The sequence below is a fragment of the Actinoplanes oryzae genome, from assembly GCF_030757795.1.
Classification (GTDB): Bacteria; Actinomycetota; Actinomycetes; order Mycobacteriales; family Micromonosporaceae; genus Actinoplanes.
In genome coordinates this window covers 1-48,417 of sequence record NZ_JAUQWH010000057.1, presented here as the reverse complement: position 1 = coordinate 48,417, position 48,417 = coordinate 1, and the positions used below count along the sequence as shown (strand labels likewise).

Genomic DNA, 48,417 nt, shown 5'->3' with positions numbered 1-48,417 from the left:
ACCCCGCCACTCTAATGAGCGAGTACTCACTCAGCCACTGACATTTGTCATGGACAGTGGGTGCGTCGCACCCTGGCGGGCGACGGCCGAGGCGGGCACGCTCGATCCATGCACCCGTTCGACCAGCCCACCACGCTCGTCCCGATGACCCCCGGCACCCTCGCCGGCTTCGCCGTCCTGTCCGGCGCCCGCCGCGGCCCCCTCGAGTCGATGGTCTGGTGGCCCCGCGACGCCCTCCTCACGCACGGCGAGCCGGTCCCCGCGCCGGCGGACAGCCCCCACCTCGGCGCCTGGCACGACAAACGCACCGACGTCACGCAATACCTCAACCCGGACGGCCGCTACTCCGAGACCCGCAACGGCCGCCCCGATTCCTATGTCGGCCACTTCTGGATCGCCGGCGACCACATCGTCTACCACGACGACCTCGACTTCTGGGCGTACGGTTCCTTCGCCGACGGCATCCTCATCCACGCCGACTTCCGCTTCCGCCGGCCGTCCTGATGCGCTCAGCCGAAGAGCGTCAGGTCGATCGAGTCCGCCAGCGCCCGGTAACCGGCGTCGTTGCCGTGCAGGTGGTCGCCGGCGTGGAAGTCCTCGCGGATCCGGCTCGGTCGCGCCGGGTCGCGCCACGCGGCGTCGAAGTCGAGCACGGCGTCGAAGGCTCTGCCCGTACGGATCCACGCGTTGACCCGCTGCCGCGCGTGCTCGCCCTCCGGGGTGTAGAGCTCCGAGCCCTCGTAGGGAGCAATCGTCGTGCCGTGGACCCGCACACCGCGATCGCGCGCCCGGGCGATCAGCCCGCGGTAGCCGGCGATGACGTCGTCCACCGTCACCGGGGCGCCGGGGAACATCGCCAGGAAGCCGGCCAGGGGACTGTCGTCGCCGCGCGGCGCGAACGACGTGATGATGTCGTTGCCGCCGACGGCGAGCACCACGTGACCCAGGCCGGGCGTCGCCAGCACGTCCCTGTCGAACCGGGCTGTCGCCGAGGGGCCGATGCCGTCGTGCAGCAGCCGGTTGCCGCTGATGCCCTGGTTGACGACGTACCCGGCGGGGGAGCCGTGCTGGGCCAGGCGCTCGGCCAGCAGCTCCGGCCAGCTGTGCCGGGCGCCCGGGGCCGAGCCGGCGCCGTCGGTGCGGGAGTCGCCCAGCGCGACGATCGTCGTGGCGGGGCCGGCGGGAAGCACCTCGACGGCGGAGATCAGCGCCCGCACCGGCAGCGGCTCGGCGGTGGCGGGCAGGGTGGCCGCGGCGGTCGCGTCGCCCGGGACCGTCCACCCCGCGTCCAGTGCGGGGTCGTGACACGTGCAGGTCTCGACCTTCCCCGGCAGATAGAGGTCGACGGAGAGCTCGGCCAGGGCGTTGAGGGGCACGTCGACCGGGTCGCTCAGCAGGGGAGCACCCGCCGGGACGGTGGCCGTCGCGGCGCCCGAGAAGGTCAGGCCGCGATCGCTGCCGGGCCGCACGCCACCGCCGGGCGACGCGAGCCCCAGCCGGGCGGCGCCGATGGCGAGCGGCGTGGTCCCGTACTCGTTGGTGAAGCGGACCCGGACCCGCCGCCCGCCGCCGCCGATGCGCACCACCTGGCGCAGCGTCACGTCCGCGAGGGGTGGGTGGCCGTCGAGCGAGCCGAGTCCGTCGTGGGGGGCCTGCGGCGAGGCGCCCCGGGTGCGGACCCAGCCGCCGGTCGAGGTCGTGCCGGTCATCGCGTGCCTCCGCTGGTCGGGGTGTAGTGGTGCGCCCAGGATGCGGCGGTCCGCTGACACGACGCCGACACGAGACCTACATCGATAGGTATTCCCTCGGCGTATACGCTCGGCGTATAGTCGGCCGCATGACGGTGCCTCTGACGTTGCTCGGGTTGCTGGAACGGCAGCCGCAGCACGGTTACGACCTCAAGCGCGACTACGACACCTGGTTCGGGCGGGACAAGCCGCTCTCGTACGGCCAGATCTACAACACGCTCGCCCGGCTCACCCGTGACGGCAAGGTCGTCGTCAGCGACATCGCGCCGGGGGCCGGGCCCGATCGCAAGCAGTACGTGATCACCGACGAGGGCGCGACGGAGTTCGACGCGTGGCTGCGCAGTCCCGTCGAGCCCGAGCCGCACCTGCAGACCACGCTCTTCGCGAAGGTGACTCTCGCGCTGATGCTGGAGCGGGACGCGAGCGGTTACCTGGACCGGCAGCGGGCCGCCCATCTGCGACGCATGCGCGAGCTGACCGAGGCCAAGCGCTCGGGCAGCCTCGTCGACGCCCTGCTCGCCGATCACGGGCTCTTCCACCTCGAGGCCGATCTGCGCTGGATCGAGCTGACCACCGCCCGGCTGGACCAGCTCGCCAAGGAGGTCGGGCGATGAGCCTGCTGCGCGCCCGCGGCCTCGAGCTGTCGTTCGGCGCGACGCCCGCCCTGCGCGACGCGTCGCTCGACGTCGGCCCGGGTGAGCTGCTCGCGATCATGGGGCCGAGCGGCTCCGGCAAGTCCACGTTGCTGCACTGCCTCGCGGGCATTCTCGTGCCCGACGGCGGCGAGGTGCACTTCGACGGCGTCCGGATCGACTCCCTGAACGAGGCGGCGCGCAGTGCGTTGCGGCGGGACGCCTTCGGGTTCGTGTTCCAGTTCGGACAGCTGGTGCCGGAGCTGACCGCCGAGGAGAACGTCGCCCTGCCGCTCCTGCTCAACAAGGTCGGCCGCAAGCAGGCGATCGGGGAGGCGCGGGGCTGGTTCCCGCGGCTCGGGCTCGACGGTCTCGAGCAGCGGCGCTCCGGCGAGCTGTCCGGCGGCCAGGCGCAACGCGTGGCGCTCGCGCGCGGAATGGTGGCACGGCCGCGGGTGCTGTTCGCCGACGAGCCGACCGGGGCGCTCGACTCGCTGACCGGCGAGCACGTCATGGACCTGCTCGTCGAGTCGGCCCGGGCGCACGGCACGAGCGTCGTCGTCGTGACGCACGAGCCGCGCGTGGCCGCGTACGCGGATCGGGAAGTCGTCGTCCGGGACGGGCGCGTGCTGGCCGTGGCGGCGCTGTCGTGATCCGCTTCGGGTTGCGGCTGACCGTCACCGGCGGGCGGGAGGCGGCCGTACGGCTGGGCATCATCGCCGTGGCCGTCGCGCTCGGCGTCGCGATGCTGCTCGCCGCGGTCGCCGCGATGACCGGTGTCCGGCAGCAGGCCGACCGCTACGGCTGGGCCAACGCGGTGCAGGACGACACCGGGACCTTGCGGTGGCGGCTGCGCATCGACACGTACGCGGGCGCCTCCCTGGCCCGCGTCGACGTCGCCCCCGAGCCGGGCAACACGCTGGTCCCGCCCGGGATCGACCGGCTGCCGGAGCCGGGGGAGTTCTACGCCTCGCCGGCGCTGCGGAAGCTGCTCGCCGCCGAGCCGCCGGAGCAGCTCGCCGCCCGCTTCCCCGCCACATTCGCGGGCACGATCGGTCCCGCCGCCCTGCCGTCGCCGGACTCCCTCGTCGCGATCGTCGGCCATCGGGAGCTGCCCGGCGCCACGACGATCAGCACCATCCCGGACACCGCGCCCGTCTCGTGCCCGGACGGGTGCTGGAGCGGCGTCCCTGCCGTCGCCATGCGCCTCATCCTGGGCGTGGTCGCGGTCGCTCTGATCTTCCCGCTGCTCATCCTGATCGGGTCGGCCACGCGCCTCGCCGCCTCCCGCCGCGAGCAACGGTACGCCGCCATGCGGCTGGCCGGCGCCACGCCGAGACAGGTGGCGACCGTGTCCGCAGTGGAGTCCGGCGTGTCCGCACTGGCCGGCACCCTGCTGGGCATCGCGCTGTTCTACGCCCTGCGCGGCACGCTGGCGTCGATCCCGGTGACCGGCGAGGCGATGTACCCGGCGGACCTCGCGCCCGGGTTCCTCGGCTGTGCCGTGGTGGCGGTGGGCGTACCGGTGGCCTCCGTCCTCGCCGCCCGCTTCGCCCTGCGCCGCGTCCAGATCTCGCCGCTCGGGGTGAGCCGCCGGGCCCGCAGGCGTCCGCCGCGCGCGTGGCGCCTGGTGCCGCTGCTGCTCGGCCTGGCGGAGCTGACGTACTTCGTCGGCCGCCGCCCGCACGGCGCCGACGCCCAGGTCACGGCGTACCTGTCCGGGATCCTCGTGGTGATGGTCGGGCTCGTGGTCGCCGGCCCGTGGCTGACGATGACGGCGTCCCGGCTGCTCGCCCGCCGGGCCCGCCGCCCCGCCGCATTGATCGCCGCCCGCCGTCTCGCCGACGATCCGGGCGCCGGCTTCCGGGCGGTGAGCGGCATGGTGCTCGCGCTGTTCGTGTCCAGCGTCGCCGCCGGCGCCATCGCGACCAACGCGGCGGACCAGGGCAGCACCGAGCCGGCGAACGCCGCGGATCTCTTCTACCTGTTCCGCGACGAGGCGACCCGGCCGACCGGCGTGGTGACACCGCCGGAGCTGGCCGGGCAGGCCATCGTCGTCCGGACCCCGCCGCGGCGGCCGGACGACGGGCCGGACGCCGTGGCGAGCTGCGCGGATCTCGCCCGCATCGCCAGCCCGTTGCCGTGCCTGCCCGGGGCGCGCACCGCCTGGGTCTACGTCGACCCGACCGACGTCCCCGACTTCTTCACGGCGGCGGCCTGGCCCACCGCGGACGTCGACCCCGCGCGGCTCAGCTCCCTGCCCGCCGAGGCGATCGTCGTCCGTACGGACGGCACCCTCGCCGGCGTCGAACGCGCCCGCACGGTCCTCGGCGCCGCCTACCCGAGCAAGTGGGGTGCGATCACCGGCGCCGACTGGCAACGGTCGCAGACCGCGCTCTGGTCCGCGTGGCAGCGCCTCGCCGACGTGGTCACCGTGACCAGCCTGGTGATCGCCGGCTTGAGCCTGGCCGTCGCCGCCACCGGTGGCCTGGTCGAGCGCCGCCGCCCGTTCAGCATGCTCCGCCTGACCGGCGCGCCCCTCGGCATGCTGCGGCGCGTGGTCGCCCTGGAGAGCGCGACGCCGCTGCTGGTCGCGGCGGCGCTCGCGGTGGCCATGGGCCTGTTCAGCGCCCACCTCTTCGCCCGGGCGCAGCTGGGGGAGTCATTGCGCTTCCCGGGCGTGACCTATGTCGTGGTGGTGGTGCTCGGGGTGCTCGCCTCGCTGGCGGTCATCTTCAGCACGCTGCCCCTCCTGCGCCGGGTGACCGGACCCGAGGCCGCGCGCAACGGCTAGGTCCGGCGTCGCCCGGTCCCGCCCGCGTCGCGCGGGCCTGGTCTCGCCCGCGTCGCGCGGGCCCGGTTTCGCCCGCGTCGCGCGGGCCCGGTTTCGCCCGCGTCGCGCGGGCCCGGTTTCGCCGGCGTCGCGCGGGCCCGGGTTCGGCGGCGTCGCGTGGGTCCGGTCTCGCCGACGTCGCGCGCGTCCGCGGATGCTCGGCGCGGGCCTCGGGCGGTCGGTGTCAGGGCTTGCGGGCGACCACACCGTGGCAGGAGACGTCCTCGACGGCCGGGCGGGGCTGGCTCTCCGACTCCGCCCGCCACTCGGCGACCGACACCAGGCCCGGCTCGACGAACTCGAGGCCGTGCAGCAGCTCGCGGAGCCGCTCGCCGGTGCGCGGGACGAAGCGGCCGTCGCGGTTGTTGGCGGTGAGCTGCTCGATCGCCTCGGGCGACTGGAACTCCCAGGTGGCGTGGGTGGCGACCACGTAGCTCCCGGACGGCAGGGCGCCGACGAGCGTGTCGATGATGCCCTGCGGGTCCTCGTCGTCGCGGATGAAGTGCAGGACCGCGACGAGCAGCAGGGCGACCGGCTGGCTGAAGTCCAGGGTGGCCGCGAGGTCGGGGTGCTCGAGGATCTTCTCCGGCTCGCGCAGGTCGGCGTCGAGATAGGTGATCGACCCCTCGGGCCCGCTGGTGATGAGGGCGCGGGCGTGGGTGAGGACGATCGGGTCGTTGTCGACGTAGACCGTGTGGGTGGCCGGCTGGATCGCCTGCGCCACCTCGTGCGTGTTGCCGGGCGCCGGGATGCCGGTGCCGATGTCGAGGAACTGCCGGATGCCCTGCCGGGCCAGGAACTCGACCGACCGGCCCAGGAACATCCTGTTCTCTACCGCCATCAGCCGGATGCTCGGCATCGCGGCCTCGATGGCGTCGCCCGAGGCCCGGTCGGCGGCGAAATTGTCCTTGCCGCCGAGCCAGTAGTTGTAGCGCCGGGCGGGGTGCGCGACGGTCGTGTCGAACCGGTCCGCGGAACCGCTGCTGGTCACCATGCCTCCACCCCGGACCGTCGATCGTGCACAGCTGATCTTAGTCACCGTGCGCATTCATGGCCAGTGCGCGCCCGGGCCCGGCCGCGCCGGCACGAACGCCCGCATCCCGGCGCCACCGGGGCCGGCGCCCCTGCCTCGCCGGCACCGGGATCAGCGTCCGCATCCCGGCGCCACCGGGGCCAGCGCCCCTGCCTCGCCGGCACCGGGTCCAGCGCCTTAACTCGGTGGCACCGGGCCCAGCGCCTTACCTCGGCGGCACCGGGATCGGCGTCGTTCGTCGTGAGGCGCGGGATCAGATGAACGACCGGATCAGCACGATCGCCAGGAAGACGATGAGGAACGCCACGTCGATGCTGACGCCGCCGGCCCGCAACGGCGGGACGACCCGGCGCACGGGGGCGAGAATCGGCTCGGTGACCGAGTAGACCGCCCGCGTCGCCCGCGACCGGAACGACCCCGGCATGCTCGGCCCGGCCAGCGCGACCGACCAGTCCAGCACCGCGCGCACGATGAGCAACACCTGCACCAGCAGCAGCACCGTGTCCACCAGGAACAGCAGGGGACCCATCACAACCTCCGTGGAGTAATCAAGTGATCCCACTATGCGTCACCAGGTTGTGAACTCCCTGAGCACCCGCTGTGCCGCCCCGCGAAGCGGAAGCGCGGACGGTCACGCGTCCGCGGGATAGGCGGTGACCTCGGTCGCTTTGAGGCTGGCCCACACCGAGCGCCCCGGCTCCAGCCCCAGCTGCACGGCCGCCGCCGGCGTCACGTCGGCCGCGACCGCCACCGGCCCGTCCAGCTCGATCCGCAGCGTGTCGCCCTGCCGCGCCACCCCGGTGACGGTGGCCTCCCAGGTGTTGCGCGGGCTGCCCGACGGCCGCGACGGGTAGAGCGCGACCGCGGCCGGCGGAAACGCCACAAAAACCTCACCGTCGTACGAGCCAGCAGTTGTCACCATAAATCCGGGCGCAACCGTAACCGTGTCGCCCGACGCCCGCCCGCGGAAGAGGTTGAGCCCCACCAGCCGCGCGACGTACTCGGTCCGCGGCCGTGACGTGATGCTCGCCGCGTCCCCGGTCTGCACCACCCGCCCCTGCTCCAGGATGACGAGCCGGTCGGCGAGCATCATGGCGTCCAGCGGATCGTGCGTGACCAGGATCGTCGGCCCGGCGTGCCGGCTCAGCTGCCCGCGCAGGTGCGCCCGCGTCTCCAGCCGGGTCCGCGCGTCGAGCGCGGCCAGCGGCTCGTCGAGCAGCAGCAGCTCCGGCGCGGTGGCCAGCGCCCGGGCCAGGGCGACGCGCTGCGCCTGCCCGCCCGAGAGCTGCCGGGGCTTCTTCCGCGCGTGCTCGGCCAGCCCCACGTCGGAGAGATGCGACATGGCCAGCGTACGCGCGGCGGCCCGGGAGACGCCGGCGCAGCGCGGCCCGAACGCCACGTTCTCCAGGGCCGACAGGTGCGGGAAGAGCAGGTAGTCCTGGAAGACGACGCCGATCCGCCGCTGCTCGGGCGAGACCGCGTCCAGCTGCCGCCCGTTCAGCACGATCGTCCCCGCGGAGGGGACCAGGCCGGCGAGGGCGCGCAGCGCGGTGCTCTTCCCCGCACCGTTCGGTCCGAGCAACGCCACCACCTCGCCCGGGGCGGCGGAGAGGGCGGCGTCCAGCGTGAAGCCGTCCCGCCGCACGACCAGGTGCGCGTCGAGGCTCACGAGGCGCCCACCCAGCGGTCCCGCAGGCACGCGAGGATGACGACCGAGACGACGAGCAGCAGCAGCGACAGCACGATCGCCGCGTCGAGATCCTGCTCGAGGGCCAGATAGACGGCGAGCGGCATGGTCTGCGTACGCCCGGGGAAGTTCCCCGCGAACGTGATCGTCGCCCCGAACTCGCCCAGCGCCCGCGCCCAGCACAGCACCGCGCCCGCCGCGACACCCGGGCCGATCAGCGGAAGGGTGACCCGGCGGAAGGCGGTCCACCGGCTCGCGCCGAGCGTGGCGGCGGCCTCCTCGAACCGGGCGTCGGCGCCGCGCAGCGCCCCCTCCACGCTGATGACGAGGAAGGGCATCGCGACGAAGGCCTCCGCGAGCACGACGCCGGCCGTCGTGAACGGCAGCGTGAAGCCGAACGTCGCGTCCAGCCACTCGCCGACGATCCCGCGCCGGCCGAACACGAGCAGCAGTGCGACGCCGCCCACGACCGGCGGCAGCACCAGCGGCACGGTGACCAGGGCCCGCACCAGCCGGCGCCCCGGGAAGTCGGTGCGCGCCAGCAGCCACGCCAGCGGAACGCCGAGCACCAGGCACACCGCCGTCGCCAGCGTCGCGGTGACCAGCGACAACCGCAGCGCGGCGAGCACGCCGGGCGCCGCGAGCCGGGCCGGCATCGTGCTCCAGGGCGCCCGGATCACGAGCCCGGCCAGCGGCAGGACGAGGAAGGCCAGCCCGGCGACGGCGGGGATCGCCAGGATCAGCGGCGCGCGGCGGTTCAGGGCTTCTGGAACCCTGCGTCGGTCAGCACCTGCTGAGCCTCCGGCGTCTGGACGAACGCGACGAACGCCTGCGCGGCCGACGGGTTCGGCGCGTCCTTGAGCGCGGCGATCGGATAGTCGTTGATCGCCCCGGCCGACTCGGGGAACTCGACGCCGTCCACATCGGAGGCGGCCGCCCGCGCGTCGGTGCGGTAGACCAGCGCCGCGTCCACCTCGCCGAGCTTCACCTTGGACAGCGCCGACTTGACGTCCTGCTCCTGGGTCACCGGGGTGACCTTCACGTTCGCCGCGGCGAGCGCCTTGGTGGCGGCGGCGCCGCACGGCACCTGCTCGGCGCAGAGCGCGACCTTGACGCCGGGCTTGGCGAGCGCGGCCAGCGAGGCGATCCCGTCCGGGTTGCCCTTGGCCACGGCGATCACCAGCTGATTGCGCACGAACGTCACCGGCGTCCCCGTGGCGGCGCCCGCGTCGGTCACCGTCTTCATGGTCGCCGGGCTCGCGGCGGCGAACACGTCGGCCGGGGCGCCGGAGGTGATCTGCTGAGCCAGGCCGGAGCTCCCCCCGTACGAGAAAGTGACCTTGACCCCGGGGTTCTTCGCCTCGAACAGCGGGCCGATCGTGTCGAAGGACTCCGTCAGCGACGCCGCGGCGAGGACGGTGAGCGAGGACGACGCCGGCTCCGCGGAACCACAACCGGCGGCCAGCAGCACGGCGGCCACGGCGATCCAGCGAACTCTCATCAGGCGTCCCCTCGCTCCACGACCACCGTCGTCGACTTGATCACGGCCACCGCGACGGACCCGACCTCCAGGCCCAGGTCGTCCACCGCCTCGCGGCTCATCAGCGACACCACGCGGAACGGGCCCGCCTGAATGTCCACCTGCGCCATCACACCGTCGCGGACGATGGCGGTGACGATGCCCCGCAGCCGGTTGCGCGCCGAGGAGCGGCCGAGGTCGGGCTCGTCCGCCAGCGACCGGGCGAACGCGGCGAGGCCGGCCCCGGCGATCGAGCGGTGACCGTGCTCGTCCCGCGCGGCGGCGAGCCGGCCCGCGTCGACCCAGCGCCGCACGGTGTCCACGCTGACGCCGAGCAGCTCGGCCGCCTCCCCGATCCGGTACGTCGTCACGGCGCTCAGCATAAGCCTTGCAGGTGCGAGGGAAAACCCATGTGACGCCTCGCACCTGCGGACCGGCGCAACGCGGAAAGCGAACGCGCGTTGTGCTGGCGAGGAATCTGGGAAAGCCTGGACACCTGAGTGGCTCGACGTGCCGGGGAGGGTACTGAAGCTGCATGACCGTCCGTGACGAACGGCTGAGGTTGGCGGACCGCGGCCGGGACATCACAGTTCGCTCCGCCCGTCCGGTGCCCCTCGACCCCCCGAGGAACGCCGGCGAGCTGCCACGCTATCTGCGTGCGCTGCGGCGGCTCGCGGACGCCGATGACCTGGCTGCCGCGTACGCGGGTTGCACGCTGGCCCGCGACGTGGCTGCGCGCGAGGACGACCAGGCCGGCCTGGCCACTGTCTACTCCCAGCGTTCCTCCGTGGCGCGGCGGCTGGGGGAGCTGCCCGCCGCCCAGCGCGACGCGGAGGCCGCCGCCGCGCTGCCGCCGCTGCCGCCCGGCGCCGCGGCGCTGCTCACCTCGCGCCGGGTGGCCGTCCACCTGGACCGCGGCGAGATCGACCAGGCCGAGCGGCTGATGACCGACGCCGAGCTGCCCGACGAGCCGGAATATCTGCTGCTGCGCTATGTCCGCGGCCGGCTGCACCTCGAGGCCGGCCGGCCGGGGGAGGCGCTGGCCGACCTCTATCGCTGCGGCGAGCGGCTGGCGGTGCGCGGCTCCGACCATCCGGCCGTCCTGCCGTGGCGCTCGGCGGCGGCGGAGGTGCTCGCCCAGCTCGGCGCGGGGGAGGCGGCCGAACGCCTGCTCGCCGAGGAGATCGCGCTCACCCGGCGGCACGGGCTGGCCTCGGCGCTCGGCCGCGCGCTGCGGGTGCAGGGCCGGGTCACCGCCGGGCCCGCCGGGCTGGCGGCGGCCGAGGAGGCCGTCCGCATCCTGCACGGCACCCCGCGCCGCTTCGAGCTGGCGACGGCCCTGGTCGATCTCGGGGCGCTGCTGAACGCGGCGCGCCGCCGGCCCCAGGCGCGGCGCATCCTACGGGACGGGCTCGAACTTGCCCAGAAGTGCGGCTCGCCCGCGCTCGTCGAGCGCGCCCAGCAGCTCGTCCGCGGGCGGACAACGCGCTGACGGTGGCGCCGCACGCCCCCGTGCGGGAGGATCCGGTCCATGCGTGATCTCTCCCGCCGCTGGGCGTGGTTCGGCGTCCTCGTCGTCGGCCTGGCGCTGTACGTCGTCGTGCTGCGCACTCTGGTGCACACGCAGAACCCCAACTTCGTCCCGGCGCTGCTCCTGCTCGGCGCGACGGTCGTGCCCCTGGCGTTCCTGACCTTCGCCCAGGCCCGCACCGGCCACTGGCAGGTGCCCGCGTCCGCCCTGGTCACGGCGGCCTTCTTCGGCGGCGTCATCGGCGTGGTCGTGGCCGGCACGCTGGAGTACGACGCGCTGCGCGGCCTCGGCGCGCTCCCCATGCTCTTCGTGGCGATCATCGAGGAAGCCGCCAAGATGATCGTCCCGGTGATCCTGCTCTTCGTGCTGCTCGCCCGGCACGGCCGCCGCCTGCCCTCCGACGGCCTGGTCATCGGCGTCGCGTCCGGCATGGGCTTCGCCGCGCTGGAGACCATGGGCTACGGCTTCACCGCGCTGCTCAGCTCGCAGGGCAGCATCGGCGCGGTGCAGGAGACGCTCTTCGTGCGCGGCCTCACCGCCCCGGCCGGCCACACGGCGTGGACCGGCCTGACCTGCGGCGCACTCTGGGCGCTCATCGCCACCCCGACCGGCAAGAAGGCGCTGGCCTTCGTGGGCACGTTCATCGGCGCGGTCGCGCTGCACACCGCCTGGGACACCTTCGGCGGCACGATCCCGTTCATCATCCTGGCGATCATCAGCCTCGGCTGGCTGTTCGTCGCGCTGCACCGCTACCGCGCCTTCGCCGAGCACACCCAGTGGGCCCCGCGCGAGCTGGTCGTCTGAGACCTTCATGCGACGAATACGCGTACCGCAGACCGAGCGTGCCTACACCGCGGCCTCGCTGCCGCGGCACGCCTTTGCCGCGAGCGTCCGGGCTCAGCTGCCGTCCCCGGCCGCCAGGGTGCGCTCGTCCCCCCTGGGAAACTCCTCGACGCCGACGACCCGCAGCAGCTCCAGCCGCTCGCGGGCGTCGGCGTCCGCCGGGGTGAGCACCAGCAGCTGCTGCCGCAGGTCCGGCGTGACCAGCGTCTCGCAGTCCATCAGCACCGGCCCGACCCGCGGGTGCACGAAGGTCTTCCGGTCCGACCGCCGCACCTGCACCTCGTGCCCGGCCCACAGCTCCCGGAACTCCGCACTCGCCGCCCGCAGCCGCTCGACCAGCCCCGTGACCTCGGGGTCCCCGCCCCGCCGCCCCGCGACCGCCCGCAGGTCGGCCACCAGCTGCCGGGCATGGCGGGCGCGCTCCTCCGGCAGGTGCATGGTGCCGATCCCCGGCTCGGTGAACCACCGGTAGACCAGATAGCGCCGGTCGCCGGCGAACCCCGTGTGCTGCCCGGCGAGCAGCACGTTCATCCTGTTCTGCGCGAGCACCTCGCCGAGGTCGGTGAGCACCATGGCCGGGTTGTCGCCGACCAGGTCCAGCATCCGCAGCAGCCCGGCCCGGGCCAGCCGGGCGGTCCCGTCGGCGGGCGGCGGCTGGTGCCCGGCCAGGTGGAACAGGTGGGCCCGCTCGTCGTCGGAGAGCCGCAGCGCCCGGGCCAGCGCGCCGAGCAGCTGCGTCGACGGCTGGCTGCTGCGCCCCTGCTCGAGCCGCACGACGTAGTCGACCGACATGCCGGCGAGCATGGCGACCTCCTCCCGCCGCAGGCCGGCCGTGCGCCGCCGGCGTCCGTCGCCGATGCCCACCTCGGCCGGCCGGATCGCCTCCCGGCGCCGCCGCAGGAAGTCGGCGAGCTGCTCACGCTGCATGAACCCATGGTCTCTCCCCGGCCGCCGCCGAGACAGGGAGAGCCGCTCCCACGATGAGCGCTCCGCTCCCGCCCCGGCTCGTGACGGCGCACCGTGGTCACCGACACCGACTCTCACGAGGAGACCACGATGCAGACCCGCACCCTCGGCACGGCCGGCCCCGCCGTCTCCGCCCTCGGCCTCGGCGCGATGGGCATGTCGAACGGCGTCTACGGCCCGAGCGACCGCGCCGAGAGCATCGCCACCGTGCACGCCGCCCTGGACGCCGGCGTGACCCTGATCGACACCGGCGACTTCTACGCCTCGGGCCACAACGAGCTGCTGCTCGGCGAGGCGCTGCGCGACCGCCCGCGCGACAGCTACCTGCTGAGCGTCAAGTTCGGCGCGCTCATGAGCCCCGGCGGCTACCCCGGCGTGCAGGACAACCGTCCCGCGGCCCTGAAGAACTTCCTGCTCTACTCGCTGACCCGGCTGGGCGTCGACCACATCGACATCTACCGGCCCGCCCGCCTCGACCCCGCCGTCCCGATCGAGGACACCGCCGGCGCCATCAAGGAGCTGATCGACGCCGGCTACGTCCGGCACCTCGGCCTCTCCGAGGTGGGCGCCGACACGATCCGCCGCGCCCACGCCGTCCACCCCGTCGCCGACCTGCAGATCGAGTACTCCGTCCTGTCCCGCGGCGTGGAGGCTGCCGTGCTGCCGGTGCTGCGCGAGCTCGGCATCGGCATGACGGCGTACGGGGTGCTGGGCCGCGGCCTGATCGGCGGCCACTACACCCCCGGCAAGGCCCAGCCGGGCGACAACCGCCACCGCATGCCGCGCTTCGCCGAGGGCAACATCGAGCACAACCTCGCCCTGGCCGACGCCCTGCGCCGGGTCGCCGAGGCCCGGGGCTGCACCGTCGCCCAGCTCGCCATCGCTTGGGTGGCCGCCCAGGACCCGGCCATCGTCCCCCTGGCCGGCATCCGCACCCGTACCCGCCTGGCCGAGGCCCTCCCCGCACTCGACCTGACCCTCACCCCCGCCGACCTCACCGAAATTACCAAGGCAGTCCCCGCCGGCGCCGCCCGCGGCGACCGCTACCCGACCCCCATGATGTCCACCCTCGCCGTCGGCAACTGATCCGCGCCGAAATCTGTATAGGCGGCTGTGTAGGTCGTGGTCATAGCTTGTCCCCGTCCCCGCGACAGGTCCGGACCGGGGCCTCTTGCCCAGGAAGGGAGAACCATGACCACCCTCACAGCGCCGATCAGATCCGAGGAAACCTACGACACCGCGATGGACGCGATCTCCGCGTCGTTCCGCGCCATGCGGGAAGCGCCGGCCTTCGACGAGTCCGCTCAGGCCTTCCTGCGCGGCGATGTCGACATCGACACCGCCTTGGACGAGATGAACGGCTTCTTCCAGGGAGCGATGACCGACGGGATCGCCGATCGGGAGCGGATCGTCGAGCTCACCAAGCGGATGGAGACGATGTGCGGCACGCCGTCGATCCTGATCACGCTCACGTCCTGCACCCTCATCCTGAGCTGTAACTGCTGATCCCGACCCTTTCCAGCCGAGCAGCTGTGCGGCTTCTCCGCGACCTCGACCACGAAGGGCGGCCGGATCCATGAGGGCACTGATCGACTTCGCACCGGGAGGTGCACAGCTGCTCGACGCCAGGGGAACGGTCGACCATCTCGTGGCGCGCGGCCTGATATCGGCGGAGACCCTGGTCAGCGCCGGAGTGACCGTGACCGACCGGTCCAGCCGCTGCCGTACTTACGTCGTCCGTACAGGGCCCTCCGGATTCGTGGTGAAGCAGGGCACGAACAGCGAGACCGTGCAGTCGGTCCGCGACGAGGCTGCCACCTACAGTCGGCTCGGGAGCGTCGTGCCCGTTCCGTGCCTGCGTTCCTTCCGGGACGGGTGCCTGGTCACCGACTGGGTCCCCGGCTCCACGCTGGCCGGCAGCATCGAGCGTGACCCCCGTGCGCACGCCGCGCGGGCGCCGGAGCTGGCGGGCATCCTGGCCCGGCTGCACGGCAGCGGCCCGGACCCGTCCACCCTGCCGCCGGCGCGCCCCTCGGCCGTGTTCCTGCTGGCGCGGCCACCGCTGGCCGCCTTCCAGTTCCACAGTCACGGCTCGCACCTGCTGACGCGGCTGATCCAGGCCGACGAGATGCTCACGGCCGGGCTGCTGTCGCTGTCCTCGCGGTGGCGGGCGAGCAGCCAGATCCACAACGACGTACGCCCCGAGAACATCATCGAGACCCCGGGCGGCGGGCTCGTCGTCATCGACTGGGAACTGGCCGGGCGTGGCGATCCGCGGTGGGACCTCGGGGCGCTCGTCGCCGGGCACGTGATCGCGTTTCTGGAGGACGCGGACGTCTGGGCCCGGCCCGCAGCCGACCGGCACCGGGCGGACAGGCTCGGCGCTCTGCACGCCGTCGTGCGGCGCGTCCTCGACGCCTACCAGGAGGGCGGCGGTTGCGTGGTGCCGCCGGTCGACCTTGTCCAGTGGGTGGCGGGCCGGATGGTGCTGACCACCATGGAGCGGTGCTCGGCGGCGCCCTCGGTCTCAGCGGCGTGCCGGCATCTCCTGCAGGTCGCGGCAAACCTGTTCCGCCGTCCCGAAGCCGGCGCTCAGATCTTCCTCGGGGTGCGGCAGCCGTGACAACCACCCGCAGCCTGGCCGTGATCGAGCCGGAGGCGCCCGAGCTCGACGACCTCGCCACCCGCGTACGCATCCATACCGACTCCAGCATCTCCTGGTACGACGAGACCGTCGTTCCCGCGCCGGAGGTGACCGGCGATCTGGTGCCCGAGGCGCTCCGGTCGTACCTGGCCGATCTTCTCTACTCCGCGTACTACGTCTTCGGCGCGCCGCGGCCGCTCTCGGCCGCCGACAGATCGTCACCCGCCCTCAGCGGGAACGCCGGCCTTGTCCGCGAACTGCTGGAGGCCCACCGTGGCGAGCGCTCCTGGCTGCCGTCCTTCGAGGAGGTCACCGACACCGAACTCACCCTGTGGGGCGTTCGTTTCCTACGCCCAGGGCCCACTTCCGGAGACCACGATCACCGGCTGCCCACCGCACTGCCGATGCGCTCGCCGGGTCATGTCCTCTTCATCGGGGACCGAGGGCCCGGCTCGACCGGCTCCGGCACGACCCGGCTCTACTGGAACGTCTGCCGGCGGGGCGGTCCCGGGCTGGTCGCCGCCCTGACCGCGGCCCTGAACGACCAGGGGGAGCCGTTCCAGTTCAAGATCGCACACAGCGGTACGGTCTGGCCCGAGCGTGCCGACGTCGCCGTGCTCTACCTCCCGGCCGCTCGCATGGCGGCGCAATGGGGCACCCTCCTCGCTGTCCATCGGAAGGTCCGTGCCGACCTGCGCCCGTGGACACCGGCGTGCACCCGGCGGATCGCACCCGGACTTGCCCTCGCCGACGACCCGCCGGGCGGATTGAGCTTCGGCCAGACCGTCTCCCGGATCCTCGCCAGGGGACTCGTCGACGACCATCTGCGCAACGGTCCCCGGTCCACACCCGGAACGCGGGTTCACCACATGCGCCGTGCCCTCGCCGAGAGCGGCCGACCCGTCGGCTCGACCCACCTCAACCCAGGCGCCCCCCGGTGGGATCCGGTGTTGCCCGACGAGGCCGGCCCACTTGCTACCGCCACGGATCCCGCGGTGTACACCGGCGGCGACGGGACAACCGCCCAGCACGCCGAGCGGATCGCCGACCTGCTGGCCGACCTCGCTGTCACCGCGAGTCAGGGCTGTACCTGGCTCTCCGTCAGCACCGGCACCGACGATCCTGCGGAACTGAGCACGGTCGGCCCGGAGCTCTACGACGGGCTGTCCGGGATCGCGATGTTCCTGGCGCACGCCTCCGTCGTTCTGGGCAGGCACCGGCACGCCGAGATCGCGGGGTCGGCGGCGTACACCGCGCTTCGGCACCTTCCCGGCCTGCAGCACCGGCACGGCCTCTACGGCGGACAAGCCGGTGCGGCCGCCGCGGTGGCCGAGATCGGGCGGACCCTCGGCCATGGCGATTTGCGGGACGCGGCGGTCACGTACCTGCTGAACGCCGTGAGTCCCGGCGACGATGTGCCCGATCACGACCTCGTCTACGGCATCTCCGGCACTGTGCTGGCCTACTGCTGGGCAGCGCAGTCGGCGGGCCCGGGAAAGGCCCGCGGGCGCCTGCTCGATCGGGCTGCCGGGTACGGCCGGCAACTGGCCGCCCGTGGCCTGGATGCGACACAGGTGCCCGGCCTGGCGCACGGACCCTCCTCGACCGTGCTGGCCTTGTCCGAGCTCAGCCACCGTCTTGGCGGAGTGGCGGATCTGGACCGGGCGGCGGCCGCGGCGGCCGACCACGAGCGCCGCTTCCTGGACCGGGCAGCCGGGAACTGGCCCGGGGGTCCGTCGGGAACCGGGGAGTCCCGGTTCCACTGGTGCTACGGCGCGCCGGGGATCGCGGTGGCGCGGCTGGTGTCGGCGGAACGAGCGGTGGCGACCGGGGACCTGGCCACGGCGGTGTCCGCACTGCACGAAAACGGTGCCCGCTTCGCCGGGCCGTCCGCCGACCCGTCCGCGTGCCATGGCAAGCTCGCAGTCGCCGGGGCCGCGGAGCTGACCAGCAACCTCACCGGACTGCCGGCCCACTTGCTGACCGAAGCCCTCGAGCACTACACCGCCGCCGGAGTGGTGCGCACGGCACCGGGTCTGATGACCGGCGCCGCCGGGGCGGGTCTGCTCGCCCTGCGCATGTGCGCTCCCCGGGACGTTCCGTCTCCCTTGTATCCCTTGTTGCCACGCCGTGGAAAGGACGCATCATGACCCAGGTCGAAGGACAACAGTTCGAGAAGCTCGTGCTCGCCCGGCTCAAGGAGGAGACGGCGACCATTCCCGGCATCGAGCGGTTCGTCGGTTCCGCCCGAGGCTACGTCCACGGGGAGATCGCCTTGGAGGACGCGACCCGGCAGATGATGGAGTTCTTCGACGGCGACCTGATCGGCGGCTCCGACCACCGGCAGCGTCTCGTGGAGCTGGCCAAGCAGCTCAACCCGCGCTACGGGACCGTGTCGGTCATGATCCTGACGTTCATGACGTGCAGCCCTGTCCTGTCCTGTGCCGGGTCGTGCGGTGAGTGAGGACGAGCCCGCCGACCTCGCGGCCGTCCGCCGGCTGCACGCCCTGAGCGACCTGGTCACGCCGATGGCGCTGCGCGTCCTGGTCTCGCTCGGGTTGCCCGGCCTGTTGCGCGACCGGCCCCGTACGGCCGCCGAGCTGGCGCGGCTCACCTCGACTGACGCCCGCATCCTCACCGGGATCCTCGATCACCTGGCGTCCCGCGACGTCGTGCGGGCCGGGCCGGACGGCCGCTACCGCCTGACCGTGCTCGGGCGGGCCGCCTGTGACGCGCCCGGCCCCTCGCCGCAGTCCTGGCTGATCGGCTCGCTGCGCCTCGGCACGTTGAGCGGCGACGTGAACCACAGCGTCGTCGCACTGCTCGACGTCGTGCGCTCCGGGCGCACCGGCCTGGAGGAACAGCACGGTGAGTCCGTGTGGTCCCGAGTGGCTCGCATGGATCTCGGCGAGGCGCGGACAGTGTTCGGGCACCGGACGCCGGTCGTGGATTTCGCCCCGATCGAGAAGCTGATCCGGGCCCGGGCACCACGCACCGTGTGCGACGTCGGCGCCGGCACCGGCCGACTCGCTCGCGAGCTGCTGAGCCGGGACCTGTGCGCGCACTGCGACCTGGTCGATCTCGCGCCGATGAGCCGGCTGGCCGGGGAACAGCTCGACGGCATCGACCCGGGGCGTTGGCGTATCCATGAAGCCGACTTCATGACCGGCCCGCTGCCCCCGGCCGACCTGCACGTGCTCTGCGACGTGCTCGCCGACTGGCCCGACGAGGACGCCGTCCAGCTGCTGGGTGTCGTTGCGAAGGCCGGTCCCGCCGTGCTCGTCACCCAGCTGGTCCTGCCCAGCCGCGCCGGTGACCTGTTCGATCCGACCGCGGGCCGGCTGCGCCTCGACATCGAGATGGCCCGGCCCACCCGGACGGTCGAGGATATGTGCGCGCTCGCGACGGCCGCGGGACTGCGGCCGGTCTCGGAGGAGACCACGGCGCTGCGCAGCGCCGTACTCCTCGAGGCTGCCTGAGCCGACGAAGGCCCGCACTCGTCGAGAGTGCGGGCCCCACGCGTGATCGAGCGGTCAGTGAGCGACCACGACCGCGCCCTCGGGGCGCTCGGCCGGGAGGGTCCACGGGCGGACGACCAGCGCGAGCACGATGTTCGCCGCGACCATGCCGCCGGCGATGACCGTCGACATGCCGACCGCGTCCGAGCCGAGCAGGCCGACCAGCGGTGCCGACACCGCGCCGATGCCGAACTGCACCGCGCCGAGCAGGGCCGCCGCCGTGCCGGCCGCCTCGCCGTGGCGGGACAGGGCCAGCGCGGGGGCGTTCGGCAGGGCCAGGCCCGTGGCGGCGAGGACCAGCCAGAGCGGGACCAGGATGCCGAAGATTCCGCCGAAGTCGAGCGCCGCGAACAGCAGCAGCACGAGCCCGGCGACGGCGCCCGCGGCGAGCGCCGTGACGAGGATCTGGGCGGGGGTCCACCGGCGGAGGAGCACGACGTTGCACTGGGTGGCCAGGATCAGGCCGACCGCCCCGGCGCCGAAGACGAAGCCGAACTGCTGCTCCGACATGCCGTATTCCTGCTGGAACACGAAGGACGAGCCGGAGACGTAGGCGAACATCGCCGAGAAGGCGAGGCCGGCGACGAGGATGAGGCCGATGTACGCGCGGTCCTTGAACAGCCGGCCGTAGTCGCGCAGGGTCCCGGCCACGCCGCCGTTGCGCCGGCGCTCGGGGGCCAGGGTCTCGGGGAGGCCGAGGGCGGTGACGGTCAGGATGGCGACGCCGAAGAGGGCGAGGACCACGAAGACGCCGCGCCACGAGGTCCAGCCGAGGACGATGCCGCCCAGGGTCGGGGCCAGGATCGGGGCGGCGCCCATGACGAGCATCAGGCGGGAGAGCAGCTTCGCGGCGGGCAGGCCGGTGAACAGGTCGCGCACGACCGCCATGGCGATGACGGCGGCGGAGGCGGCGCCGAGGCCCTGGAGGATGCGCAGCGAGCCGAGCACGGCCAGGTTGGGCGCGATCACGCACAGGACCGAGGCCAGGATGTGCACGGCGACGCCGGCGAGCAGCGGGCCGCGGCGGCCGACCGCGTCGGAGAGCGGGCCCATCAGCAGCTGGCCGAGCGCGAGACCCGCCAGCGTGCCGGTCAGCGTGAGCTGGATGGCCGCGTCGGTCGTCTGCAGGTCGGTCACGATCGTCGGCAGGGCCGGCAGATACATGTCGATGGTGAGCGGGCCGATGGCGATGAGGAAGCCGAGCACCAGCACGAGCCGCACCCGCGCACCCGTCGACATCAGCTCCCCGGGAGTCTGGCCGGCCTGCGGGACAACCACGGCCTCACGGTCGGGCGCCTGGGTCATGAAACATCCATCCGTCGTCGGTACTGTGCCGAGGGCATGCGTATGCATGAGGCACACAACCCCTCACCACGTCGACAAGACCAGACCTGCAGGCTGCATTCCCGCGTTTGCGCTTTTCGTGGGCGCCGTCACAAATCAGGAAAAGCATTTATTACGTACGCGTAAAACCGTTCCACGTCCCGGTAAATGACTGGACAAAAGCAGCCGGCGCGCCTGTCCCCCGTGGGCAGGCGCGCCGGCTCGTCTTCGGCGGGCGGCGCAGCCGCCGCCAGACGGCGGCGGCTGCGGGACCGATCAGAACGGGCTCAGCACGATCCCGGCCTGGCGCGGGTCGCCCGAGTGCACGAGCGACTCCTGGTTCTGCACGTCGTCGAAGGCGAACGCGTACGCCTTGCCGTCCTTCATCTGCTCGTGGATGACCTTGGCGTAGTGGTTGGCCGGCTCGCCCTGGTAGAAGTCGGCCGCCCCGCCGCTGGGCTGGGTGTCGAGCGTGCCGAGCGTCGTGCGCTGCATCGCGGCGCAGAGCGTGCGGGCGATCGGACCCACGACCAGGTCGTTCGGGGCGCCGAGCGCGCCGTCGCAGCCCCACACGTTCGCGGTCGACGGCTTGGTGAAGGAGGCGACGGTCTTGCCCGAGCCGTCGGTGAAGTTCATGACGTTGCCGCTGGTCTTGCCGAAGAACTTGGTGTTCGGCTGGTCGCCGAAGGGCACCACGGTCAGCGTCTTCGACGTGTACGCGTTCCACGCCCTGGTGATGTACGGGTCGAGGTAGGTGGCGCTCATCAGCCCGGCGTCGGCCGCCTTGCCGGGGGCGAGCACGCGCAGCACCGTACCGTCGGCGCGGGTGACCACGCTCTTGGCGAAGTCGGGCTGGGCCTTGATCTGGTCGATGACCTTCTGCCGCCCGCCGTCCTTGACCTCGCCGGTCTTCAGGGTGACCCCGTCGCCGCCCTGCACGCTGACCACGTGCGGCACCGCGAACATGTCGACCTGCGAGCTGTTGAGCCAGAGGCCGGAGTCGTTGAGCGTGAACTCGCTCCAGTCGAAGAGGATGTCGTGGTTCGGGTCGCCCGACGCCCACGGCGCCGGCTGCACCAGGCCGTCGGTGGTGAGCCGGAAGTCCAGCTTCTTGCCGAACGACATGTAGAGCCGGCCGGACAGGTTCTTCGGCATCTTGATGGTCTTGCTCGACCCGTTGCCGGGGCCGGCGATCGACACGTCCGGCGCGGGCACCGGCACGGAACCGCCGCCCGTCCACTGCGTGAACGCCCCGTCGGCGTTGACGTAGCCGAGCTTGCCGGTCGTCAGGTTGGTGCCGAGCACGTACAGGTAGACGGCGTCGGAGCGGCCGGTGTCGTTGGTGACCTTGACCGGCAGCAGGCTGGAGGCCGGCGGCACGCTGGTGTCCTCGGCCGGCTTGGTCGCCGGTGCGGTGGTGGGCGTCTTCGAGGTGGGCGCCGCGGTCGGCGCCTTCGTCGTCGGCGCCACGGTCGGCGCGGTCGTGGCCGGCTTGGTGGGGGCGACGGTCGGCGCGGTCGTGCTGCCGCCACCGCCCGAGCCCGCGCACGGCTGCCCGTTGATCAGGCAGTTGATCGGCGTGGCGCCCGAGCCGACGAAGCCGAACGAGACCTTGCCGTCGCCCGGGACGTTCCCGTTCCAGGCCCGGTTCGTGAACGTCCGGTGCTGGCCGCTGGCGACCATGTCGGCCTCCCAGTAGCTGCCGATCGTCGCACCCGCGGGCAGGTCGAACTCGACCTTCCAGGAGGACATCGCGGACGAGGCGCCGTTGGTGATCGTCACGTCACCCTGCCACCCGGTGCCCCAGTCGGACGTCTTGGTGAAGACCGCGGTCGTGGCGGCCGCGGACGCCGGCAGGGCGATCCAGGCGGTCCCCGCGGCGGCCACCACGGCGGCTGCGGAGAGGATCAGTGTTCGCTTGCGACGCATCAGGGGAACTCCGGGGATGACGGGGGACGGTCACGGCCGGATCGAATTATTGAGGTCCCCGTGCCGACCAGGCGTTCGTAAAGATCATCATTAAAGTTCGGCAAAGCCACTTCGCCCGGTCTTGCGGTGAAATGCCGGAATATCCGCGACGGCCTCGTTAAGGTCCCCCGGGCCGTATCGGCGACCCCGGGAGCTGGACGTTGTCCGTATGTCGATCCCCTGTCCATGATGCCCGTCGTTACTTTCCCTGTGACGTGGGAGCTGGGAGTGGCCGGACTGGCGGCGCTGGCGTGGGGTGGATCGGACTTCCTGGCCGGCCTCGGGGCGCGCCGCGTCAGCGTCCGTACCGTACTGATCGGATCGAAGGCGACGGGTGCCGTCCTGGCGGTCCTCTATCTCCTGGCCCGCCCCGGCCCGCTGCCGCACGACGCCCGCACGATCCTGGTCGCCGCGGCGGCCGGCCTCGTCGGCGTCCCGGCGATGGCCCTCTTCTACCTGGCGATGCGGGACGGGCCCTTGGCGATCGTGACGCCCGTGGCGGCCGGTGCGGCCCTGGTCCCCGTCGCATGGGGCTTCGGCCACGGCGAGCATCTCGACGCCCTGGGTGTGGCCGGCGCGGTGACCGCGCTCGCCGGCATCACCCTGGCCAGCCTGCCGGCGACGAGCACACGGCCCCGGGCGGCGGCCACCTTCCGGGCGACCCTCTGCGCGGCGGGGGCGGCGCTCGGCTTCGGCGCGTACTTCGTTCTGCTGCACGAGGCCGCCCCGCAGGACCCGTACGGTGCGACGGCCTGCGCCCGCATCACCGGCGGCCTGGTGATCCTGCTCTTCGTGCTGCTCCGCCCGGCGCCTGCCAGACCCGTCCCCGCCGATCGGCGCTGGACGATCTGGCTGCTCCCGGCCGCCGTCGGCGTGTCCGACACGCTGGCCGACGGCGCGTTCGCCCTCTCCGCGACGGGCGGCGCCCTGGGCACGGCGGCGATCCTGGCCTCGCTCTATCCCGCGGTGACCGTGGCGCTCAACGTCACGCTGCTCCGCGAGCACCTGCCACGCGTGCACCTGCTGGGCGTCCTCAGCGCCCTCGTCGCCGTGGCCTGCCTGGCCCGCTGACCCCGCCCGTCGCCGCAACGAGGGCGCGGCGACGAGTCGACGCGAATCCGCTGCCCCACAACGCCCGCCCCGCGCGGACGACCCGCCCGCCGGACAGCGCCGGCCAGGCACGGGAGGCTGAAGCGGACCGGGCCGGCGGACCGAAGCGGACCGGGGCTGAGTCGGACCGGGGCGGTGGGGCCGAGCCGGACTGGGGCGGCCGGGGCTGAGTGGGTCGGGGCGCTGGGGCGATCGGCGGCGCGGAGGCGGGATGCCGGCAAGCCGGGGTGGAGCCGCCCCTCAGCGCGACGGCGGCTCGGCGATCGGCAGCTTCACCAGGAACCGCGTGTCACCCGGCTGCGACTTCACCACGATGTCCCCGCCGTGGCCGTTGACGACGATCCGGTAGGAGATGTCCAGCCCGAGCCCCGTGCCCTCGCCCACCGGCTTGGTGGTGAAGAAGGGCTCGAAGACCCGCTTGCGCAGCGCCTCGTCGATGCCCGGCCCGGTGTCGCCGATCGAGACGATGACGTGGTCGTCGGTCCGGAAGGTCTTGACGGTGAGCGTGCCGGCGCCGTGCATGGCCTGGACGGCGTTGTCGATGATGTTGGTCCAGACCTGGTTGAGCTCGGCGGGGTGGGCGGGGACCTGGGGCAGCGACCGGTCGTAGTCCTTGACGACCTTGACCCCGTCGCCGATCTTGTGCCCGAGCATGACCAGCGTGCTGTCGATGCCGGTGTGCACGTCGATCCACTGGTGGGCGGCCCGGTCCAGCTGGGAGTACTGCTTCGCCGCGGTGACCAGCGACGACACCCGGCCGGTGGCGTCCTCGATGTCGCTCATCAGCTGCTCGGTCTCCAGCGCGTAGCCGATCCAGTGGATCGCCTGGTCGAGCAGCTCCGGCGTGCCGACGCGGGCCTCGATGTCGTCGAGGCAGTCGATGTCGAGGCCGCCCTGGGCGAAGACCGGCGCGAGGTCCCAGGCGCCGGTGACGTTGCGCTCGTCCATCCAGTCGCCCAGCTCGTCCTCGCGGTCGGCGGCCTGGATCGCGGTCAGCGCGGGCGCCTTGGCGGCCCGCTCGATGACGTCCTCCTGCAGCTCGACCAGGGCGTCGAGGCGGTCGGGGGCGACCTTGCCCGCGGCGAGCATGCCCAGCTTGTGACGCATGCCGGCGACCCGCTGCCGCAGGGCGCCGGTGGCCCGGGAGGCGGCCGCGGCCGGGTTGTTCAGCTCGTGCATCAGGCCCGCGGACAGGGCGCCGAGCGCGACGAGGCGCTGCCGCTCGTTGATCCGGGCCTGCTGGTTCTGCCAGCCGAGGGCCAGCCCCTCGAGCAGGTGGATCGCCATCGGGAACCACTCGCGCATCATGAAGCCGAAGTCCTCGGCGCTGAGCACGAAGAAGTCGGCGTCGTCGAGGGCGCGGGTCGAGGCCGGGTACTTGCGCTCGACGCCCTCGTCCCTGATGTACGCCTGGGTGGCGCCCATGTAGACGCCGCGCTGCTCGGTGCGGCTAGTGCGCACGTCGTCCTCGCCGATCCGGCGGCTGAGCGCGATGGTGCCGCTGAGCAGGACCAGGAAGAGCTCGGCCGGGTCGCCCTCGCGGAGCACGAGGGAGCCGGCCGGCGCGTGCATGGTGCAGCCGTGCTCGGCGAGCCAGGCGAGCTGGTCGTCGGTCAGCTTCTCGAAGAGAAAGAGCGTCCTGAGCTCGGCGGGGGAGAGCCGCCCGGGCTCGCAGGGCGCCAGGACGACGGATTCGGCGACGTCGCTCATCTCACTGTGCCTCCAGATAGCGATGGACCAGCGTGACGGCCATCGCGCCCTCGCCGACCGCCGAGGCCACCCGTTTGACCGAGTTGGCCCGGACGTCGCCGGCGGCGAAGATGCCGGGAACACTGCACTCCAGGTAGAACGGATCGCGGTCCCGATCCCATCCCGCCGGACGGGTGCCGTTCGAGAGCAGATCGGGACCCGTGTAGACGAAGCCCCGCTCGTCGCGTGCCACGGCCGTGCCGAGCCAGTCGGTGCGCGGCTCCGCCCCGATGAAGATGAACAGGTAGCCGCACTCGACGCTGGCCTGCGAGCCGTTCTTGCTGTCGCAGATCGTGATCGCCTGCAGGTGCCCGTCGCCCTCGGCCGCGACGACCTCGCACCGGGTGCGCACGTGGATGTTCTCCACCTGGGCGAGCTGCTGGATCAGGTAGTAGGACATCGAGGCCTCGAGCGAGTCGCCGCGCACGAGCAGCGTGACGCTCCGCGCATAGCGGGAGAAGAAGAGCGCCGCCTGGCCGGCGGAATTCGCCCCGCCCACGATGTAGACGTCGCTGCCCGCGCAGGAGGGCCCCTCGGTCGACGCCGAGCCGTAGTAGACGCCGGAGCCGGTGAGCTGCGCGATGCCGTCGGCGGCCAGCGGCCGGTACGCGACCCCGGTGGCCAGCACGATCGAGTGCGCCGAGATCTCGCCGCCGTCGGCGAAGGTCAGGGTGCGCGCGGAGCCGTCCGCCCGCAGCCCGGTGACCTCGCGCGTGTTGAGCACCTCGGCCTCGAACTTGCCGGCCTGCCGCCGCGCCCGGTCGGTGAGCTGCGCGCCGGAGATGCCGTCGGGGAAGCCCAGGTAATTCTCGATGCGGGAGCTCTGCCCGGCCTGCCCGCCCACCGCCTGGCGCTCGACCAGCAGCGTCTTGAGGCCCTCGGACGCGCCGTAGACCGCGGCGCCCAGCCCGGCCGGGCCGCCGCCGACGATGACGAGGTCGTAGAACTCGCGGGTCGGGCTGGTCGAGAGCCCGGCCACCTCGGCGACCTCCGACGTGCTCGGCTGGCGCAGGGCCCGGCCGTCCGCGGTCACGACCAGCGGGATCGCCTCGGGGCCGACCGAGGCGGCCTCCAGCAGGCGGCGCCCCTCGGGCTCGTCCGCCGAGAACCACTTGTAGGGCACCAGGTTGCGCGCCAGGAAGTCGCGGATCTGGTAGGACGGCTCGCTCCACCGGTGCCCGACGACGCGGATGTCCTCCACCTCGCGGTCGCCGGTGGCCTGCCAGGCGTCGAGCAGCGCGTCGATGACGGGGTAGAGCTTCTCCTCCGGCGGGTCCCACGGCTTGAGCAGGTAGTGGTCGACGTCCACCACGTTGATCGCCTGGATCGCGGCGTCGGTGTCCGCATAGGCGGTGAGCAGCGCCCGGCGGGCGTTGGGGAAGAGGTCCATCGCCTGCTCGAGGAACTCGATGCCGTTCATCTGGGGCATCCGGTAGTCGGCGAGCATCACGGCGACCCGGCCGCCGCGCAGCTTGATGTCGCGCAGCGCCTCGAGGGCGTCGGCGGCCGAGGAGGCCCGGATGATCCGGTGGTGCTCGCCGTAGCGGCGGCGCAGGTCCCGGGCGATGGCACGGGACACCGAGGGGTCGTCGTCGACGGTCAGGATCGCGGGATGGCCCATGAGCAGTCCTCAGCCTGGGGGGATCGCGGTCAGACTTCGATGGTGTTCTCGACGCGGGGCTGCGGCGGGGCCGCGAGCACGTCGGAGTATTCGGGGTGGCGGTCGAGCCAGCTCGTGACGAAGGGACAGGTGACGGTCACCGGGGTGCCCCGGCGGCGGGCGTCGAGCAGCGCGGCGGCGGCCAGCCGGCCGCCCAGCCCGCGCCCCTCGAAGGCCTGGTCGATCTCGGTGTGCGCCAGCTCGACGCCGGCGCCGTGCCGGCGATAGTGCAGCGCGCCGGCCGGCTCGCCGCCGAGCAGCACCTCATAGCGGGACCGCTCGAAGCTGTCCACCACGACCGCGTCCTCCGGGTCGCCCGCGCTGACCTGGGCGCTGCCCTCGACCCGCAGCTTGCGCCGGGCCCGCTCGTAGAACGAGGTGCGCCCGAACCGGATCACCTGCGCGGCGCCCGGCACGGGCTGGATGCGCAGCTTGTCGCCGGCCTCGGCATAGCCCTGGATGATGCCGTCGACCTCGATGGCGAGCCGGCCGCTGGTCGCCGCCACGTCGAGCTCGAGCTGCTCGTCGGGCGACAGCATCAGCGAGCGGTTGAACGACGAGTGCGCGGCCGAGGCGCTGACCAGGATGCCCTCGACGTTGGGCGAGACGATCGGGCCGCCGGCCGAGAAGCTGTAGGCGGTGGAGCCGGTCGGGGTCGCCACGATCACCGCGTCGGCGGCATAGCGCACGAAATTGCTGCCCTCGACGTTGATGCCGATGTGCGCGAGGCCGTCGCCGGGCACCCGGACCATGGCGATGTCGTTGAACGCCGACACCTCCTTGCCGTCGGGCAGCACCGTGCGGACCGCCGTGCGCGCCTCGATGGTGAAGTCGTGCTCGTCGATCGAGGACAGGGCGCCGGCCAGGTCGGGCAGGTCGACCTCGGCGAGGAAGCCCAGCCGGCCGACGTTGACCCCGAGCACCGGCGTCTTGCGCCCCTCGACCAGCCGCATCGTGCGCAGCATCGTGCCGTCGCCGCCCAGGCTGACCAGCAGCCCGGCCCGCTCGACCATCTCCTCGGCCGAGACGGCCTCGGCCTCGCAGTCGATCCGGTTGATCTCGTCGTGCAGCCCGAGCACGGTCACGTGACGCGAGGCCGCCCAGCGCACGATGGCTTCGATGGCCGACCCGCAGTCGCGCCGCGGGTGCAGGACGAGCCCCACAACCTTGACCATGCCCATGCGTCACACCCCTGCTCGTCGGAATCTCGTCGTTCAGCCTTGCACGTCGGCGGGGCAACGGCGAGGGTGCGTCGTCGCGCCTGGGGACAACGCTTCTTGACATAACCTTTACAAATCGACAAACTCCGATAGCGAGAGCGCTCTCCGTCCCCGTCTTCCCTGATCAGCGGAGGGATCCCCCATGCTCCACATCCGCAGGACAGTGGGCGTCGCCGTGACGGCGCTCACCTTGATCGGCGTCGTCCCCGGCGTGAGCCAGGCGGCGCCCGCCCGCCCCTTCGACCTGGACCCCGGCATGGTCGCCGCCCTGCAGCGCGATCTCGGGCTCGACGACGACCGGCTCGCCGCGCGGCTGGCCACCGAGGCGGCGGCCCCCGTGGTGCAACGCCGGCTCGCCGCGGTGCTCGGCGACACGTACGCCGGGGCCTGGATCGCCCCCGGCGCCGATCGCCTCACCGTCGCCACTACCGACCCGTCCCGTGTCGCGCGGATCCGCGCCGAGGGAGCCGTCCCGAAGCTCGCCGAGCACAGCGCCAAGGACCTGGCGAGGGCGAAGGAGGCCCTGGACCGGACCCGAGCGGACTCCACGATCCACAGCTGGTACGCGGACAGCACGCGCGACAGCGTTGTCATCACCGTGGCCCCGGGCGCCGAGCCCGCCGCCCGTACCTTCGCGGCCGCCGCAGGCGTCCCGGACGTGACCGTCGTGGCCTCTGCCGAGGCCCCGCGCACCGTCTACGACATCCGGGGCGGCGACCAGTACGTCATCAACGGCAACACGCTCTGCTCGGTCGGCTTCTCCGTCGCGGGCGGCTTCGTCAGCGCGGGCCACTGCGGCGGCGTCAACAGCCCGACCCTCGGCAACAACAACGTCGCGCAGGGCACGTTCGCCGGCTCGTCGTTCCCGGGCAACGACTATTCCTTCATCCGTACGAACGCCAACTGGACACCCCAGCCCTGGGTCAACAACTACGCGGGCGGCAACGTCCTGGTCGCCGGCTCGCAGGACGCCGCGATCGGGAGCTCCATCTGCCGCTCCGGGCGTACGACCGGCTGGCGCTGCGGCACGCTGCAGGGCCGCGACGAAACGGTCAACTACGCGCAGGGCGCCGTGCAGGGACTGAGCCGGATGAGCGCGTGCGCCGAGCCGGGTGACTCGGGCGGCTCGGTCATCTCCGGCAACCAGGCGCAGGGCGTCACGTCCGGCGTCACGGGCAACTGCACCTCCGGCGGCACGACGTGGTTCCAGCCCGTCAACGAGATCCTGGGCGTCTACGGGCTGAGCCTCACCACCTCCGGCGGCGGCAGCAGCACGAGCGCCGTGGTCAGCAACCTCAACAGCAAGTGCATCGACGTCCCCAACTCGAACTTCTCCGACGGCGTACTCGTCCAGATGTGGGGGTGCAACCAGACCAACGCGCAGCGTTGGACCTTCGTCAACGGCACCCTGCAGACCCAGAACAACAAGTGCCTCGACGTCGCCTGGGGCTCCACGGCCAACGGCGCCGCGATCCAGATCGTCGGCTGCAGCGGCAACCCGGCCCAGCAGTTCGTGCTCTCCGCCGCGGGCGACCTGGTCAACCCGCAGGCCAACAAGTGCGTGGACATCAAGGACAACAACGCCGGCGACGGCGCTCAGCTCCAGCTCTGGGACTGCGCCGGAACCGCCAACCAGAAGTGGCGCCGCGCCTGAAATTCAATCGTTCCGCCGCCCACCGCTCCGTATAGTCCGTCCTCAGCGGTGGGCGGCTCCCCGCGGCGCTTCCTTCTCACACCTCACTCTGGATGACCAGCAGCGTCGCCACTCCCCGCCCACCGCGCTTTCTTCGGGGGAGGACCGGACCATGGACGCTGTCGCCGCTGTGCTCGTACGCCGCACCGCCCAGGTCACCCTCCCCGAGCACCCGGACCCGGCACCCGCCGACGGGCCGGCCTGGGTGTCGGCGCTCGAGGCCGACCTGGCTCGCCGGGGCCGGCTGCTCGGCGCCGCTCTGCGCACGGCGGCCGCCGCCCTCCCGCCCGCCGTCCGCACGGCCTGGGCCGACTGGCTGCTCGCCACGCTGGACGCCGAGGTGGGCGCCGACCGCGACCTGACCCCGCTGTTCCGGCTCTTCCCCGACACCCCGGCCGACCCCGACGCGCTGTACGTCCAGCGCCTGGTCGTCCACCTCCTCGCCACCCCGGACCTCCCGTGCGTCCTGTGCGGCCGGGAGAACGCGGCCGTCCTCGACCCGTGTGGTCACGTGGTCTGCCGCGACTGCTTCCCGCCGGCGGAGTACAGCGCGTGCCCGATCTGCGGCCGCCGCCTCACCGCCGGTCAGCCCTACCTGCCCGGTCCCACCGCCGTCGAGGAGCTGCGCGACGTCACTCCGGTGCGGCTGGTCGTGCTCACCGTCGCCCCGGCCGCAGCGGCCGCCGCGGTGCGGGACGAGCTGGTGGCCCGCCCGTCCGCGCTGGGCGAGGGCGACCTCGCCGACCTCGCGACCCTGGTTCGCGCCACCGCGCCCGGCACCCTCGACTGGCTCCCGGACACCGTGCCCGCGCGGGAGACGCTGGCGTCCGTCGTCGCGTGGGCGCTGCGATCGGCAGCGCCGGGCCCGGACTTCGCGCGCGTGGTCGAGCAGGCTTCGGCGCGCTGGACGACGGCGACCGACGCCGCGCGCACCCTGTGGGCCTGGTCCGGCGGCGATCCGGGACTGATTCTGCCCGCCCGGCCGGCGACCACCGGACCGCGCGAGCACTGGCGGCCCGCCGACGAGCCCGCGGTCACCGCGGCCGGCACGCGGGTGCGCGCGATCCCTCGTGCGCTGCGCCGGGCGGTGCTCGCCCACCTCGACTCGTGCGGGCCGGTCGCGGCCGCGGAGGATCTGCGGCGGCATCCGGTCGTGTGGAAGCGTCTCGGCGAGCGCCTGCACCCGTACGAGCGTCCGGCCGCCCACCCCGGCGCGGCCGTCGCCTTCGCCGCGCTGCGGGGCACCCGGGCGACGGCGGACAGCGCGCTGGGCCGGGTGCTCTCGGCGGCCGGCCGGCGGCATCCCGAGCGCCTCGTCGCGGTCACCGCCGCCGACGGGACGATCACCATCCGGGTACGCACCCACGCCGCCCTGGTCGAGGAAGCGCTGGCCGGCGGCGACCCGGCGGCGGCGCTGAGCCTGCTCGCCGAGCGCCCGGGCGACCTCTGGCGCGCCCTCGACCACCTGCTGCGCCGCGCCACCGGCACGGACGACGGCGTGCTCACCGCGGTCACCGATGCGGCCCGCGCGGCGGCGACCCGGGTGTCGCCGGTCGTGCTCGCCACGGCCGCCGCGGAGATCGCCGTCCGGGACGTCACCGTGCCCGCCGCCGCCGAGCAGCTCGCCGCCGTCGAGCAGGCCCGGGCCGCCGCAACCGCCCGGCGCCGCGCCGCCCGGTCCGCGCGCCTCACCCGCTCCGCCGGGAACGCCCGCTCCGCCGGGGACGCCCGCTCCGCCGGGGACGCGGTCCCGCCGCTGAGCGAGCCGGTCGGCCTGCTCTCCCGAGCCCTGACCGACCTCCGCAACCGCCTGAGCCCCGGCACCCGGGCCGCGGAAGCAGCCGGCACCCAGGCCGCGGAAGCAGCTGGCACCCGGGCCGCGGAAGCAGCTGGCACCCGGGCCGCGGAAGCAGCCGGCACCCCGGTCGCGGAAACGGCCGGCGCGGCGGGCGTGGACGGGATCGGGCGGCCGGAGGAGGGCACGCCACGCCGCGTCTTCTTCCCGCGCGGCAACGCCGTCCGCAGCTGGACCGAGCCCGAGCGCCGCACGCCCCTGCCCGCCGCGGTCACCCGTACCGTGCGGGGGATCGCCGACGACGAGCTGTGCCGCCGCGCCGGCGCCGGGGAGCGCTTCGACCTCGCGGTGCTCGACGCCGAGCTGGCCGGGGTGCCGGCGCCCATGCGCGAGCGGGCCGGCTCGGCGCAGCTGGCCGGCTGGCCCCGCGGCAGCGTGCGGGACCTGCCCGGCGACGAGGTGCTGCGACTCTTCCTGCACTGGGAGGACGCCGGGAGCACCCGGGTCGACCTCGACCTGTCCGCCGTGTTCTTCGACGCGGCGTGGCGGCGGGCCGGGCACTGCGACTACACGCGCCTGCGGTTCGCCGAGTCGGCCGCCGTGCACTCGGGCGACTTCACGTCCGCGCCGGCTCCGCTCGGAGCGACCGAGTTCCTCGACCTGTCGCTGCCCCGGCTCGCGGACGCCGGCGTGCGCTGGGTGGTGCCGACGATCCTCAGCTACAACGACGTGCCGTTCGAGCTGCTCGGCGAGGCGTTCGCGGGCTTCACCGCCCCCGCCGGCCCGGGTGCCCGCTTCGAGCCGGCCCGCGTCGTGCAGCGCTTCGACCTGCGCGGCGACAGCAAGGCCCAGCTGCCGATGGTGGTCGATCTCCGGGACCGCCGCCTGCTCTGGGCGGACCTCAGCCTGCCCAGCCACGGGTACGCCCACAGCGTCGCCACCCACGGCGACCGCCTCGCCCGCGCGGCCGCCGACCTGTGGCACCACTTCACGTCCGGCTCCCGTGCCACCCTGCTCGACGTGGCCGCCTGGCACGCCGCCGCCCGCGCCGACCGGGTCGTGGTGCGGCACGCCGACGGCACGTACACGGAGGCCTCCTCGGTGGACGACATCCGCCGCGCGGCGGGTCCCCGGTCCGAGGCGCCGGAGCAGGCGGATAGCCGGGTCGAGGCACCCGAGCAGGCGGATAGCCGGGTCGAGGCACCCGAGCAGGCGGGTCGTCGCGTGTTCGCCGCAGCCGTGGACGCGGTGCCGCCCGGCGGGGCGGCCGAGGGCTCTGTCGCCCTGCTCGTGACGGGCAACGCCCCGCAGCCGTGGCAGACCGTCCGCGCCGGCGACCTGCTGGGCCGCCTGACCGTGGACTGAACCAGCACCCCGGCGGCCTACCGGACCAGCAGCCCACGCACGTACGCCGCCTGGCCCACGTGCTGCGTGTCGTCGTCGAGCACGCTGACCAGCCGCACCCCGAGCGTGACCGGCGGGTCCCAGCGCTCGTCGACGACCCGGTCCAGGTCGGCCTCCGAGATCCCGCGCAGGTAGGCGATCGTCCGGTCGTGCACGGCCCGGTAGTAGGCGACGAGCGCCTGTCCGTCGCGGGGGCGCACGGCGGCGACCTTGGCGGCGTCGTGGCCGTACCCGGTGTCGTCGGCGTCGGGCTTGCGGCCGAAGCTCTCCGCCCAGTCGCCGGAGACGTAGACCTGGTCCCGGCCGAGCAGCTCGGACACGTGGTGGTCCTGCACGCGGGTCAGGTGCCACACCAGCCAGCCGACGGTGTTGGCGCCGGGCTCGGGCCGGGCGGCGAGCTGGTCCGCGCTGAGCCCGTCGACGGCGCCCTCGACCAGGTCGGGGAGGCGGCCGAAGGCCTCGATCAGCAGTTCGCTCACCTTCATGACGGGTGACTCCTCCCGGTGGTGCGGCACGATCCGACGAGCGTCTTACCCACGCGGTGCCCGGGAAACGCCAACGGCCGGGGTCCGCAGTGCGAACCCCGGCCGTCCGGTGTGCCTGCTGCTCACTCCGTCGCCGGAGCCTCCTGCTGCTGCACGTCCTGCTGGCCCGAGCCGTCCGTGCCGGTGCCGTTCTCGCTCGTGCCCTGCTGGGTCGAGCCGGAGTCCGTCCCGTCCTGCTGGGTGTCGTCCGGGGTCGTCGGCGCGTCCGTCGTCGGGGTGTCCGTCGGCTCCTCCTCCGCCGGCGACGAGCCCTCGTCCGAGCCCGGCGAGGTGCTCTCGTCCGGGTCCGGCGACGAGGTCGCATCCGGGTCGGGGGTGTCCGTCGAGTCCGGCGTGGCCGACTCGGCGGGCGCCGGGTCCTGCTCCTCGTCCGTGCTGTCCGAGCTGCCCTTGAAGGTGCTGGTCAGCGTCGAGCTGCCGCTGGTCTGCTTGCCGGTGGTGATCGTGGTGAGCGACTCACCCGCCATCGCCTCGACGGCGAAGATGCCGCCCATGGCGACGATGAACGCCGCTGCCGCCCCGATGACCACCGTCTTCCAGCGGACGCTGCGCCGCGGGCTGCCGCCGTACGCCGCACTCGCCGCGGCGGGCGTCGTGTCGGCGGCGGGCACGGTGTGGGCGGGGTTGTCCGCCTCGTCCGCGGCCGCGACCGGCGGGGTGCCGATCGCCGCCGGCGCCCGCACGAACGTCGGGGCCACCGACTGCAGAGTCCTGGTGCCGCGCTTCAGGGAGTTGTTGAAGATCTCCGTCCCGACGGAGCCGACCACACTGGCCAGCGCGGCGCCCGCCAGGGTGCCGGCGACTCCCAGGAAGGAGCCGAGCACCGCGGCGGCCACGGCGGCGAGCGTGCCGGCGATGACCTTGCTGATCTGGATACCGGACCAGAGCTTGTCCGGTTGAGCCTGGCTCATGTCCTCCTCACATCAGCTTCACGCTGTGTCTCATGGGCCGCGAAGGACCCACCGGGCGAATGGACCGAATGTGCCCACCCGTGGTCTTACGTGAACTTCTCCCGGAAAGTTCAGGGGAGATCGGACGACCGGTCCGCGGCGCCCCGAGTCCACACCGAAGTGTTCAGGCTTTGCCGGTGTGCGCGGCGCTAAACCCACCGGCGGCCTCGGGAACGGGCGCGGACGACTCCGCCAGCCGCCGCCGCACGAGGCGCCGCGTGCGCAGGATGCCCAGCACCCCCAGCGCCATCAGCGCGTATTGCACGGCCATGGCGACCTTGAAGTCGGCGATGTCATAGCCGGCGCTGCCGCCCGTGCGCGCGTCGAGGATCAGCCCGACGAGCAGGATCGCGGTCAGCGACGCGGTGAAGCCGCCGACGTTGACGATGCCGGTCGCGGTGCCGAGGCGGTTGGGCGGGTTGAACGTGCGGGCGAACTCGAAGCCGATCATCGACCCCGGCCCGCCCAGCCCGAGCGCCACGACGAGGGCCACGAGCACGGGCAGCGGCGCCCGCCCGGGCCACGCGAGCACCAGCCCCCAGCCCGCGGCGTTGACCGCGACGATGCCGAGGACCAGCCACGAGCGGCGCATCGGGTGCCGCTGCACGAGCACGCCGAGCACCGGCGCGGCCACCATGCCGACCAGCACGAAGAGGGTGAGCAGGGCCCCGGCCGTGCCCCGGGAGAGCCCCTCGCCCGCGAGCAGGAACGGATAGCCCCACATCAGCGCGAAGACCGTGCCGGGGAACTGGGTGCTGAAGTGCGTCCACAGCCCGAGCCGCGTGCCCGGGTGCCGCAAAGCGGTGGCGAGGTCGCCACCGAGCTGCCGGGCGGACGTCGCCTCGCCGGAGACGACCCGGCGGTCGGGCGAGTCGTGCAGGGCGACCAGCGCCACGATCGCGAGGAACACCCCGGTCGCCGCCGCCGACAGGAACGCCGTGGTCCAGCCCGGCCCGGCCAGCAGCGCGGCCAGCGGGACGGCGCTGAGCACCTGGCCGAGCTGCCCGATGATGCCGGTGAACTGGCTGACGACCGGCACCCGCCTGCCGGGGAACCACTGCGGCACCAGGCGCAGCACGCTGATGAAGGTCATCGCGTCGCCCGCACCGACCAGCACCCGCGCGACGATCGCGCCGCTGAGGTCGCCGGAGAACGCCATGAGCGCCTGGCCGGCCGACATCAGCACCGCGCCGGCCACCACGAGCCGCATCGAGCCGAACCGGTCGAGCAGCACGCCGACGGGCACCTGCAGCGCCGCATAGACGAGCAGCTGCAGCACCGCGAACGAGGCGAGCGCGCTCGCGCCGATGTCGAACCGCTGCTGCGCGTCGAGGCCGGCGACGCCGAGGGAGGTCCGCTGGAGCACCGCCACCGTGTAGGCGGCGAGCCCCACGGCCCAGACGATCCAGGCCCGCGCACCGCCTCGCATGTCACCGACTCCGTCCGCTCGCAGAGAACACCTGCCTCACCCAGGTTTCCCCGCGAGCGCCCGAGCGGCAACGAGTTCCGTCACAAAGCGGGCGTGTGCCCGGTCACCTCAAAAAGGCGTCACCGCCATGCGGGGATCACCGAGGTGCTGCGTGAGCCACCCGACCGTCTCGCGCAGGTATTCGGCGCGGTTCGAGCGGTGCAGCAGCTCGTGACCCTCGCCCGGGAAGAGCAGGTACTTGTGCTCGATCCCGCGCTCGGCCAGCGCCGCCACGACCTGCTCGGCCTCGATGACCGGGACGTTGCTGTCGTTCTCCCCGTGCACCACGAGCAGGGGCGCGCGCAGCCGGTCGATGCGCGTGATCGGGGAGAGGTCGCGCAACAGGTCCGCGTCGCGCACCGGGTCGCCGTACTTGCTGACCGCGGCGGCCGCGATCCACGGCTCGGTGTGCTCGTAGAACGTCGCGAAGTTGGACATGCCGCACACGTCGATGCCCACCGCGAACAGGTCCGGGTAGGTGGTCAGCGCCGCCAGGGTGAGATAGCCGCCGTACGAGCGGCCCATGCACCCGATCCGGGCCGGGTCCGCCACGCCGGTCGCGACGAGGTGGTCGACGCAGGCCGCCACGTCGGCGATGGCCGCGTACCGCAGAGCGCCGTTGTCCGCGTTGACGAAGGTCCGGCCGAACCCGGAGGACCCCCGCACGTTCGCGGCGAACACGGCGATGCCGCGGTCGACGAGCGACTGGAACAGCGGGCCGTGTCCCGGCCGCTCCTGCGCCTCGGGGCCGCCGTGCAGCCAGAGCACGGTCGGGTGCGGCCCCGGCGTCGCGGGCTCGAACAGCCAGCCGCTGATCTCGAGCCCGTCGTGCGAGGCGAAGCGCCGCAGCGTGGGCCGCACGGCATTGCCGGAGACCTCCTCGACGGAGACCGGGTGCAGCGACCCGTCCCACGTCCAGACCCCGTGCGGCTGCCCCGGCCCCTCGGCGGTGAACGCCAGCGTGCTCCCGTCGGCGCTCCACACCGGCTGCGACACCACCCAGCCGGGCAGGTCGACCACCTCACGAGCGGACCCGGAGTGCACCGTGAGCGCCGAGCGCCCGCCGTCGACATTCCACAGCACCGCGACCCGTGCCCCGTCCGAGCTCAGCGCGAAACACTCCGCCTCGCCCGAGAAGTCCAGAACATCCGAGCCGTGCACGACAACCGGATACTCCCCGGCGTCACTCCGCGCCCAAATGCTCCCGTCGGGAGCGAAACAGGCCTGCTCGCCGCTGGTCACGTACTCCTCGGTGCCGGAAGCCAGGTCCCGCAGCACCACGTACCGCCCGCCACGCGGCCCGCGCCGCAGCAGCGCCCGCGAACCGTCCCGGGACACGTCGAACAGCGAGACCAGCTCGCCCGTGGCGACGACGGAACGAGACCCCAGGGACGCGTCGATGAGCAGCGTCGTCGTGAGGTTCTCGGTGACGGCGAGCAGCGGGCGGCCGGGCAGCCAGCGGACGTTCTCCGCGCTGTCCGCCCCGAAGCCCGCCACCTGGTGCAGCGCCGAGCCGTCCGGGCGGACCAGCCAGACCTCCGTACGCGGAGCCCCGCCGGGCGCGATCACGCAGGCCAGCCACCCCCCGCCGTGCGACCAGTGCACGGACACGACCGGCTCCTCACCGGTGTCGACCAGGAACGTCAGGTCGCTGCCGACCGGCTGCACCCACACCTTGGGGGAGCCGCTGCGGTCGGACACGTACGCGGCGTGCCGGCCGTCCGGCGACAACGCCGGCGACCAGCTGCCCGACACTTCCGAGGGATAGGACCCCTTGGTCAGCCATCCGGCGGGCAGCACAGTGACGTCGACACGGGTGAGCTGACCGGTCATACGGGGTCCTCCTTCGGTTCGATCAAACGCCGTTGTCCTGCAGCCACATCTCCAGCAGCGCGAGCTGCCACAGCTGGTTGGCTCCGAGGGTGGTACGAGGAGTGTTGGGGTCGGCGAGCAAACGGTCAACATAGTCCGTCCGGAAGAGTGCACGCTCCCGGGCCGCCGGTGCGTGCAACGCCTCCCGGACCATCTCCAGCATCGGCCCCTCGAGGTGCCGGATGCCCGGAACCGGGAAGTAGCCCTTCGTCCGGTCGATCACCTCGTCGGGCACGACCCCGCGGGCCGCGTCCTTGAGCACGCCCTTGCCGCCCTGGGCGAGCTTGAGCTCCGGCGGGCAGGCCGCCGCGAGCTCGACCAGCTCGTGGTCCAGGAACGGGACGCGCGCCTCCAGACCCCAGTCCATCGTCATGTTGTCGACCCGCTTGACCGGATCGTCGACGAGCATCACCTGGGTGTCGAGCCGCAACGCCGCGTCGACCGCCGTCTCGGCACCCGGCCGGGCGAAGTGCGCGGCGACGAACTCCCGGCTGACGTCCTCCTCCAGGAACCACTCCGGGTTCAGCTGGGTGCGCAGCTCGCGGTGCGGACGATCGAAGAACTCCCGGGCGTACGCGTCCACGGCGCGCTCGCGCGGCACGTCCCGCAGCGGCGGGTACCAGCTGTAGCCGGCGAGGATCTCGTCCGCGCCCTGCCCCGACTGCACCACCTTGATCTGCTTGACGACGTCCTCGCTGAGCAGGTTGAAGGCGATGGCGTCGTGGCTGACCATCGGCTCGCTCATCGCCGCGACGGTCCGCGCGACGGCGGGCAGGAACCGGTCCCGGCCGATGCGGATCTGGTGGTGCCGGGTGTCGAACTGCTTGGCGATGATGTCCGAGTACGCGAACTCGTCGCCGCTCTCCCCGGCCGCCGACTCGAACCCGATCGAGAAGGTCGTCAGCCCCTTCTGCCCCTGCTCGGCCAGGAGCGCGACGATGTACGACGAGTCGAGCCCGCCCGACAGCAGCACCCCGACCGGCACGTCGGCGACCATCCGCCGCTCGACCGCCGTCCTCAGCGCCTCGTGGACGGCCTCCGGCCAGTTGTCGACATCGTCCCTGCGGGTGTGGGAGGCCTCCCAGTAGACGGTCTCCTTCGAGGTGCCGTCCGGCCGGATCACCCGGACGGTCGCCGGCGGCAGCTTGCGCACCCCGGCGAGGATCGTCCGCGGCGCGGGCACCACCGAGTGGAACGTCATGTAGTGCTGCAGCGCGACCTTGTCGATCGACGTGTCGACCTCGCCGGCCGCCAGCAGCGCCGGCAGCGTCGAGGCGAAGCGCAGCCGCCCCGGCGTCTCGGCCAGGTACATCGGCTTGATGCCCAGCCGGTCGCGGGCGAGCATCACGGTGCCGCTCGCGTGCTCCACGATCGCGAAGGCGAACATGCCGAGGAAGTGCTGCACGCAGTCGGCGCCCCACCGGTGGTATGCCTTGATGATCACCTCGGTGTCGGACGTCGAGGCGAACATGTAGCCGTACCCGCGCAGCTCCTCACGCAGCTGGCGGTAGTTGTAGATGCACCCGTTGAAGACCAGCGACAGGCCCAGCTGCTCGTCCGTCATCGGCTGGCCGCCGGCCTCGGACAGATCGATGATCTTCAGCCGCCGGTGGCCGAGTGCGACCGGGCCGCGCTGCCACAGGCCCTCGCTGTCCGGGCCGCGGTGCTCCAGGCAGGGCAGCATGCGGCGGACGGCCTCCGGGTCGGCCGCCCGGCCGTCGAACCGCAGTTCGCCACCGATTCCGCACATGACTTCTCAACCTCCACGGGTTCCGTTTCGGGGGGATTTCGCAGGCGTGAAAGGCGTGATTAGCCCATCAGCCAGGTGTCCTTGGAGCCGCCGCCGCGGGACGAGTTCACGATCATGCTGCCCGCCGGGGCGACCCGGGTCAGGGCGGCGGGCGCCACCACGGACTCGGTGCCGGTGAACACGAACGCGCGCAGGTCGACGTGGCGCGGTGCGAGCTGGTGACCGTCGAAGACCGGGTGCGTCGACAGCTGGACGACCTCCTGCGCGACCCACCGGTGCGGGGCGGTGCGGATCTGGCGGCGTACGGCTGCCAGGTCCTCCTCGCTCGCGTGCGGGCCGATCACGATGCGGTCGCCGCCGTAGCCGTCCACCGGCTTGAGCACCAGCTCCGACAGCCGTTCCAGCACGGCCTCACGCTGCTCCGGGATGCCGCACAGGTAGGTCGGCACGTCCGCGAGCAGCGGCTTCTCGCCCAGGTAGTACTCGACGAGCTTGGGCACGTAGGCGTACACGGCCTTGTCGTCGCCGATGCCGTTGCCGAGCGCGTTCGCCAGCCGGACCGTGTCCGCGTGCAGCGCCGTGACCAGGCTCGGGCCCAGCGGCATGCCGTCGGCGCCCGGCGAGTGCACCAGGCTGTCCTCGCCCATGCGCAGATAGACGACGTCGACGCGGTGCTTGCGGCCGTTCTCGAGGCGGTGCACGATCCCGCCGTCGACGAGCAGGTCGGTGCTGCGGACGAGCGGCACGCCCATCTCCTCGGCGAGCATCCGGTGCTCGAACCACGCCGAGTCGTCCGGGCCCTGGCTCAGCACGACGAGCTTCGGGTCGTCGCCGGCCGCCGGTCCCGCCGCGTCGAGCAGCGCCCGCTTGAGCAGCTGCGGCGTGCGCTCGGTGCTCAGCAGCGACTCGGGGCGGGGCAGCTCGGTGAGGATCGTCTCGGTGAGGCGGCGGTTCTGCATGGCGTACGCGATCCCGGACGGCACGCGCAGGTTGTCCTCCAGCACGCACCAGTCGCCGTCGGCGTCGCGCACGAGGTCGACGCCGGCCACCTGGGCGCGCACGCCGGCGTGACTCACGAGGGCGCCGCTGGGCCGCAGCTCGGGCGAGCCGTCGATGACCCACTCGGGGATCACGCCGTCCCGGACCACCGTGCGGTCGCCGTACACGTCGTTGATGAAGGCGTCGAGCGCGCGCACCCGCTGCACCAGGCCGAGCTGCAGCTGCTGCCAGTCCTGCGCCGGGACGATCCGCGGCACCAGGTCGAACGGGAACAGCCGCGTCGCCGCCTCCCCGGCCACGCTGAACGTGACACCGCGGGCGCGCTGCTCGTCGTCCCGGGCGTCCTCGCGGCGGCGCAGGCCCGCCGGTCCGAGCGCGCTCAGGACATTCACGATTCCCTCGTACGCGGGCACGACGTCACCGTTCGGGAAGGCCTCGTCGCCGACGGCCGCGTACGGGGTCAGCCCGGCCGGAACGCTCTGCCCGCTCGGCCCGATGCCGGTGGCCCCGCCGCGGGTGTCCGCGACGATGAGGTCGACCACGTCGGAGATGCGCCCGCGGCGGGACATGGCCCGGCGCTGACGGGCGGCCGAGCTGCCCCGGCTGAGCGTCTGCACGGACAGGTCGAACACCTGCTCCCAGTCGCCCAGCTCCTCCAGCTCCGGGCGCAGGTCGCCGACGAGCCGCTCGACGGCCACGGCGGCCGGCACGGGCACGGGCGAGCGCGGCAGGTCGAGCAGGTCGCCCTCGAGCCCCGAGCGCGCGGCACGCCACATCGCGGCCCGGTGCAGCGGCGGGGGAGTGACCCGGGCGGGCTTGCCGGCCCGGTACTCCTGCCGCGCGCGCAGCGCCAGCGCCCGGAACAGCCCGGCCAGCAGCACGACGGTGTCCGCGTCGGGGCTGGAGTCGGTGACGCGCAGCTCGACGGTGGGCAGATGCGCCGAGGGGCGTACGTCGAAGTAGACCATCTTGGGGTCGCTGATCGTGCCGGACGCGATCAGCTGCTCGACCAGCGCGTCGAACTCCGCGGCGCTGCTCACCACGCCGGGGTCGCCGGCGGTCGGCCAGCGCATCCAGACCAGCGAGCGCACGCTGGCGTACCCACTGTCCTCACCCATCCAGTACGGCGAGCTGGCCGACAGGGCGAGCAGGACCGGCAGCGACGAGGCGACCCGCTGGGAGACCGCCACGGCCTCGTCCCGGTCCGTGATGCCCACGTGCACCTGCGCGCCGCAGATGAGCTGCTCCCGCGCGAGCATCTGGTACTCGTCGACCATGCGCTTGTAGCGCGAGGTCGGCGTGACCGGCAGCGAGTCGAGGTCCACCAGCGGCACGGTGCCCGCGGCGACCAGGCCGAGCCCGAGCGACTCCGCGACGCCGATGGCCCTGCGCCGCAGCGACACGATGCCCTCGCGCAGCTCGTCCAGGGTCCCGGCCACCGGGGTGTTCGTCTCGACGACCGAGCGGTGCAGCTCCGCCGAGAAGTTCGCCTCGTCCAGCTGGGCGAGCACCTCGGGTGCCCGCGGGACCAGCTCCCGGGTCTTCAGATCGACGACGTGCAACTCCTCCTCGACGCCGAGGGAGAGCTCCGCACCGACGGCGCTGTTCTCGCCGCTCTCGCTGACCTTCACTGACTCCGACATCAGATAGCCACGTCCTCTGCTCGCTCCGTACGCCTCGCCCCGGAGCCTTGTCAGCTCGTGTGGCGAACTCGTGACGTGCCCATTTCTGGTCGTCGCCAAGCATGCCCCCGGTTGCTGTGTGCGCGCGGGTGCTCATGTGAGCGTGCCCACGAGCTTGATCGCGCAGCCGCTTGTGCAATTTTTCACGAAGGTTGCGTGGCATTGCCGCCGGGCAATTAACCTCCGTTAATCCCCTGGAGGTGCGGCATGGCCGGAGAAAAGTACGTCTACGATTTTTCCGAAGGCAACAAGGACCTCAAAGATCTGCTCGGCGGCAAGGGCGCGAACCTGGCCGAGATGACCCGGCTCGGCCTTCCCGTGCCGGCCGGGTTCACCATCACGACGTCGGCCTGCCGGGCCTTCCTGGCGACCGGCTCCGAGCCGCCGTCGCTGGCGCCCGAGATCGACGAGCACCTGGCCCGGCTGGAGCGGTCGATGGGCCGTGAGCTGGGCGATCACGACGATCCGCTGCTGGTCTCGGTGCGGTCCGGGGCGGCGTTCTCGATGCCCGGCATGATGGAGACGGTGCTCAACGTCGGGCTCAACGACGACAGCGTCGCGGGGCTGGCGGCGCAGGCGGGCGGCGACGAGCGGTTCGCCTGGGACTCGTACAGGCGGCTCGTGCAGATGTTCGGCAAAACTGTCTGCGACGTTCCCGGCGACGCATTCTCCGACGCGCTCGACGACCTCAAGCGGGCCCGGGGCGTGCGCAATGACGTCGATCTCGGCGCGGCCGATCTCGCGGCCCTCACGGCCACCTTCAAGCGCATTTTCGCCAAGCACACCGGCCACGACTTCCCGCAGGATCCCCGCGAGCAGCTGCGGCTCGCGATCGCCGCGGTCTTCCGCTCGTGGAACGCCGAGCGGGCCGTGCTCTACCGCAGGCAGGAGCGCATCCCGGGCGACCTGGGCACGGCCGTCAGCGTCGTCGCGATGGTCTTCGGCAACCTCGGCCCCGACTCGGGCACCGGCGTCGCCTTCACCCGCGACCCCGCCTCGGGCGCCCAGGGCATCTACGGCGACTACCTGCAGAACGCCCAGGGTGAGGACGTCGTCGCCGGCATCCGCAACACCGTGCCGCTGGAGCAGCTGCGCGAGCTGGACCGCCGCTCGTACGACCAGCTGCTCGACATCATGGCGACGCTGGAGGGGCACTACCGGGACCTGTGCGACATCGAGTTCACCGTCGAGCGCGGCAAGCTGTGGATGCTGCAGACCCGGGTCGGCAAGCGGACGGCGGCGGCCGCGTTCCGGATCGCCGCCCAGCTGGTCGAGGAGGGCATGATCGACCGGGACGAGGCGCTGCGCCGGGTCTCGGGGGCCCAGCTCGGGCAGCTCATGTTCCCGCGCTTCGACCTGTCCTCGTCGCCGGACGTGCTCGCCACGGGGGTCGGAGCCTCGCCGGGCGCCGCGGTCGGCAAGGCCGTCTTCACCGCCGCCCGGGCGGCGGCGCTGGCCGCGGCGGGCGAGGACGTCATTCTCGTCCGGCGGGAGACCAACCCCGAGGACCTGGCCGGCATGATCGCGGCCCGGGGCATCCTCACCGCGCGGGGCGGCAAGACCTCGCACGCGGCCGTGGTGGCGCGGGGGATGGGCCGGGCGTGTGTGTGCGGCGCGGATGCCTTGGACATCTCGGGCGAGTCTCTCGTCGTCGGTCAGGTGCGCATCACCGAGGGGGACGTGCTGTCGATCGACGGGACGACCGGCCGGGTCTACCAGGGCGCCGTGCCGGTGCAACCGTCGGAGGTCGTGCAGTACTTCGAGGGCTCCGCCACGTCTTCGGACGAGCTCGTGCAGGCCGTGGACATGGTCATGGCGCACGCCGACGACCGGCGGCGGCTGGCTGTGCGTACCAACGCGGACACCGGGGAGGACGCGGCGCGGGCCCGGCGCTTCGGCGCGGAGGGCATCGGCCTGTGCCGCACCGAGCACATGTTCCTCGGCGACCGCAAGGAACTGGTCGAGAAGCTGATCCTCGCGCACACCGACGACGACCGCTCCGCCGCGCTCGACGCGCTGCTGCCGCTGCAACGGGCGGACTTCGTGGACCTGTTCCGGGCGATGGACGGGCTGCCGGTGACCGTACGGCTGATCGACCCGCCGCTGCACGAGTTCCTGCCGTCGCTGGAGGAACTGGCGGTGACCGTCGCCGTGGCCCGCGAGCGCGGCGAGGACCACGCCGAACAGGAGCGCCTGCTCGACGCCGTGCGCCGCATGCACGAGCAGAACCCGATGCTCGGCCTGCGCGGCGTCCGCCTCGGCCTGGTGATCCCCGGCCTGTTCGCCATGCAGGTCCGCGCGATCGCCGAGGCCGCGGCCCAGCTCGCCGCCGAGGGGCTCGACCCCCGCCCCGAGATCATGGTCCCGCTCGTCGGCGCGGTCCAGGAGCTCGAGATGGTCCGCGGCGAGTGCGAGCAGATCGTCGCCGAGGTCACCAGCGTCCCCATCCTGATCGGCACCATGATCGAGGTCCCGCGCGCGGCCCTGACCGCCGGCCAGATCGCGGAGGCCGCCGACTTCTTCTCCTTCGGCACCAACGACCTCACCCAGATGGCCTGGGGCTTCTCCCGCGACGACGTGGAGGGCGCCTTCTTCTGGCGCTACCTGGAGCTGGGCATCTTCGGCATCTCCCCGTTCGAGTCCCTGGACCGCGACGGGGTGGGCCGCCTGGTCCGCATCGCCACCGAGGCCGGCCGCGCCGAGAAACCCGGCCTGAAACTGGGCGTCTGCGGCGAGCACGGCGGCGACCCGGAGTCCGTGCACTTCTTCCACGAGGTGGGTCTCGACTACGTGTCGTGCTCCCCGTTCCGCGTCCCGGTCGCTCGCCTCGAAGCCGGCCGCGCCGCCCTCGAGTGACCCGACCGGTTGCTCGCCGCAGCCGCCCCGGCTCGTGCCGTTCTCCTGTCGCGCCGGGGCGGTCTCGGCCAGGTCGACGATCGTGGCCAAGCTGTCGTAGCGCTCGATGGCGGCCCGCGATCGGCGGCAAGCCGGCTCTCTTCCGGGCCCAACACCGATCGCGGGCGGGCAGCCGCCTGTCAGGACGAGTCGGCCACCATGCCTTTGCGATCGCCCGGCCGATCTCGACCGCACCGCCGCCGAACCGGCTCTTCCGAGCGTCGGACGATCGGTGAGCACGCCCGGTCGAAGCCGGCGGTCAGGCGGGATCCTTGGCGGACTCGGGGACGCCGCCGCGGGTGAGGCCGGCCTCGCGGACGAAGATGCGGCGGCGGGCGACGGCGTGGCCGCGGCGGTCGAGCTGGTAGCCGTCGAGCCAGATCCAGCCGTCGTAGGTGGGGCGGGAGTCGACGGCGATGATGCGGAACGGGAATCCTGAGCGGCCGGTGAATTGGACGCTCGCCGCGCGTCCGACGATGACGACATCACCCGGTGTCAGCGAAGATTCACGTTCGGCCATGTCTTATGGTTGCTTGGGCGGCGGCCGGCGTAAACCAGCCTCTCGGACGAATATCCGACGGCGGAGCACCGGGCGGCCCCGGCGGTCGAGCTGATAACCGTCCAGCCAGACCCAGCCCTCGTAGGTCGGGCGCAGATCGACGTCGACGACGCGGAAGGCGAACCCGGCGGGGCCGGCGAACTGGACGCTGGCCGCCCGGCCGACGAGCACCACGTCGCCGGCCCGCACCGTGCGTTCGGCCGTAGCCACCTCGTCACCTCCGCCCGGGCGACATGTTCGCCTCGTCCGGCCCTACGGAGCTGATCGTGCCCACGGCCGGGTGGACCGGGGAATTCCTCCTCCGGCCAGCATTCACCTTGGGCCGTCCGGGCGCGTGACTCAATCGTCACGGCGGAATTTGGCACGAAGATTGCAGATTCATGTGGCTTTCACGCGGAACCGCGGCGGCGCCCCATGGGAGCACCGCCGCGGCCCGGTGTCGTCACGCCACGGTGACGGGGCGGCGCTCACCGCCCGACACGGAGTACATGCGCGCCTCGGCCAGGTCGAAATACAACCCGGTGAGCGTGAGCCGGCCCTCGTCGACCGCCCGCCGTACGCTCGGGTAGCTGCTCAGATTGCGCAGCTGCTGGGCGACGTTCGCGGTGATGCAGTCCTCCTCGGACGCCTCCTCGACGGTGAAGTCCGCCTCGGCGAGCCAGGAGCCCAGTGCCGACGGCTGACCCGCCGCGCCGCCCATCATCGCCCGCACGGCGCCGCAGCCGGAGTGGCCGCAGACGGTGATCGTGGAGACGCCCAGGACGTCGACGGCGTACTCGATGCCCGCGCCGACCGACGAGTCGCCGGAGCCGTACGCCGGGACGATGTTGCCGACGTTGCGGATCGTGAACAGGTCGCCCGGGCCGCTCGTGGTGATGAGGTTGGGCACCAGGCGCGAGTCGGCGCAGGTGATGAAGAGCTGCTCGGGCTTCTGCCCGTCGCGGGCCAGGTCGGCGAGGTGAGGCCGGACGAGCGGCGCCACGCTGCGCTCGAACTCGTCGATGCCGGCCTGCATCGCGTCCTGGCGCTGCTGGTCGATCGAGGCCCACTGCGCCCACGATCCCAGGAAGCGAGGCACGCGGCTCTGCGACCGGGCGCCGCCGAGCCGGCCGGACACGGCACGGTGGAACCAGCTGTCGTGGATCTCGCGGATGGTGACGTGGCCGCCGCCGCGCTCGTACGCCTCGCGCCAGTCCTGCACGGTCTCGAAGGCGCCGTGGTCGAGATAGTCGAGGTGCAGTTCGAGGTCGACGTGCTCGCCCTCGGGGATCGCGGACAGCTCGCGGGCCAGGCGGCCGGAGCCGATGAAGGCGAGCGTCCCGGTGATCACGACGGTCCAGCGGCCCTCGGCCGGGGACGTGCGCGTGATCTCGCACCGCGCGAGCCGCGCGAGCATGAACAGCACCGCCGTGGCCATGCCCAGCGCCACGCCCGTCAGCAGGTCGGTGAAGACCACCCCGAGCGCGGTCACCAGGTAGGTGGGCAGCTCGCGGTGCCGTGTGTACGCCTTGATCTGCGCGAGGCTGACCAGCCGGAGCCCCACCACGACGAGCACGGCGGCCAGCGCGGCCAGCGGGATCTGCTCCAGCAGCGCGGCGCAGAGCAGGACGAACACGCCGACCCAGACGCCGTGCAGGATCGCCGACATCCGGGTACGCGCCCCCGCCGCGACGTTCGTGGAACTGCGCACGATGACGCCCGTGACGGGCAGGCCGCCGAGCGCGCCGGAGACCGTGTTCGCGGCGCCCTGGGCGAGCAGTTCCTTGTTGAGGTTGGCGCGCTTGCCGTCGTGCATCCGGTCGACGGCCACCGCGGACAGCAGCGATTCCACGCTGGCGACCAGAGCGATCGTGAGGACGGCGACCGCGATCTGCCAGGCGCTGCCGTCCGGCCACTGTGGCAGGGAGAGCTCCGCGAGCGGGTTCGGCGGCAGGTCGACCCGGGCGACGTCGAAGCCGCCCAGGCTCGCGGTGACGGTGGCGACCACGACGGCGATCAGCGCGGCCGGCAGCAGGGAGGTCTTCACGAAGCGCGGCCAGATCAGCAGGATCGCGATGGTCAGCAGGCCGATGAAGACGGCCTGCGTGTGGTTGGCGAGGACCTGTTTCGGCAGGTCCCGCAGGTTGGCCCAGGCGGAGCTCTGCGGCGCGCCGCCGAGCAGCACGTGCACCTGGCTGAGCGCGATGACGACGCCGATGCCGGCGAGCATGCCGTGCACGACGGCGGGCGACAGGGCGAGCGCGGCCCGGCCGAGCCGGGAGACGCCGAGCCCGAGCTGCACCAGTCCGGCCATCGCGACGATGGCGGTCGTGGCGGCCCAGCCGAAGTCGGCGATGGTCCCGGCGACGATGACGGTGAGGCCGGCGGCGGGACCGCTGACCTGCAGCGGGGCGCCGCTGAGGGCGCCCGCGACGACGCCGCCGACGACGGCGGCGATGAGCCCCGCCATGAGCGGGGCGCCCGAGGCCGCGGCGATGCCGAGCGACAACGGGATGGCGATCAGGAAGACGACGATCGATGCGGGCAGATCGTGGCGGAGCAGGGCCTGCCTGCGGTGGGGCGCATCTACGTCGGGCTTGTCCGGCGTGGGCATGATGGTCCCTTTCGAGCCGTTGCTAGGTGGACAGCGGTACCCCACAAGTGGGATAATTCGGTCACCTTAACCAGGCTCGGTGAACAGACTGTTACATAGCGTGTTACTGCCCGGTACTCTCAGGAGTTTGACAGTCGATCAAGGACGCGGCCGGACCAGCCCGAGGTCGTAGGCGACGATCGTGGCCTGCACGCGGTCGCGGACGCCCAGCTTGGGCAGCAGGGCGTT

38 protein-coding genes are annotated in these 48,417 nt (G+C 72.9%); 16 read left to right on the top strand and 22 right to left on the bottom strand.

Features of this window, described 5'->3' with window-relative positions; genetic code table 11:
- The first annotated feature begins 108 nt into the window (after positions 1 to 108).
- Entirely contained in the window at positions 109 to 504 is a 396-nt protein-coding gene (locus tag RBH18_RS20025; RefSeq protein WP_306209989.1) for an Atu4866 domain-containing protein, read from the top strand.
- A 5-nt stretch (positions 505 to 509) separates the two neighbouring features.
- On the opposite strand, the gene RBH18_RS20020 is transcribed toward RBH18_RS20025, so the two are convergent.
- Positions 510 to 1,709, bottom strand: coding sequence for an SGNH/GDSL hydrolase family protein (locus RBH18_RS20020; RefSeq protein ID WP_306209988.1), 1,200 nt, complete (start codon positions 1,707 to 1,709; stop codon positions 510 to 512).
- A 128-nt stretch (positions 1,710 to 1,837) separates the two neighbouring features.
- Between RBH18_RS20020 and RBH18_RS20015 the strand changes: the two genes are divergently transcribed.
- From RBH18_RS20015 to RBH18_RS20005, 3 genes are read left to right on the top strand one after another with little or no spacing between them, the layout of a single operon-like run.
- The gene (locus tag RBH18_RS20015; protein ID WP_306209987.1) at positions 1,838 to 2,362 is read left to right on the top strand and encodes a PadR family transcriptional regulator; all 525 of its coding nucleotides are present in this window, start codon (positions 1,838 to 1,840) and stop codon (positions 2,360 to 2,362) included.
- A complete protein-coding gene (locus tag RBH18_RS20010; RefSeq protein WP_306209986.1) occupies positions 2,359 to 3,033 on the top strand; it encodes an ABC transporter ATP-binding protein in 675 nt (224 codons plus the stop codon). The genes RBH18_RS20015 and RBH18_RS20010 overlap by 4 nt, the downstream gene beginning before the upstream one ends.
- A complete protein-coding gene (locus RBH18_RS20005) occupies positions 3,030 to 5,174 on the top strand; it encodes an FtsX-like permease family protein (protein WP_306209984.1) in 2,145 nt (714 codons plus the stop codon). The genes RBH18_RS20010 and RBH18_RS20005 overlap by 4 nt, the downstream gene beginning before the upstream one ends.
- A 223-nt stretch (positions 5,175 to 5,397) precedes the next feature.
- On the opposite strand, the gene RBH18_RS20000 is transcribed toward RBH18_RS20005, so the two are convergent.
- The 6 genes from RBH18_RS20000 to RBH18_RS19975 form a co-directional block, all read right to left on the bottom strand.
- Entirely contained in the window at positions 5,398 to 6,207 is an 810-nt protein-coding gene (locus tag RBH18_RS20000) for an SAM-dependent methyltransferase (protein ID WP_306209982.1), read from the bottom strand.
- A gap of 292 nt (positions 6,208 to 6,499) precedes the next feature.
- Positions 6,500 to 6,775: a YggT family protein gene (locus RBH18_RS19995; protein ID WP_306209980.1), complete on the bottom strand. Its 276-nt coding sequence runs from the start codon at positions 6,773 to 6,775 to the stop codon at positions 6,500 to 6,502.
- 102 nt (positions 6,776 to 6,877) lie between these two features.
- The gene (locus RBH18_RS19990) at positions 6,878 to 7,915 is read right to left on the bottom strand and encodes an ABC transporter ATP-binding protein (protein ID WP_306209979.1); all 1,038 of its coding nucleotides are present in this window, start codon (positions 7,913 to 7,915) and stop codon (positions 6,878 to 6,880) included.
- A complete protein-coding gene (locus RBH18_RS19985; RefSeq protein ID WP_306209990.1) occupies positions 7,912 to 8,694 on the bottom strand; it encodes an ABC transporter permease in 783 nt (260 codons plus the stop codon). The genes RBH18_RS19990 and RBH18_RS19985 overlap by 4 nt, the downstream gene beginning before the upstream one ends.
- A complete protein-coding gene (gene modA, locus RBH18_RS19980) occupies positions 8,691 to 9,434 on the bottom strand; it encodes a molybdate ABC transporter substrate-binding protein (protein WP_306209977.1) in 744 nt (247 codons plus the stop codon). Before modA ends, RBH18_RS19985 begins: the two co-directional genes overlap by 4 nt.
- Complete coding sequence (locus RBH18_RS19975) at positions 9,434 to 9,823, bottom strand: TOBE domain-containing protein (RefSeq protein WP_306209976.1); 390 nt, start codon at positions 9,821 to 9,823, stop codon at positions 9,434 to 9,436. Before RBH18_RS19975 ends, modA begins: the two co-directional genes overlap by 1 nt.
- A gap of 164 nt (positions 9,824 to 9,987) precedes the next feature.
- Here RBH18_RS19975 and RBH18_RS19970 point away from each other — a divergent pair, with 164 nt between their 5' ends.
- Complete coding sequence (locus RBH18_RS19970; RefSeq protein ID WP_306209975.1) at positions 9,988 to 10,944, top strand: hypothetical protein; 957 nt, start codon at positions 9,988 to 9,990, stop codon at positions 10,942 to 10,944.
- Between the two features lie 39 nt (positions 10,945 to 10,983).
- Positions 10,984 to 11,787, top strand: coding sequence for a PrsW family intramembrane metalloprotease (locus RBH18_RS19965; protein WP_306209972.1), 804 nt, complete (start codon positions 10,984 to 10,986; stop codon positions 11,785 to 11,787).
- 93 nt (positions 11,788 to 11,880) lie between these two features.
- On the opposite strand, the gene RBH18_RS19960 is transcribed toward RBH18_RS19965, so the two are convergent.
- Entirely contained in the window at positions 11,881 to 12,753 is an 873-nt protein-coding gene (locus tag RBH18_RS19960; protein ID WP_306209970.1) for a helix-turn-helix transcriptional regulator, read from the bottom strand.
- A gap of 129 nt (positions 12,754 to 12,882) precedes the next feature.
- On the opposite strand from RBH18_RS19960, the gene RBH18_RS19955 reads away from it, so the two are divergent.
- From RBH18_RS19955 to RBH18_RS19930, 6 genes are all read left to right on the top strand, one after another.
- Complete coding sequence (locus RBH18_RS19955; RefSeq protein ID WP_306209968.1) at positions 12,883 to 13,878, top strand: aldo/keto reductase; 996 nt, start codon at positions 12,883 to 12,885, stop codon at positions 13,876 to 13,878.
- Positions 13,879 to 13,983: 105 nt separating this feature from the next.
- Complete coding sequence (locus tag RBH18_RS19950; protein ID WP_306209965.1) at positions 13,984 to 14,298, top strand: hypothetical protein; 315 nt, start codon at positions 13,984 to 13,986, stop codon at positions 14,296 to 14,298.
- 70 nt (positions 14,299 to 14,368) lie between these two features.
- A complete protein-coding gene (locus tag RBH18_RS19945; RefSeq protein ID WP_306209963.1) occupies positions 14,369 to 15,415 on the top strand; it encodes an aminoglycoside phosphotransferase family protein in 1,047 nt (348 codons plus the stop codon).
- Entirely contained in the window at positions 15,412 to 17,586 is a 2,175-nt protein-coding gene (locus RBH18_RS19940) for a lanthionine synthetase LanC family protein (protein ID WP_306209961.1), read from the top strand. Before RBH18_RS19945 ends, RBH18_RS19940 begins: the two co-directional genes overlap by 4 nt.
- Entirely contained in the window at positions 17,583 to 17,900 is a 318-nt protein-coding gene (locus tag RBH18_RS19935; protein WP_306209959.1) for a hypothetical protein, read from the top strand. The genes RBH18_RS19940 and RBH18_RS19935 overlap by 4 nt, the downstream gene beginning before the upstream one ends.
- Complete coding sequence (locus tag RBH18_RS19930; RefSeq protein ID WP_306209957.1) at positions 17,893 to 18,915, top strand: methyltransferase; 1,023 nt, start codon at positions 17,893 to 17,895, stop codon at positions 18,913 to 18,915. The genes RBH18_RS19935 and RBH18_RS19930 overlap by 8 nt, the downstream gene beginning before the upstream one ends.
- Before the next feature lie 54 nt (positions 18,916 to 18,969).
- Here RBH18_RS19930 and RBH18_RS19925 read toward each other — a convergent pair whose 3' ends face one another.
- Complete coding sequence (locus RBH18_RS19925) at positions 18,970 to 20,193, bottom strand: multidrug effflux MFS transporter (RefSeq protein WP_372338948.1); 1,224 nt, start codon at positions 20,191 to 20,193, stop codon at positions 18,970 to 18,972.
- A 360-nt stretch (positions 20,194 to 20,553) separates the two neighbouring features.
- Positions 20,554 to 22,206: a beta-1,3-glucanase family protein gene (locus RBH18_RS19920; RefSeq protein ID WP_306209953.1), complete on the bottom strand. Its 1,653-nt coding sequence runs from the start codon at positions 22,204 to 22,206 to the stop codon at positions 20,554 to 20,556.
- 249 nt (positions 22,207 to 22,455) lie between these two features.
- Between RBH18_RS19920 and RBH18_RS19915 the strand changes: the two genes are divergently transcribed.
- Positions 22,456 to 23,316: an EamA family transporter gene (locus tag RBH18_RS19915; RefSeq protein ID WP_306209951.1), complete on the top strand. Its 861-nt coding sequence runs from the start codon at positions 22,456 to 22,458 to the stop codon at positions 23,314 to 23,316.
- A gap of 279 nt (positions 23,317 to 23,595) precedes the next feature.
- On the opposite strand, the gene RBH18_RS19910 is transcribed toward RBH18_RS19915, so the two are convergent.
- The 3 genes from RBH18_RS19910 to RBH18_RS19900 are packed head-to-tail and all read right to left on the bottom strand — an operon-like array spanning position 23,596 to position 27,945.
- Entirely contained in the window at positions 23,596 to 25,065 is a 1,470-nt protein-coding gene (locus RBH18_RS19910) for an ATP-binding protein (protein WP_306209949.1), read from the bottom strand.
- Between the two features lies 1 nt (position 25,066).
- On the bottom strand, positions 25,067 to 26,725 hold the full coding sequence (locus RBH18_RS19905) for an FAD-dependent oxidoreductase (RefSeq protein WP_306209947.1): 1,659 nt from the start codon (positions 26,723 to 26,725) through the stop codon (positions 25,067 to 25,069).
- A 29-nt stretch (positions 26,726 to 26,754) separates the two neighbouring features.
- The gene (locus RBH18_RS19900) at positions 26,755 to 27,945 is read right to left on the bottom strand and encodes an NAD(+)/NADH kinase (protein ID WP_306209945.1); all 1,191 of its coding nucleotides are present in this window, start codon (positions 27,943 to 27,945) and stop codon (positions 26,755 to 26,757) included.
- A 181-nt stretch (positions 27,946 to 28,126) separates the two neighbouring features.
- On the opposite strand from RBH18_RS19900, the gene RBH18_RS19895 reads away from it, so the two are divergent.
- Together RBH18_RS19895 and RBH18_RS19890 are read left to right on the top strand one after the other, a co-directional pair.
- The gene (locus tag RBH18_RS19895) at positions 28,127 to 29,638 is read left to right on the top strand and encodes a ricin-type beta-trefoil lectin domain protein (RefSeq protein WP_306209943.1); all 1,512 of its coding nucleotides are present in this window, start codon (positions 28,127 to 28,129) and stop codon (positions 29,636 to 29,638) included.
- Positions 29,639 to 29,789: 151 nt separating this feature from the next.
- Entirely contained in the window at positions 29,790 to 32,837 is a 3,048-nt protein-coding gene (locus RBH18_RS19890; protein ID WP_306209941.1) for an MXAN_6230/SCO0854 family RING domain-containing protein, read from the top strand.
- Positions 32,838 to 32,854: 17 nt separating this feature from the next.
- On the opposite strand, the gene RBH18_RS19885 is transcribed toward RBH18_RS19890, so the two are convergent.
- The 6 genes from RBH18_RS19885 to RBH18_RS19860 form a co-directional block, all read right to left on the bottom strand.
- On the bottom strand, positions 32,855 to 33,361 hold the full coding sequence (locus tag RBH18_RS19885; RefSeq protein ID WP_306209939.1) for a mycothiol transferase: 507 nt from the start codon (positions 33,359 to 33,361) through the stop codon (positions 32,855 to 32,857).
- Positions 33,362 to 33,483: 122 nt separating this feature from the next.
- Entirely contained in the window at positions 33,484 to 34,332 is an 849-nt protein-coding gene (locus RBH18_RS19880; protein ID WP_306209938.1) for a hypothetical protein, read from the bottom strand.
- A gap of 163 nt (positions 34,333 to 34,495) precedes the next feature.
- Positions 34,496 to 35,800 carry an MFS transporter gene (locus RBH18_RS19875; protein ID WP_306209937.1) on the bottom strand — a complete coding sequence of 435 codons (1,305 nt, stop codon included), beginning with the start codon at positions 35,798 to 35,800 and terminating at the stop codon, positions 34,496 to 34,498.
- A 108-nt stretch (positions 35,801 to 35,908) separates the two neighbouring features.
- On the bottom strand, positions 35,909 to 37,672 hold the full coding sequence (locus RBH18_RS19870; protein WP_306209936.1) for a S9 family peptidase: 1,764 nt from the start codon (positions 37,670 to 37,672) through the stop codon (positions 35,909 to 35,911).
- Positions 37,673 to 37,694: 22 nt separating this feature from the next.
- On the bottom strand, positions 37,695 to 39,461 hold the full coding sequence (locus tag RBH18_RS19865) for an N-acetylglutaminylglutamine amidotransferase (RefSeq protein ID WP_306209935.1): 1,767 nt from the start codon (positions 39,459 to 39,461) through the stop codon (positions 37,695 to 37,697).
- A 59-nt stretch (positions 39,462 to 39,520) separates the two neighbouring features.
- Entirely contained in the window at positions 39,521 to 42,103 is a 2,583-nt protein-coding gene (locus tag RBH18_RS19860; RefSeq protein ID WP_306209933.1) for a carboxylate--amine ligase/circularly permuted type 2 ATP-grasp protein, read from the bottom strand.
- Positions 42,104 to 42,349: 246 nt separating this feature from the next.
- On the opposite strand from RBH18_RS19860, the gene ppdK reads away from it, so the two are divergent.
- The gene (ppdK, locus tag RBH18_RS19855) at positions 42,350 to 44,998 is read left to right on the top strand and encodes a pyruvate, phosphate dikinase (RefSeq protein ID WP_306209931.1); all 2,649 of its coding nucleotides are present in this window, start codon (positions 42,350 to 42,352) and stop codon (positions 44,996 to 44,998) included.
- Positions 44,999 to 45,296: 298 nt separating this feature from the next.
- Here ppdK and RBH18_RS19850 read toward each other — a convergent pair whose 3' ends face one another.
- The 3 genes from RBH18_RS19850 to RBH18_RS19840 all read right to left on the bottom strand — a co-directional run bounded on the left by RBH18_RS19850 (position 45,297) and on the right by RBH18_RS19840 (position 48,189).
- On the bottom strand, positions 45,297 to 45,557 hold the full coding sequence (locus RBH18_RS19850) for a hypothetical protein (protein WP_306209929.1): 261 nt from the start codon (positions 45,555 to 45,557) through the stop codon (positions 45,297 to 45,299).
- A gap of 3 nt (positions 45,558 to 45,560) precedes the next feature.
- Positions 45,561 to 45,806 carry a hypothetical protein gene (locus RBH18_RS19845; protein WP_306209927.1) on the bottom strand — a complete coding sequence of 82 codons (246 nt, stop codon included), beginning with the start codon at positions 45,804 to 45,806 and terminating at the stop codon, positions 45,561 to 45,563.
- A gap of 232 nt (positions 45,807 to 46,038) precedes the next feature.
- Entirely contained in the window at positions 46,039 to 48,189 is a 2,151-nt protein-coding gene (locus tag RBH18_RS19840) for a bifunctional SulP family inorganic anion transporter/carbonic anhydrase (protein WP_306209925.1), read from the bottom strand.
- Positions 48,190 to 48,417: the final 228 nt, after the last annotated feature.

Coding starts and splice junctions, on each gene's coding strand:
- RBH18_RS20025 (WP_306209989.1), top strand. CDS start 109: ATGCACCCGTTCGACCAGCCCACCACGCTCGTCCCGATGACCCCCGGC.
- RBH18_RS20020 (WP_306209988.1), bottom strand. CDS start 1,709: ATGACCGGCACGACCTCGACCGGCGGCTGGGTCCGCACCCGGGGCGCC.
- RBH18_RS20015 (WP_306209987.1), top strand. CDS start 1,838: ATGACGGTGCCTCTGACGTTGCTCGGGTTGCTGGAACGGCAGCCGCAG.
- RBH18_RS20010 (WP_306209986.1), top strand. CDS start 2,359: ATGAGCCTGCTGCGCGCCCGCGGCCTCGAGCTGTCGTTCGGCGCGACG.
- RBH18_RS20000 (WP_306209982.1), bottom strand. CDS start 6,207: ATGGTGACCAGCAGCGGTTCCGCGGACCGGTTCGACACGACCGTCGCG.
- RBH18_RS19995 (WP_306209980.1), bottom strand. CDS start 6,775: ATGGGTCCCCTGCTGTTCCTGGTGGACACGGTGCTGCTGCTGGTGCAG.
- modA (WP_306209977.1), bottom strand. CDS start 9,434: ATGAGAGTTCGCTGGATCGCCGTGGCCGCCGTGCTGCTGGCCGCCGGT.
- RBH18_RS19970 (WP_306209975.1), top strand. CDS start 9,988: ATGACCGTCCGTGACGAACGGCTGAGGTTGGCGGACCGCGGCCGGGAC.
- RBH18_RS19965 (WP_306209972.1), top strand. CDS start 10,984: ATGCGTGATCTCTCCCGCCGCTGGGCGTGGTTCGGCGTCCTCGTCGTC.
- RBH18_RS19960 (WP_306209970.1), bottom strand. CDS start 12,753: ATGCAGCGTGAGCAGCTCGCCGACTTCCTGCGGCGGCGCCGGGAGGCG.
- RBH18_RS19955 (WP_306209968.1), top strand. CDS start 12,883: ATGCAGACCCGCACCCTCGGCACGGCCGGCCCCGCCGTCTCCGCCCTC.
- RBH18_RS19950 (WP_306209965.1), top strand. CDS start 13,984: ATGACCACCCTCACAGCGCCGATCAGATCCGAGGAAACCTACGACACC.
- RBH18_RS19945 (WP_306209963.1), top strand. CDS start 14,369: ATGAGGGCACTGATCGACTTCGCACCGGGAGGTGCACAGCTGCTCGAC.
- RBH18_RS19935 (WP_306209959.1), top strand. CDS start 17,583: ATGACCCAGGTCGAAGGACAACAGTTCGAGAAGCTCGTGCTCGCCCGG.
- RBH18_RS19925 (WP_372338948.1), bottom strand. CDS start 20,193: ATGTCGACGGGTGCGCGGGTGCGGCTCGTGCTGGTGCTCGGCTTCCTC.
- RBH18_RS19920 (WP_306209953.1), bottom strand. CDS start 22,206: ATGCGTCGCAAGCGAACACTGATCCTCTCCGCAGCCGCCGTGGTGGCC.
- RBH18_RS19910 (WP_306209949.1), bottom strand. CDS start 25,065: ATGAGCGACGTCGCCGAATCCGTCGTCCTGGCGCCCTGCGAGCCCGGG.
- RBH18_RS19905 (WP_306209947.1), bottom strand. CDS start 26,725: ATGGGCCATCCCGCGATCCTGACCGTCGACGACGACCCCTCGGTGTCC.
- RBH18_RS19900 (WP_306209945.1), bottom strand. CDS start 27,945: ATGGGCATGGTCAAGGTTGTGGGGCTCGTCCTGCACCCGCGGCGCGAC.
- RBH18_RS19895 (WP_306209943.1), top strand. CDS start 28,127: ATGCTCCACATCCGCAGGACAGTGGGCGTCGCCGTGACGGCGCTCACC.
- RBH18_RS19890 (WP_306209941.1), top strand. CDS start 29,790: ATGGACGCTGTCGCCGCTGTGCTCGTACGCCGCACCGCCCAGGTCACC.
- RBH18_RS19885 (WP_306209939.1), bottom strand. CDS start 33,361: ATGAAGGTGAGCGAACTGCTGATCGAGGCCTTCGGCCGCCTCCCCGAC.
- RBH18_RS19880 (WP_306209938.1), bottom strand. CDS start 34,332: ATGAGCCAGGCTCAACCGGACAAGCTCTGGTCCGGTATCCAGATCAGC.
- RBH18_RS19875 (WP_306209937.1), bottom strand. CDS start 35,800: ATGCGAGGCGGTGCGCGGGCCTGGATCGTCTGGGCCGTGGGGCTCGCC.
- RBH18_RS19870 (WP_306209936.1), bottom strand. CDS start 37,672: ATGACCGGTCAGCTCACCCGTGTCGACGTCACTGTGCTGCCCGCCGGA.
- RBH18_RS19865 (WP_306209935.1), bottom strand. CDS start 39,461: ATGTGCGGAATCGGTGGCGAACTGCGGTTCGACGGCCGGGCGGCCGAC.
- RBH18_RS19860 (WP_306209933.1), bottom strand. CDS start 42,103: ATGTCGGAGTCAGTGAAGGTCAGCGAGAGCGGCGAGAACAGCGCCGTC.
- ppdK (WP_306209931.1), top strand. CDS start 42,350: ATGGCCGGAGAAAAGTACGTCTACGATTTTTCCGAAGGCAACAAGGAC.
- RBH18_RS19850 (WP_306209929.1), bottom strand. CDS start 45,557: ATGGCCGAACGTGAATCTTCGCTGACACCGGGTGATGTCGTCATCGTC.
- RBH18_RS19840 (WP_306209925.1), bottom strand. CDS start 48,189: ATGCCCACGCCGGACAAGCCCGACGTAGATGCGCCCCACCGCAGGCAG.